35 protein-coding genes, 1 pseudogene and 1 riboswitch are annotated in these 48,434 nt (G+C 44.1%); of the genes and pseudogenes, 8 read left to right on the forward strand and 28 right to left on the reverse strand.

Annotation, left to right across the window (positions count from 1 at the left end; genetic code table 11):
- Nucleotides 1–21: 21 nt before the first annotated feature.
- Nucleotides 22–561 (forward strand): annotated as a pseudogene (locus AB4384_RS20020) (PhoH family protein); the annotation flags it as partial.
- A 110-nt stretch (nucleotides 562–671) separates the two neighbouring features.
- Here the strand turns inward: AB4384_RS20020 and tldD are convergent.
- The 26 genes from tldD to AB4384_RS20150 all read right to left on the reverse strand — a co-directional run bounded on the left by tldD (nucleotide 672) and on the right by AB4384_RS20150 (nucleotide 31,260).
- Nucleotides 672–2,117 carry a metalloprotease TldD gene (gene tldD / locus AB4384_RS20025; RefSeq protein ID WP_017061366.1) on the reverse strand — a complete coding sequence of 482 codons (1,446 nt, stop codon included), beginning with the start codon at nucleotides 2,115–2,117 and terminating at the stop codon, nucleotides 672–674.
- A gap of 19 nt (nucleotides 2,118–2,136) precedes the next feature.
- On the reverse strand, nucleotides 2,137–2,949 hold the full coding sequence (locus tag AB4384_RS20030) for a carbon-nitrogen hydrolase family protein (RefSeq protein WP_017061365.1): 813 nt from the start codon (nucleotides 2,947–2,949) through the stop codon (nucleotides 2,137–2,139).
- A 94-nt stretch (nucleotides 2,950–3,043) separates the two neighbouring features.
- Nucleotides 3,044–6,919, reverse strand: a complete 3,876-nt coding sequence (locus AB4384_RS20035; RefSeq protein ID WP_372130025.1) for a YhdP family protein — start codon at nucleotides 6,917–6,919, stop codon at nucleotides 3,044–3,046.
- Nucleotides 6,920–6,929: 10 nt separating this feature from the next.
- Entirely contained in the window at nucleotides 6,930–8,399 is a 1,470-nt protein-coding gene (gene rng, locus AB4384_RS20040) for a ribonuclease G (protein ID WP_017061363.1), read from the reverse strand.
- Between the two features lie 20 nt (nucleotides 8,400–8,419).
- Nucleotides 8,420–9,043, reverse strand: a complete 624-nt coding sequence (locus AB4384_RS20045) for a nucleoside triphosphate pyrophosphatase (protein WP_372054815.1) — start codon at nucleotides 9,041–9,043, stop codon at nucleotides 8,420–8,422.
- A gap of 7 nt (nucleotides 9,044–9,050) precedes the next feature.
- On the reverse strand, nucleotides 9,051–9,539 hold the full coding sequence (mreD, locus tag AB4384_RS20050) for a rod shape-determining protein MreD (protein WP_004735926.1): 489 nt from the start codon (nucleotides 9,537–9,539) through the stop codon (nucleotides 9,051–9,053).
- Nucleotides 9,529–10,416 (reverse strand): rod shape-determining protein MreC, encoded by an 888-nt coding sequence (mreC, locus tag AB4384_RS20055; protein WP_004735927.1) that lies wholly within the window; start codon nucleotides 10,414–10,416, stop codon nucleotides 9,529–9,531. The genes mreD and mreC overlap by 11 nt, the downstream gene beginning before the upstream one ends.
- A gap of 94 nt (nucleotides 10,417–10,510) precedes the next feature.
- Nucleotides 10,511–11,554 carry a rod shape-determining protein gene (locus AB4384_RS20060; RefSeq protein ID WP_017068734.1) on the reverse strand — a complete coding sequence of 348 codons (1,044 nt, stop codon included), beginning with the start codon at nucleotides 11,552–11,554 and terminating at the stop codon, nucleotides 10,511–10,513.
- Between the two features lie 150 nt (nucleotides 11,555–11,704).
- Nucleotides 11,705–15,610: a DUF6701 domain-containing protein gene (locus tag AB4384_RS20065; RefSeq protein WP_372130026.1), complete on the reverse strand. Its 3,906-nt coding sequence runs from the start codon at nucleotides 15,608–15,610 to the stop codon at nucleotides 11,705–11,707.
- 3 nt (nucleotides 15,611–15,613) lie between these two features.
- Nucleotides 15,614–16,057 (reverse strand): hypothetical protein, encoded by a 444-nt coding sequence (locus AB4384_RS20070; protein ID WP_029235849.1) that lies wholly within the window; start codon nucleotides 16,055–16,057, stop codon nucleotides 15,614–15,616.
- Nucleotides 16,047–16,790, reverse strand: coding sequence for a PilW family protein (locus tag AB4384_RS20075; RefSeq protein ID WP_017066956.1), 744 nt, complete (start codon nucleotides 16,788–16,790; stop codon nucleotides 16,047–16,049). Before AB4384_RS20075 ends, AB4384_RS20070 begins: the two co-directional genes overlap by 11 nt.
- On the reverse strand, nucleotides 16,790–17,179 hold the full coding sequence (locus AB4384_RS20080) for a prepilin-type N-terminal cleavage/methylation domain-containing protein (RefSeq protein ID WP_016790948.1): 390 nt from the start codon (nucleotides 17,177–17,179) through the stop codon (nucleotides 16,790–16,792). Before AB4384_RS20080 ends, AB4384_RS20075 begins: the two co-directional genes overlap by 1 nt.
- On the reverse strand, nucleotides 17,179–17,685 hold the full coding sequence (locus AB4384_RS20085) for a prepilin-type N-terminal cleavage/methylation domain-containing protein (protein ID WP_161749892.1): 507 nt from the start codon (nucleotides 17,683–17,685) through the stop codon (nucleotides 17,179–17,181). The genes AB4384_RS20080 and AB4384_RS20085 overlap by 1 nt, the downstream gene beginning before the upstream one ends.
- Before the next feature lie 150 nt (nucleotides 17,686–17,835).
- A complete protein-coding gene (locus tag AB4384_RS20090; protein WP_161749894.1) occupies nucleotides 17,836–18,300 on the reverse strand; it encodes a prepilin-type N-terminal cleavage/methylation domain-containing protein in 465 nt (154 codons plus the stop codon).
- A gap of 35 nt (nucleotides 18,301–18,335) precedes the next feature.
- Nucleotides 18,336–18,911, reverse strand: coding sequence for a prepilin-type N-terminal cleavage/methylation domain-containing protein (locus tag AB4384_RS20095; RefSeq protein ID WP_017061353.1), 576 nt, complete (start codon nucleotides 18,909–18,911; stop codon nucleotides 18,336–18,338).
- A 79-nt stretch (nucleotides 18,912–18,990) separates the two neighbouring features.
- The gene (locus tag AB4384_RS20100) at nucleotides 18,991–19,446 is read right to left on the reverse strand and encodes a hypothetical protein (RefSeq protein WP_017068728.1); all 456 of its coding nucleotides are present in this window, start codon (nucleotides 19,444–19,446) and stop codon (nucleotides 18,991–18,993) included.
- A 3-nt stretch (nucleotides 19,447–19,449) separates the two neighbouring features.
- Complete coding sequence (locus AB4384_RS20105) at nucleotides 19,450–20,673, reverse strand: type II secretion system F family protein (RefSeq protein ID WP_017061351.1); 1,224 nt, start codon at nucleotides 20,671–20,673, stop codon at nucleotides 19,450–19,452.
- 12 nt (nucleotides 20,674–20,685) lie between these two features.
- A complete protein-coding gene (locus tag AB4384_RS20110) occupies nucleotides 20,686–22,410 on the reverse strand; it encodes a GspE/PulE family protein (RefSeq protein ID WP_017061350.1) in 1,725 nt (574 codons plus the stop codon).
- The gene (locus AB4384_RS20115; protein ID WP_017068727.1) at nucleotides 22,400–23,575 is read right to left on the reverse strand and encodes a lipopolysaccharide assembly protein LapB; all 1,176 of its coding nucleotides are present in this window, start codon (nucleotides 23,573–23,575) and stop codon (nucleotides 22,400–22,402) included. Before AB4384_RS20115 ends, AB4384_RS20110 begins: the two co-directional genes overlap by 11 nt.
- 2 nt (nucleotides 23,576–23,577) lie before the next feature.
- Nucleotides 23,578–24,417: an ExeA family protein gene (locus tag AB4384_RS20120; protein WP_017061348.1), complete on the reverse strand. Its 840-nt coding sequence runs from the start codon at nucleotides 24,415–24,417 to the stop codon at nucleotides 23,578–23,580.
- 53 nt (nucleotides 24,418–24,470) lie between these two features.
- The gene (gene mshL / locus AB4384_RS20125; protein WP_050651986.1) at nucleotides 24,471–26,108 is read right to left on the reverse strand and encodes a pilus (MSHA type) biogenesis protein MshL; all 1,638 of its coding nucleotides are present in this window, start codon (nucleotides 26,106–26,108) and stop codon (nucleotides 24,471–24,473) included.
- Nucleotides 26,109–26,123: 15 nt separating this feature from the next.
- The gene (locus AB4384_RS20130; RefSeq protein WP_017061346.1) at nucleotides 26,124–26,456 is read right to left on the reverse strand and encodes a hypothetical protein; all 333 of its coding nucleotides are present in this window, start codon (nucleotides 26,454–26,456) and stop codon (nucleotides 26,124–26,126) included.
- The gene (pilO, locus tag AB4384_RS20135; protein ID WP_017061345.1) at nucleotides 26,449–27,096 is read right to left on the reverse strand and encodes a type 4a pilus biogenesis protein PilO; all 648 of its coding nucleotides are present in this window, start codon (nucleotides 27,094–27,096) and stop codon (nucleotides 26,449–26,451) included. The genes AB4384_RS20130 and pilO overlap by 8 nt, the downstream gene beginning before the upstream one ends.
- Nucleotides 27,096–28,538, reverse strand: coding sequence for an MSHA biogenesis protein MshI (locus AB4384_RS20140; RefSeq protein WP_017065934.1), 1,443 nt, complete (start codon nucleotides 28,536–28,538; stop codon nucleotides 27,096–27,098). Before AB4384_RS20140 ends, pilO begins: the two co-directional genes overlap by 1 nt.
- Before the next feature lie 2 nt (nucleotides 28,539–28,540).
- Nucleotides 28,541–30,556 carry an RNase E specificity factor CsrD gene (gene csrD, locus AB4384_RS20145; RefSeq protein ID WP_372130027.1) on the reverse strand — a complete coding sequence of 672 codons (2,016 nt, stop codon included), beginning with the start codon at nucleotides 30,554–30,556 and terminating at the stop codon, nucleotides 28,541–28,543.
- A 161-nt stretch (nucleotides 30,557–30,717) separates the two neighbouring features.
- The gene (locus AB4384_RS20150) at nucleotides 30,718–31,260 is read right to left on the reverse strand and encodes a single-stranded DNA-binding protein (protein WP_372130028.1); all 543 of its coding nucleotides are present in this window, start codon (nucleotides 31,258–31,260) and stop codon (nucleotides 30,718–30,720) included.
- Between the two features lie 278 nt (nucleotides 31,261–31,538).
- Here AB4384_RS20150 and AB4384_RS20155 point away from each other — a divergent pair, with 278 nt between their 5' ends.
- From AB4384_RS20155 to AB4384_RS20170, 4 genes are all read left to right on the forward strand, one after another.
- Nucleotides 31,539–32,186 (forward strand): LuxR C-terminal-related transcriptional regulator, encoded by a 648-nt coding sequence (locus AB4384_RS20155; RefSeq protein ID WP_029235590.1) that lies wholly within the window; start codon nucleotides 31,539–31,541, stop codon nucleotides 32,184–32,186.
- A 157-nt stretch (nucleotides 32,187–32,343) separates the two neighbouring features.
- Nucleotides 32,344–33,216, forward strand: a complete 873-nt coding sequence (gene galU, locus AB4384_RS20160) for a UTP--glucose-1-phosphate uridylyltransferase GalU (RefSeq protein ID WP_017061340.1) — start codon at nucleotides 32,344–32,346, stop codon at nucleotides 33,214–33,216.
- Nucleotides 33,217–33,365: 149 nt separating this feature from the next.
- Nucleotides 33,366–36,197: an excinuclease ABC subunit UvrA gene (gene uvrA / locus AB4384_RS20165; protein ID WP_017061339.1), complete on the forward strand. Its 2,832-nt coding sequence runs from the start codon at nucleotides 33,366–33,368 to the stop codon at nucleotides 36,195–36,197.
- A gap of 96 nt (nucleotides 36,198–36,293) precedes the next feature.
- Nucleotides 36,294–38,057 (forward strand): PglL family O-oligosaccharyltransferase, encoded by a 1,764-nt coding sequence (locus tag AB4384_RS20170; RefSeq protein WP_017061338.1) that lies wholly within the window; start codon nucleotides 36,294–36,296, stop codon nucleotides 38,055–38,057.
- Between the two features lie 112 nt (nucleotides 38,058–38,169).
- Here AB4384_RS20170 and AB4384_RS20175 read toward each other — a convergent pair whose 3' ends face one another.
- Nucleotides 38,170–39,309 carry an alanine--glyoxylate aminotransferase family protein gene (locus AB4384_RS20175; RefSeq protein WP_017061337.1) on the reverse strand — a complete coding sequence of 380 codons (1,140 nt, stop codon included), beginning with the start codon at nucleotides 39,307–39,309 and terminating at the stop codon, nucleotides 38,170–38,172.
- 176 nt (nucleotides 39,310–39,485) lie between these two features.
- Nucleotides 39,486–39,663, forward strand: a riboswitch (Lysine riboswitch).
- Between the two features lie 108 nt (nucleotides 39,664–39,771).
- On the opposite strand from AB4384_RS20175, the gene lysC reads away from it, so the two are divergent.
- Nucleotides 39,772–41,139 carry a lysine-sensitive aspartokinase 3 gene (gene lysC, locus AB4384_RS20180; RefSeq protein WP_372054803.1) on the forward strand — a complete coding sequence of 456 codons (1,368 nt, stop codon included), beginning with the start codon at nucleotides 39,772–39,774 and terminating at the stop codon, nucleotides 41,137–41,139.
- A gap of 106 nt (nucleotides 41,140–41,245) precedes the next feature.
- On the opposite strand, the gene metH is transcribed toward lysC, so the two are convergent.
- A complete protein-coding gene (metH, locus tag AB4384_RS20185; protein ID WP_017061335.1) occupies nucleotides 41,246–44,923 on the reverse strand; it encodes a methionine synthase in 3,678 nt (1,225 codons plus the stop codon).
- Nucleotides 44,924–45,092: 169 nt separating this feature from the next.
- Here metH and AB4384_RS20190 point away from each other — a divergent pair, with 169 nt between their 5' ends.
- Nucleotides 45,093–46,373, forward strand: coding sequence for a sodium:proton antiporter (locus AB4384_RS20190; RefSeq protein ID WP_017061334.1), 1,281 nt, complete (start codon nucleotides 45,093–45,095; stop codon nucleotides 46,371–46,373).
- 698 nt (nucleotides 46,374–47,071) lie between these two features.
- A protein-coding gene (locus tag AB4384_RS20195) for an IS3 family transposase (protein WP_210448093.1) occupies nucleotides 47,072–48,249 on the forward strand; the annotation gives its coding sequence in 2 pieces (ribosomal slippage) (nucleotides 47,072–47,330 and nucleotides 47,330–48,249; 1,179 coding nt in all).
- Nucleotides 48,250–48,434 lie beyond the last annotated feature (185 nt).

Consider the following 48,434-nt stretch of genomic DNA (forward strand, 5'->3'; position numbering starts at 1 on the left):
TAATGTAATTTAGCATACCTAAAAACACTGCTTGCTATGGCTGCTGCACTTGAACAAACCATTGAACGTAAGCAATTCGATAAGATCATCGTAACCCGCAACACGCCCGATATTGGCGAGTCGATTGGCTTTCTTCCCGGAACCGAGGAAGAAAAGATGTTGCCATGGTTAGCAGCAGTAACGGATACCTTAGAGGCGCTACACAAAAATGATCATTGCACAGAAGGCTCAATGAAATACATCTGTGATAAAGCCAATATCCAATTCAAATCGATCAACTTTATGCGTGGCCGCTCGATCCAAAATGCGTTCGTTCTTCTCGACGAGTGCCAAAACCTAACCGCTTCACAAATCAAAACCATCATCACCCGCTGTGGTGAAGGCACCAAGATTGTCTGTTCAGGAAACCTAGCTCAGATAGATTCTTCCTACTTAACCCCTGTGACTTCAGGTTTAACCTACATGGTTGAGCGTTTTAAAAACTTCGAAGGCAGTGCCAATATCCACCTCAATGGCGTGGTACGTAGCCGACTTGCAGAGTTTGCCGAAGAGAACATGTAGCAACTCGATACACTCACACTGAATCCGTAATCTAAAAACAAAAAGCGCCTCACATTGGAGGCGCTTTTCAATTTAATCTTTTGAAGTAAGTTGGCAGAGATTCTTCTGAATTACTCAGTACCACCAACGGTTAGCGAGTCTAGTTTCAATGTTGGTTGACCAACACCCACTGGCACACTTTGACCAGCCTTACCACACACACCCACACCACGGTCGATGCTTAGGTCGTTACCCACCATAGACACCTGCTGCATCGCTTCGATACCAGAACCGATTAGCGTCGCGCCTTTCACTGGGTGAGTGATCTTACCGTTTTCAATCATGTACGCTTCAGACGCTGAGAATACGAACTTACCTGATGTGATATCGACCTGACCGCCACCGAAGTTCGGTGCGTAGATACCTTTCTCAACCGTCGCGATGATCTCTTCCGGTGTGTGTTCGCCCGGTAGCATGTATGTATTCGTCATACGTGGCATTGGAAGATGCGCGTATGACTCACGACGACCATTACCTGTCGGTGCTACACCCATTAGACGAGCGTTCAGCTTATCTTGCATGTAACCTTTTAGGATGCCGTTTTCGATTAACGTATTGTACTGACCGTTAACACCTTCATCATCGACGTTCAATGAACCGCGTAGATCCGTTAATGTACCGTCATCGACAATCGTACATAGGCTTGAAGTTACTTGCTCACCAACTTTGCCGGAGAATACTGACGACTCTTTACGGTTGAAGTCGCCTTCTAAACCGTGGCCTACCGCTTCATGCAGCAGAACGCCCGGCCAACCAGAACCAAGAACCACAGGCATGGCACCAGCAGGCGCTGCAACCGCTTCAAGGTTAACTAATGCTTGGCGAATCGCTTCATCCGCAAATTGGTAAGCAACTTGAGTGCCTTTGTCATCACTTAAGAAGAAGTCGTAACCAAAACGGCCACCACCACCAGCGCTACCACGCTCACGACGATCACCCTTCTGTGCAAGTACGCTAATAGACAAGCGAACCAGCGGACGAATATCACCAGCGTAAGTGCCATCAGTCGCAGCAACCAGCATCTGCTCATGCACACCACTTAAACTCACCGATACTTCAGTCACCATCGGCTCTTTAGTGCGAATGTAAGCATCTAATGATTTTAGTAATTCTGTTTTCTGCTGTTTTTCCCAACTCGCAAGCGGGTTAACTGCATCATAGTAAGCTTGATTAGAGTTGCGTTTGAACGCTTGAACCTTGCCGTTTTGACCTTGTTTAGCAATACCACGAGCCGCAATTGCGCTCTGCTTAAGACCATCCAATTGGATTTGGTCAGAGTAAGCAAAACCAGTCTTTTCACCAGATACTGCACGAACGCCAACACCGCAATCGATATTGAAAGAGCCGTCTTTAATAATGCTGTCTTCTAGCACTAAAGATTCGTGCCAGCTTGACTGAAAGTAGATATCAGCATAATCAATTTGGCGGGTAGCAATACTCGCCAATGTATCTGCGATATTTTGCTCCGTAAGCCCTGTCGGGTTCAGTAGCGCTTCTTCAATTTGATTAATGCTCATAGATGGCTCTTGTTTGTAATTAAAATTGATTGGTAAATCGAGAGTGTTGCGCGATGGGCATATTTTGCCTAATGGACTCGCAACTGGATGTGTCTATCTCAACCACCATACTTTTAGGATCTTGGTCTAACTGTGCGACCACTCGTCCCCATGGATCAACCACCATTGAGTGTCCCCATGTTTCTCTTTGGCAAGGGTGTTTTCCGCCTTGACCTACCGCGACAATCCACGACTGTGTTTCAACCGCGCGGCATCTTAATAGTACTTCCCAGTGCGCTTGACCCGTTACCGCTGTAAAAGCCGCAGGCACCACAATGATTTGTGCCCCTTGCTTACGTAACTCTGAATACAAGTGTGGAAAGCGCACATCATAACAAATACTCAAACCTAAGCGACCAAAAGGCGTTTCCGCTGTCACAACTTGGTTGCCCGGAGTGAAAATATCCGACTCTCGATAGCACTTATGGGCGTCAGCGACATCCACATCAAACATGTGTAGCTTGTCGTAATGAGCAACGAGGCAACCAAAATCATCAATCACCAAGGTGGTGGTCGTCACTCCGTTAGTTGTGCTTATCGGCATACTGCCAATGACGATCCAAATTCTGTGAAGCTTTGCTAGCTCAGAGATTTTCTTTTGCAGTGGGCCATCATTAAAAGGCTCAGCACACTGGTGATAGTCGGCTTTACTGCCAAAAACTAACGCGTTTTCAGGGCAAACAACCCACTTAGCCCCCAACTCTTTGCACTTTGCAACTTCTTGAGCAAGGTACTCAAAGTTCAATTCAGGGCTGGGGCCAGATGTCATTTGAATCAACCCAACACAATCCATGTGTATCGCTCCTCCATTCATTATGATTCAGAAATCAGCATTTCACCGTATATTCGCTGACTCGGGCATAAGGTCTTTTCGGCTAATTTAAGGCCTATTCAGCTAATTTTCTCAGCTTCTCTGGCAGCTGAAACTCGCCAGAGCTACGAGAAAGTTCGCTCACCGTTGGTGAATCCAATGGTCCTTTCACCGAATAATTTACTTGGGTAAAGACTTCCACAACTGGCGAGATAACCGTGGTCACCGCCAATACGTACAGCGCCGTTTGAGGGGTTACCGCAAAGGCCGTTAATACGGGAATACCCGAGGTAATATCTGGGGTAAAGTTCACCTCAGCATCAACCTGACGCGTGTTGAGGTTAGCGATACCTTTGATTTTCATCTCACCTGCGACCGCATCCATGTTCAGATCATTGGTCAGGAAGATACCATTTTGAATCTCGCCCGTTCCGGTGATGCTGTTGAAGGCCATACCTTTATCAAACACATCTGAGAAATCGAGCTGCATCTTACGGATGATCGAATCTAGGCTAAACAGGCCAAGTAATCGAGCTGCGCCGCTCACATCCGAGATAATGCCTTTACCAAACTTGGTTTTAACGTTGCCATCAAGGGTATCCATTTTGATTCCCCAAGGCGAACCATCCCAATTTAGTTGACCTTCCAACGCGAATGGCGCTTTTTGAATCCCGGAAGTAATACCAAAGCGCTCCATGAGCTCGCTGTTGTTTTCACCTTCAACATCAACGGTTAACGATGAATGACTCTTGTCACCTTGCAGTTCCCACCAGCCACTCACATCCGCTTTGTTACCGCCGCTTCGCACCTGGATTTTGTTCCACTCGATACGATCTTCGTTCCTCGTCATTTCAACATCGACCTTACCCACCTTGTAGCCTTGCAGCCAAAAGTCGTTCAGCGTCAGGGTCAGGTTTGGCATCGCATCGTGGATCTCTCTATCCAATTTGGATATCAATGGCGCAGCTTGTTCTTTACGTTGCAGCAGTTGCTGATCTTGGTTGTTCTTATCACTCCACTCAGGAACAAACAGATGCAGACGATCCAGTGAAACTGTCAAATCATAAGGAGGCAGGTAGTTAATATCCCCTTCTAGCTCTTGGCTAGACACTTCCATTTGCCACGCCTGTTTGTTCTTACTAGCACTAAAATCGACGTCATTCCAAGAGATACCACCCAAGATCAGCTCTTTACTCTCAAAGGTAATACGGCTTGGCGCAGGTATGGTTGGCGTGTTCATTTGACTAAGTACAGCCGTTGAAGGCTTTACCGGTTCCATTACAACCGATAACCAATCATCGGCATTGAATTTGTCTGTACGAATCAGGGCGTGATGGCCCACCACCGGGCTAATTTTGTAGCCACCGCGACCAAGCACTAAGTTGGTCGCCGTTAACTCAGGCACGTCGCCTGTGATATCAATCTCAGCTTGGTACTTGGTGTTTGGCAATTGCAGGCGCGCGGTAATCGTCTCTTGGTTACCCGATGCCTGTAGCCTTGCAGAGCCACTTTCTAGTGATTTTTTCGCCAATGGATATGGGTAATCACTCGCCAAGTATTTTAGGTCTGACTGTAAGTCTAGTTGGTAGGTAAAGCCGATATCATTCAGCTGGATATCAATCTGGCTTTGCCATTGCGCATGACCTGATAAGCGGCTTAACCATTGCTCACCGATGTAAGGTTCTAGAGGCTTGACGTCCCAATCACCTAACACATCAATATCAACTGCATAGCCAGGACCATCATTAAGGCCCTTAAAATCAAGCGAGATACCTTGGTTAAGCAGATCCGCAGCGAGGCCATTTGCCGTCACTACGTCATTATCAAATTCAATTCGACCCGTGGTGTTCTCGAGCACCATTGGCGGCGCTTCAATCTCAACATGGTTGCCACTTAAGTCGGCGTAACCCCATGCTCTTGCTTCTTTTTCAGAATCAAACGGAATATTCAGCTGGAACTCAGAAGAGACATCACCACTCACTTGAAGTGCGGTTAAGGCTGCGCCTACCGAGCCCACCAGTGGCGAAGACGTCATGTAATCGCGTACTGCGTTGCCAGACGCCGTCGCTTTAGCTTCAATTTCAATATGGCCGCCTTCCCCTAAATAAGGAATGCGTCCTGTGATTCGATCTGCCGTCACATCCATCAGTTGAGCTGAGCGAGAATCCAGATGCATCGCATCATTTTCAAACAACAGATCAAGCTGAAGATCAGTAATCAGTGGCCACGCGGTATCAAAGCTGAATTTCGCATCTTCTAAGCCAACCCAAACCTGGAAAATACCATCATGATTGGTGTATGGATATTGCGCCAACTCACCATGCCACAACAGTTTTACGGTATCCGCTTTACCTGCTTGAATCGCTGTAGAAAGATAATCGGTAAGGTCTTGTCCAAGTGCTAATGTTGGCAGATAGCGCCATGTCTCGCCGACATTGTAAGCGTCCGCTTCACCGTAGAACGATAAAAATGGGCTCGCATCATTTGGGAAGTCTAAGCGGAATGCACCTAGTACTTGTAGATCTGGCGTGGCTGCCGTGACTTTGTCAGACCAAAGCCTCCAGCCGTTTTCATCTTGCTGCCAAACAATATCAACCTGACCTTGTTTGATATTCAAAGGAGCTTGGAATACGTCACCGTAAGGGAATACATCGTCAATAACATGCAGGCTTGCTTTCGCTTCTGATGCAGAGCCAAACACGCTACCGGACACTTGGCTAAAGCCTGGGACTAGTTCCCATTGCTCGATAGCAAGATCAGAGAAGCTCGCTGAATAACGCAGACTCTCGATACCTGAATCCATGGAAACACGGATATCAGAAACAGAGCCGCCCGGCGCCAATACGTTAATCATTTTGGTTGATTGTTCAGAGTCAGGCAGCAGCTTAATCAACGGAGTAATAGTCGCAATATCCAGCTCAGAAATGTTGAGTTGCCATGGACCTTGATTCCACTTGAACGCTACGTCGAGTTCCGGCCAAGGTGTGTCATCCGTTCTAAGGTTTAGTGAGTGACCATTTACTTGCCAACCATCATCAGTCGGCGACAACTTAAAGACACCGGACTCAAGCATGAGGTCATGCTCGCCATCTTCGTTCCACGCCAGTTCTGAGGGTAAAACCTCAACATAAGCGCTCACTGGCTTGCTATTTCGCAGCGTAAGCCAGCTATTCAAGCTCACAGTACCCGTTTCAATGCCGGATTCCGCCTGCATATAATGCGTAAGCCATGGCTTAACAGAAATGCTGTCGGCACTGACATAAAACTCACCAGTCACATCAGTCAGTGACCCACCATCAATAAAGTTAGCACTAACTGACAGAGAGTTTAGATTGGCATCTTTGATACTCACCACACCTTCAGCAAGGTGATGTTTGTCTGAATTTTGCCATTTTAAGGTTTCTATATCGAGCTGACGTTCTTCACCCGAAACAGAGTGATAAAGAATAGAAGAATCTTTTGCAGTTACATCGACGAGTGTTTTTAGCAGTAAATTATCGAGCTCTTGTATCACTCGCTTGGAAGACTCGGGATCTGTAGGTTCGTCTTTGCCATTTTGTCCGGCAAACAGATCAATTGAGCGGATATCAAGATACATTTGATTCATGACTAGATCGGCCACAACCGGGCGCATCTGCACGAGCGATTGAATCAAGTCAAACTCGACTTCAACACGCTCAACAGAGAAGGTCACATCTTCTGCATTGGGGAGGCTAGCTTTAACGCCTTGCAGAGCAATAGAGGGGTGAGTGTTACGCCAAAAACCGCCCACATCTTGAATCGAAAAATCAAAACCGGAGTGTTGGTTTACCCAAAGCTCAATTTCAGATTGATACTTGTTTAAATTGGGCAAGGCTACACGCAGTGTAGTAACGGCAATGGCTAGCGTTACTAAGAGAGTAACCACTAACCATAAACATGCACGTAGAATCAGAGTAACGCTTGAGCTCACAAAATTTCCATTACATCATAACAACATCAAACTGCTCTTGTATGTACAGAGGCTCAGCCTGGATTTTAACTTGCTTACCAATAAAGACTTCAAGCTCCGCAAGCGCATGAGATTCATCGCCCTCTAACGCCTCAGCTACGGCAGCTGCCGCATAGACCACAAATTTATCGGCGTCGTACGCACGATTCACTCGCGTGATCTCTCGAAGAATTTCATAACAAACGGTTTCAACTGTCTTCACACTGCCGCGGCCTTCACAAGCAGGACAGCTCGAACATAGGATATGCTCAATACTTTCACGAGTACGTTTACGAGTCATCTCAACCAAACCAAGCTGCGTGAAGCCATTAATATTGGTTTTCACACGGTCTTTGTCGAGCGCAGCCTCTAAAGAAGTTAGTACTCGCTTACGATGTTCCTCAGACAACATATCAATAAAGTCGATAATGATGATGCCACCTAGGTTACGCAGACGTAGCTGGCGAGCAATCGCTTGAGTCGCTTCTACGTTGGTGTTGAAAATCGTCTCTTCTAGATTACGACGACCAACAAACGCGCCAGTGTTGATATCAACCGTGGTCATCGCTTCAGTTTGGTCGATAATCAGATATCCACCAGACTTTAATTCGACTTTACGATCCAATGAACGCTGAATTTCGTTCTCGGTATCGTACATATCAAAGATAGGCTTATCACCTTCATACAGCTCAAGCTTGTCTGTCAGCTCAGGCACGTATTCAGAGGTAAACTCTTTTAGGTTTTCATATTCTAGACGAGAATCGACCTGAATCTTGCTCAGCTCAGTACCGACGAAGTCACGTAAGATACGTTGGCTTAAGCAAAGCTCACCATACAAACGAGTACGCGCCTTGTGCTTACCACGACGCTCTAATACTTTTAGCCATAATCGCTTCAAGAATGCGGCATCTTGTGCCAACTCATTTGAATCTGCACCTTCTGCTGCTGTGCGGATGATGAAGCCACCGTGTTCGTCACAGTAACGAGACACGACTTTTTTAAGACGGTTACGTTCAGACTCGCTGTCGATACGTTGAGATACACCAACATGACTTGCGCCCGGCATAAATACCAGATAACGAGACGGTAGAGTGATATCAGTGGTTAAGCGAGCACCTTTAGTACCAAGAGGGTCTTTGACCACTTGCACCACAATGTCTTGCCCTTGACGGACAAGCTCTGAAATATCACGAACCTGAAATTGTTTCTTTTCGTTTTCAGCGACACATTCAGTGTGTGGGACAATATCAGAGGCGTGTAAAAAAGCTGCTTTCTCAAGGCCTATATCCACAAAAGCCGCCTGCATTCCCGGAAGAACACGGCTTACACGTCCTTTATAGATATTTCCTACGATACCGCGTCGAGCATCTCGTTCGACATGGATCTCTTGAAGAGCCCCCCCTTCAATCATGGCCACACGAGTTTCACTCGGGGTCACGTTCAGCAACAATTCAGCACTCATGGTGCACCTCAGATTAGTAATTATAAGAATTCTTGCAGTAGCTGGTCCGTTTCAAATAAAGGTAAGCCGACAACGGCGTAATAACTACCTTCGATTCGGGTGACAAAGCGTCCGCCCAAACCTTGGATCCCATAGCTACCGGCTTTATCGCATGGCTCCCCTGTTTGCCAGTATTGTTCTATTTCTTTTTCACTGAGGGGTTTAAACCATACGTCGGTAATAATGACTTCTGTTCTTTGTTTTTCTTCTGAAACCACAGAAACCGCCGTCATCACTTGGTGACGTTCATTCGCTAACTGAGTAAGCATGCGCTTAGAGTCAGCAAAATCGGTGGGTTTCTCAAGCACTTGCCCTTGGCTTACGACGACTGTGTCAGAACCAAGAACGACTATATCAGAGCCATGATCTACAGTATCAGAACTAGAAACGACATGCTGCCTTTCAGAAGGGTTATCTTTCAATAAAAACAACGCAGCTAAAGCTTTATCTAAAGATAGTCGCTTAACATATTCTTCGGCGGTTTCTTGAGCGTGTTTACACTCTTCAACATCGGTTACGAGGACAGAAAACTCATAACCGAGTTGAGATAGCAATTCTTTGCGGCGTGGAGAGCCGGATGCCAAAACTAAATGTTTCTTTTCCATCGTCACGCTACCTCACATGCCAATGGCGACGCACGCGTCTCATTAATAAAAACATCCAAGGCCAAAGTATACAGTTTATCAATGCGCTCCATAACGATAACGGATTGAAAACAACATCTTGGATCAAATATTCACCAAAGAAGATCAACACCTCAAACAAGACCGTTAACGCGGCAATGATCATCGCTTGCTGCCATAACGCCATGTTACGAATGACGAGGAAGTTCATCGCAATAATGTACATCACTATTGCCATCATCATGCCTCGAATACCCAGAGTAGAGCCGATCAAAAGGTCCCACAATAAGCCTAAAATCAAAGCACTACCCACGTTAACACGATGCGGTAGAGCCAAAACCCAGTAACACGTAACCAGCAGCAACCAAGATGGTCTAAATAGATCTAAGCTACCAGGCCAAGGGATCGTTTGCAGAATAAGGGCTACTAAAAATGAGCAGCCAATTACGACCTTGCTTCTTAAAACGCTATTGGCCATCTTCGCCCTCTAACAATGCTTGTTCTATGCTCGATTGATCCGCTTGCATCTGTTTGTTTTCATCAGGCCATACAAGCAGCAGGTATCTGAGCTTATCGAACTCAACCACAGGCTCTGCTTTAATCACAGCGAACTCACGTTTCGGGTCGTAATCAACGGCCGTAACATAGGCGACTGGATAACCTTCTGGATATACCCCACCAAGACCTGATGTCACCAACAGATCTTCTTCTTGTATATCGGTACTGGTTGGAATGTGCTCTAGCTGGATCTCATCAATCATGCCATTGCCCGAAGCAATCACACGGATGTCATTACGAATAACCTGAACAGGAATCGCATTGTTTGCATCAGTGAGTAGTAATACACGACTATTATGAGCAGCAACGAAAGTGACTTGGCCGACAATGCCTTTTTCGTTGATCACCGGCTGACCTTCATACACCCCATCAATCTGACCTTTGTCGATCACGACTTGATGGCGATATGGTGAAGTGTCTACCGCCATAACTTCTGTGACGACTTTCTTCTCATCACGGATAAACGGCGAGCCTAACAGCTTACGAAGGCGCTTGTTTTCTTCTTGATATTGCTCAAGCAGAATCAGCTCGCTCTTCAGACGCAAGACTTCTCGTTTAATATTATGGTTAGATTCAATTAACCCTTTGCGAGTGCTAAAACGGTCGTAAACACCATCGAACATAGTGCGAGGCAAGTTGGCTGCATATTGAATAGGCGCAACCATGCTGTTTAATAGATAGCGAACATTTGAGAAAGCATCTAAACGACTATCAGCCAGCATAAGGCTGGCTGATAAAATTACAGCAAAAAACAGGCGCAATTGTAGAGAGGGACCTCTACCAAAAATTGGCTTCATTCTATATTTGGTCCTAGAGCTACATTTGATCCTATAGACAAGGTCCTAGGCTCTTTACATAAAACTAGATAAGAAAAGAGCCTAACACTAGATATTATTCTTCGCTGAACAGATCGCCGCCGTGCATGTCGATCATCTCTAGAGCTTTACCGCCACCTAGAGCAACACACGTTAATGGCTCTTCTGCAACAACAACAGGGATACCTGTTTCTTCTGTTAACAGGCGATCAAGGTCTTTAAGCAGTGCACCACCACCTGTTAGTACCATACCGTTTTCTGAGATATCAGAAGCCAGCTCTGGTGGACACTGTTCAAGTGCAACCATCACTGCAGATACGATGCCAGATAGAGGTTCTTGAAGTGCTTCAAGGATTTCGTTTGAGTTTAGGCTAAAGCTACGAGGCACACCTTCAGCAAGGTTACGACCGCGAACTTCGATCTCATTGACTTCATCGCCAGGGTAAGCTGAACCGATTTCGTGTTTGATCTTCTCTGCTGTCGCTTCACCGATCAAGCTGCCGTAGTTACGACGAACGTAGTTGATGATCGCTTCATCAAAACGGTCACCACCAATGCGAACAGAAGACGAGTAAACCACACCGTTCAGTGAGATAACCGCAACTTCAGTAGTACCACCACCGATATCAACAACCATTGAACCTGTTGGCTCAGAGACACGTAGGCCAGCACCAATCGCAGCAGCCATAGGCTCATCGATTAGGTAAACCTCACGAGCACCAGCACCTAACGCTGATTCACGGATAGCACGACGCTCAACCTGTGTTGAACCACAAGGTACACAAACCAAAACACGAGGACTTGGTTTAAGCACACTGTTGTCATGCACTTGTTTGATGAAGTGCTGAAGCATTTTTTCCGTTACGTAAAAGTCGGCAATTACACCGTCTTTCATTGGACGGATCGCTGAGATGTTACCAGGCGTACGACCAAGCATTTGCTTAGCAGCGTGGCCAACAGCAGCGACACTCTTTGCAGAACCCGCACGATCTTGGCGAATAGCTACAACTGAAGGCTCATCAAGAACAATGCCTTGGCCTTTTACATAAATAAGGGTATTGGCTGTACCTAAATCAATCGATAGGTCGTTTGAAAACATGCCACGAAGTTTTTTAAACATATTCTTCGCTCATCCTGCAAGAATTAGAAGACAAAAATTGCACTAAATGTACCAATGCCTTGCTGTTACGGCAAGGCATTGAAGTACAAACATGGACTGAAACCCGCAATTTCTTACAGATTCCTAACTTAAGGGGCAAAAATTATATTATTACTGACCTGTTAAGCCACTTTCACCTCGGTAGATCACACGATCGTTACCACGGTAGATACCAAATGTGACGACGGTGGAGGGATCTTCATCGCCTAAGCCTCTCCAGTTATACTGTAGCCAAGGTTGAGTTCCCTTACTTCCAAAACAAGTAGCTCCACTTGGTGAACTACCCTGCCTTAAAAACAACCTGACTTGCTCACGACGACTAGTATCTTGCTTAGCAATAAGGTTACTTGATACCCCCTTCAATACTGAGACAATATCATCACTTCCATTATCATCTGTATCGCTAGTTAATTTGGCATCTGTAACCTCTGAATCATGCCAAATTTTAGTTACACAGTAATCACTACCATTAAACTGGCTTCCACTGTCATCTGAATTAATCTCAAATTTACTTCCAGACCAATACTGAACTTCTAATGGAACTTGGATACTACTACCTTGATTACCTCCTACATCTTTGAGAGACATCCTTCCATATCTAAAATCCGGTTGAGCATTAAACTTTGTACCATTGGTATAATCTGTATTAGTATTGTCTAAGTCTAGAAATTGTAAATCTACACCATCAACTTTATCACTGACCCACACCCCAAATTCACTAGTAGTGTCATCGTACGGGCCATCTTCACTAGCTAGCCTTAAGAATTCATAATCAAAATTTTCAATTGTTAAACGAGCCGAAGACCAATCATCTTCTCCCCAACTAATGTGGTCCGCATCCTTTTCTCCTGATAACCAAACCCTTGTATTTAAAACTGCACCATCTTCTTCGTTTATCGCTACATGCTTAATCGATGCCTTTAATGAATCCGCAAATAGACCATAGTTAGTCACTGGTTCGTTATCTCGATTGCGGGCTTCAACGATAAAATTGAAAGAAATACCCTGTGCCATATAAGCAAAACTATCCTGACCGCTAGAATAGTTCCAACTGTTACTAATAAGTGTTAAGTAATCAGGATAAAAACGACCTATATTCTTGTTTCCAGAAAATCCGCCAAGAATCTTGCCATAAAAGCTGCTCGAGTCTTCGGTCACTTCAAAATTTATACTACCAACTTCTGAATAATTTAAACTTTTGAATTTATAACCATTATCATCAAGACTAATATCGGAACTAGACTGAGTCAATTGGCTACCAGGCTCTAAGCTACCAAGCACTGCACCATTATTGCTAGGAGTATCCAGAGTATGAGTTGCAACGACAGCACCAGAGGACAGCAAATAGTTTTGTGTTACTAAGCTATTGTTACACGAAGGGTTAGCGTTACTCGAGAATCTAATTGGTTTAGCAAACACGTCAAACTCTTCCCCCGCTGCAACAAACGCATTCCCACCACTGCTGTTACCATCAGAATTGCTGCCCGTACAAATAGCAAATTGCCAAGGACGAGAGTAGACGGAGAAACTTCCCTCTAAATCGTAACTCCCATCATCAGGACAACCCGCGAAACCAGTACAATCAAAACTGCTGTCTTTTAAAGTGACATTGAAAAGGCCTGATTCAGAAATAGTTAAGTCTGTTGAGGCGATGCCTTTTTTGAACTCAGGTAAGTAAGTCAGCGAACCATCGGAGCCACTCCAAGAGCTATCAAGCTCATGAGTAATAGTAACTTCATCACCAGCTTCACCTGCATAATTTTCAGCAACAACAATTGAGCCCCCTAGGTCGCAGGCTAAAACTTTAGTTACCGTAGGAGTAGCTTGCCCCGCAATAACGTCAAGACGATTGGTTGGAGTATTGCCATCCACTAAAGAGAATTTAAATGGTACGAACTTAAACTGGCTTTCAACCTCTTTACCAGAATCATCGACTAATGTCGCCGTTAGCTTATAACCTGTATCAAAATCAATATTGGCAGTATCTTTAGCGACAACTTTTAAAGTTAATTCACCATCGTCATTTGAAACATAATTAGGGTAAGTACCTGAACCTTGTCCTTGCAGTACAGAAACGTCGAATTCATCAGCGTCTGGCGTAATACTCACCGTAACACCTAGGCTTCCCGCCACACCATTATTAGAGGTATTAATGGTAAATTGAAGGGAGTCGTCGCCACACATCAAAGCTAAATCGGTTGCTGGGGAAATATCAATTTCATAGTCATCCGAAGGTTGAAAACAATGATTGTCAGTCGCAATAATCTTAGAAGTATTCCTCAGGCTAATAGCCTTAGCAGTAACTGCACCATAGACCGTTGACTGGTTTCTCATAATGACATCGACTTCGCTATATAAAAGACCTCTAAACTCACTCCGGTTGGCAAAGTTAACAGTAGAGTTTTGCAATGCGTGGATAAAAACTACTAGTTGCCCATCACCTTCTTCACCGAAAAATGAATCATTATTACTTAAATTCACTTTTCCTATGTGAATAATAACTTTTTCTCCGTCAGGGATAATGACTCTCCCTGCGTTATTAATATCCAAACTACCGACCCAGTATGTGCCGCTATAAAATGTTACAGAGCCTTTTCCAACACTCAAACTTCCTATTGATTCATTATTAGAAAATTCTGCATCATCCTGCCATACATTTACAGTCTCCAGTCCATTATCAGGAGATTGGAAGCTTTCTAGTTCTTGCTTATTAACCAACAATCCTTCTTCACCATAACACTCCGTACTATCACAAGCGCTCTCCTTCTTATTTCCTGTTATCGTATTTTGAGGAAACCCTATATACCTCTTTCCATTTGATACTAACGCTCCTTCTATCCCCTCCGATGTATCCAACAAAATATAAGTATTCTCGTTATTTTTCCATGTTTGAGCTGGTGAAGGGAATAACTGACAAATTTCACTCGTTGGCGGCTTATCAAATAAAAAGTACGAATAGGGCTCTACAACATGCGCACGTTCATAATCTTGAGTCATGTCTTCTTCGTTGATTAAAGCAACACCAGTTTTCGATACTGAACAGCGCCTCAACCAGCCGCCATTGTTACCATTACGTGTACGCTTTGACGCGAGTAATGTAGGGATACCCGAAAAACCAGAAGCTGAAAAATCTTGTACAAGCTGACAACCTTCTGTGATTGGTTTGATAACCCTATCATCGATATTCAGCGTATTTGATGTTGACCCTTGGCCAAGCCAAAATTTCTGCCCATTTATAAACCCTTCTCCTAGCCCTGCGACAAAAGCAACTTGTTCATTACTAGTAAGCTGAGCATTAGATGAAACTTCTGAACGATCAAGGACTAGATTAAATGCATTTGTTGTCGGGTTTAGAGCTATTGGGGTTAACCAAACAGGAGCGCTACCTTGCATATTGCTCAAGCTTTGAATCTGTACTAAAACGCCCGGAGAAGAGCTAAAGTTGGATGACAAGCCAAAATCACTGAATTGCACCAACTTACTATTATTAGACCCACCACCAACATTTGAATAAGTACGGTTATAATCAACTGTTCCTGCGACTAACTTCGCCCCACTATCAAACTCCAGTACGCCAGGTTCAATGACCAAATAATCGATATTTTCCATTGGAGCATCAACGTACTCCACTAAAGGATCGCTGGCATTGGTGCTACATCGCCACTGCCCTTTATCATTCTGCTTCAAGCGAACACACGCCGCATCATGGGGCGGAAGTAGCTGCTTTATCGTTGCCTGACTCGATGAAATAGACCAAACACGGAGATCAGAAGGGTATTCTGTCGTTTTACTATTAAAGTTTGAGCGGGTCGCATTAACCGTTGACATAACAAACACCAAAGGCGCTGAATCATAGGTTTTTTCAAACTCAATTACACACTCTACTTTTGATCCGGAAATAGTACATTTATCGGCGGGAATCGTACCGAACTCAAACTGAGGGTTAGTATTAACATTAGCTTGAACTAATGGAGATAAAAAAAGCGCAACTAATAATACAGAGAAATGCTTTATCATCGTTTATTCCCTCACCCAAACTTCTTGAATACGCTGTACTTGATTGATACCTGAACCACAAACAACCGAAGACTCTAAAACATAAAAAACAAAACCACCTAATTCACCACGACTTGAGCACTCTAAACTATTAAGAGAGCAGTTCATTGGTACTCTGGATATCAAAGATTTAGCTTCAGAAACTACACCAAGTGGCTCTAGGTTAGTACACGCGGCGGAAACAGCAGAAGAGGCAAGTGGGTCAAGGCTCGGATAAAACTGAGTCATTACATACTCATTAACAGAATGGCTTAATAGCCATGCCTGAGTGCCCAATACTGAGCGGGTATTGGTATCGTGAGTTGACCAACTGGTACGCGTTAAACTTGTCGCGAGAAACCCAACAATAACGATGACAAAAATAACTATTATAAGTGCGCTACCACGCTGTTGATAACTACGGGACATTGAGCACCTGCACTTCTTGTTCAAAGGTCGTGGTTTCACCATTAACAGTAAATGTAAAGGTTAGATCTACAATTCCATTTTGCTGAACCGTAGCCGGAGAATATAAAAGGGAGCTTTTAGCAACATTTAATTTATCACTAATGGTAACTGGCGCTCCACCATTGGCTCTTGTTAAAAAATCATCGCCAGAAAGACAGTATTCAACAGGGTTATCATCGTCAAAAATATAATGCCGATTACTCACAGACCCTCCGACCAAATCACTAGCCTGATCGACCAAAGTAAATGCAGCTCCTGAGACATTTGTTCCTGTAACTTGGCTGATATTAGTTAATGAGAATACATTATCGATATTATTAATTTCTTCGTAAGGGCGCGTTGGGTTAATAACCATTGATAAGTTTTTCAGTGATTGAATATCACTATCTGAATCGCCTACTAAAAAATTAATATCTGCCCCTGATACCACATAGAAACCAGAGTCTACGATTGGGTAAAAAGAGACACAACCGCTAGATACTGCTGAGGGGAATAGGTTTGGTACTGCATGCCTCATCTCACGTGATATTTTTTCAATAACAAAATTGGCTTCAGTTTGTAAGCGATAACGTTCTACCGTACTAAAATAACCTTTTACACCCACTTCCGTGAAATTAGCTAAACCGAGCAACAGAATGCTAGATACAACGATGGCTAGAATCAACTCGATCAATGTAAAGCCTTTCATTCGCATCAATAGTTCCCCTTAAAAGCATTAAAGGACACTGTTGGCTGCGAGCTTGAAGTAACTTCGACAATGACAGATTTAAGATTACTACTCGCGCCTGATACTGGGTCTATAGAAACCTCAACTTGAAAGTTTATGTAGGTAGATGCATCTTTAATCAAGTTGCTTAGATCCGTTTCACCATCAAACGTATCAATATCCGTATAGCTTTGAGCAAGTAACCTAGACATAACACTACTACCTAATGCTGAAGCTCGATTGTAGTAGTTTGCATCGCTAGATTGGGCAGATTGTGGAGCTAAAAAAGAGGATAATGTAAGCGCCGCAAAACCCAGTAAGACGATTACAATCACTGATTCTATTAAAGTGAATCCTTTTACATTGTTTTTCACCATCAACACCTTCCCACTTCAGCAGAAACAAAGCCTTGCTCATTAATACAAACCCAAACTCGGTTTTCTGAGTTTGCTTGTTCACTGATCTCTATACCTACTCCAGCCGAAGCTGCTAGGGTAGGATTTCCTAAAAGGTCAAATTCCAGGGTGTTATCTGTAAGATCAGGTTGGTAGCGAAATAAGTACCCATGTTCCAACACACGATCACTTCGCGAAACTGACTCTTCGTCGGATGAGCACGCATTAGATGAACCAAGACAATTTCCATCAGCCACGAGTTGAAAATTATCTTGGTCTAAAGGAGATGACGAATCAAGGTTGGATTGCATGCGGTTGACTTGAACCTGCCTAACAACTGAAATGACTTGATCTTGTAAGGCATAAAGTTCAAAGCTACTTCGACCGGACATACGTGATACAGCGGTAATAGATACGATAGCAAGAATAATGATAACGATGATCAGCTCTACCAGAGTAAAGCCGTTGGATTTTGGGCTGCTATCCATAATGAGCCTCTAACTGTCTAGCGAATACTGATTATACAAGATAACGAAGCTTTCGATATTATGTATATGAATAGTTTTGATATTTATATGCACTGGATAGAAAAAAGGCCAGCAAGAGCTGGCCTCATCATACATTAACAATCAGCGAACTTATTGACAGTTTGTACCGCTTGCACTTGACACTACACGAGCTGTAGCTTGAGCTGATGATGTTGCAGCTGTGTATTGAACACAGAAGTCTGTGTAACCAGTAAAACCATATTCGATAGTTGCACCTTGAGCAGTACCACCGCCAGCAAGAATGTTGAAGCCATCCATATCAGTTGCATTACCGATACCAGCTGAAGTAGCTTCTGGGTAGCCAAGAACCGTGTTAATTGTCACGTTATTTTCAGTAATTGATGCAGCAGCACTAGCTTCTAGACCAGCAATCGCTGACTTACCAAATACAATACCTGAAGCACCGTTCATTGCTCCGGCTAAACCTTGTAGTGCTGATTCTTTCGCATCATCTTGCAAGTTTAGGAAACGTGGTGCCGCAGTTACAGCAAGAATACCTAGAATAACAATTACAACCACTAGTTCGATTAGGGTGAAACCGCCTTGTCTTTTCATAGTTAAGCTCTCTCTATGTTTAATTTTACGCAGACTTACTGCAAAGTTACGGTCACACGACCAGTTTTAATTTCGTAAACAAATTCATGTTCTGTACTACCTTCTAATTGAACGTAAGTACAGGTTGCATCACCTGAATTCGCTTGCGCTGAATATTTGTAATTTGAGTCATTAGCGATATCTGAAACCGCACCAACTTTAGGTGGGTTTTGCAGCAAGTTTTCCATCAACTCAGAACATGTTTCATCTGAAATATCTTGTGGAGCAGTGCTCGAATTATTGTTCAGAGTCCACGGATAGCCATCACGAAAGTCGGTCTCGACGTTGTTACTGTTTTTTGATCTTGTTAACCAAAAATCAACACCATCATAGTTTACAGTATTGTATGTTTCAACACCTATCTTCTCTGATGGCCTAGCCTCTGCTTCCCACTGTGCTCTTGCTGATAATACTGCGGTTGCAAAACCACCAGCCACGCCTTCAATACTGGATTTTTTAGCCTCATCTGTCACATCTAAGAAGCGGGGTAAAGCCGCCACTGCCAATAAACCAACGACAACAATTACGATGACTAATTCGACAAGGGAGAAACCCTTTTGATTTTTAAGCATTTTCTACCTACTCATCTAATTACTAACGCGCATTATACATTTGCACACGTATAAAACCATAAAAAAACTGTCAATATTTTCACAAAGCCAAAATATTGGCTTTTACACTAAACCTTTCTCTTTCAAGTAATATATCTACCTGATATTTATCAGTATAATGATAACTACAGTGAAAGTGTCTGTTGTCACTTTTATCTTCAACTCTTGGAGAGCTTAGCCCTAAAATGCTCCCTTGAGGATATAATTGATCCAGCCAATAATTACAGTCTCGCTCCGTACCTTGGATAGGCATTACCCACCCAGTTCTGCTGTAGATCTTTGGGGGTTCCGAGCCTTCTTCTTGCCCAGCACCCGATAACAAATACTGCTGTTTGAACAAATTGGCTTGCTCTAAAATCCGCTTGCTCGCGACGATAAATGCCGTGTTAGTCGCTTCTTCTTCTACCGTTTTGAATGCCGAAAGCACACCGACAATAAGAAAAAGAATAACCACTGTCCAAATAACAAAACGTGAGCGTTGTAGGTTATTTAGCATTCCCTAGCCTTTGATCGCATCCAACATTCCCCACATCGGCAAGAAGATACCTAGCGCCAAAATCAGCACCATGCCCGCAACGATGGTTAACAAAATGGGTTCAATTCTGGCGGTCAAAGTTTTCAGATCGTAATCGACTTCGCGGTCATAAAAATCAGCTACTTCAAGTAAGAGCTCATCAATACGGCCCGTCTCTTCACCGACGGAGATCATTTGTATCACTAGCGGTGTGAAAATTTCGCTGTTAATTGCGGTCGACGAAACCGTGCTACCGGCTTCAATGGCCGACTTCATGGCTTGAACTCGCAACTCTAGAAAACGGTTATCTAAGGCTTCCGCTGAAAGCGCTAGTGACTGGTTCAGTGGAACACCAGCTTTAAGCATCAAAGCAAAAGTACGTGAGAAGCGTGACAACAGTGCTCGATTCACCACTCCGCCAATGACCGGCATTTTTAAGCGTAATCGATCCCACTTCTCGAGCCCTTTGTCTGTCTTAACCCAGGCTTTAAAAGCAAAGATAAGACCAAAGATCACGCCTAGCATTAAGCCCCAGTAATTCACAAAGAACTCAGACATACCAATCAAGATACGAGTAGGCAGCGGCAAGTCGACACCAAAGCGCGCAAACATGCTTGAGAACTGTGGAATAACCTTGATGTTAAGAATGAACATTGCGATCAAGATAAAACTGATCACGAATGTTGGGTAACGCATCGCAGTCTTAATTCGTTTGCGAGTCTCAACTTCTTGTTCGTAATATCCAGCTAATTGCAGTAAAGCCTGATCTAGACGGCCTGTGTTTTCACCAACGCCAATCATCGAGACAAACAACGGACTGAATACCTTTGGGTGCATCTGCATTGACGCCGCTAAGCCGCGACCATTAGTTAGCTCAGCAACCACCTCTTCCAAGGCGGCTTTCAGCTGCTTATTTTCGCAGTTTTGAGTGAGGCCTTTCATCGATCTTAATAGTGGTACACCCGCTTTGGTTAGGCTGTATAACTGTCGACAAAACAGAACCAACACCTCTAACGGTACACTCGGAAAGAACAGACTCGATACATCCATATCTAAGACTGAACCACCACTTTTGCCCAGTTTGATAGAGGTTGGAATGATCCCTTTACTCATCAAGCTTTCAGCAGCAAGATCTTCGTTATTCGCGTCTAATTGCCCACTTACTTGACTACCATCAGAGCTGCGACCTACATAACGATACGTTGGCATATCATTCTACCCCTACAGATAAATTGGGTCAGTGGCACCGGACGCATCACCTTCGCCAAGATGCATTATCTCATCAAGACTCACGACACCTTGCAGAGCCAATTCCATCGCAGAAGCCAATAACGGTTTATAGTTTTCAGACTGTCTCGCCTTTTGAGCAAAACCTACCGCATCATTAGCTCTCAGTGCATCCATCATGTTTTGCTCTAGCTCCAACATTTCAAATACACCAATTCGCCCGCGGTAACCCGTTAAGTTACAGTTCTGGCAACCACGGCCTTTCATAAACGGCACACCTACTTGGTTAGGGAAACGGACGCTCAGCCATTGCTTGCGAGGTTCATCTAACTCATCCTCAACCTTACAATCTGTACACACTTTACGAACTAATCGCTGTGCGACTACTGCTCGAACAGCGCTCGCGACCAAGTAACCCGGAGCACCCATATCCATCATACGCAACGCGCTGTCTACCGCATCATTGGTATGTAACGTACTTAATACTAAGTGGCCGGTCAGTGCAGCTCTCAAGCCTATCTCAACGGTTTCGTGGTCACGCATCTCACCGATAAGAATAATATCGGGATCCTGACGTAGAAAGGTTCTCAAGATAGTAGAGAAATCGAGATTGATCTTAGGGTTTACCTGAACTTGATTCACACGAGGTAGGCGGTATTCCACCGGGTCTTCCGCAGTAATGATCTTTTTACCCGGTTCGTTTAATTCACTTAACGCGCCGTATAAGGTTGTTGTTTTACCTGAGCCGGTTGGTCCGGTAACCAAAATCATGCCATGTGGACGGCGCAATTGTTGACGCAGACGAACCAACAGATCACTCGGTATGCCCGACTCTTCTAGTTTACGTAGGCCTGCTGACTGGTTAAGAAGACGCATAACCACTGATTCACCGTGCTGTACTGGCATGGTCGACATACGAATATCAACCGACTGACCTTTAGCTCGGATATTAAAGCGACCATCTTGAGGAAGACGTTTCTCTGAGATATCGAGGTTTGCCATCAGCTTCAAGCGCAGTACAAGTGCCGAAGCAATATTCACCTCATTCAGCAATGTTTCATGCAGCACACCATCAATACGCTGACGAAGACGCAATACGTTTGAATCTGGCTCGATATGAATATCCGAAGCGCCAACCTGAATAGCATCTTCAAATAGCGAGTTGATCAGCTTAACGACGGTAACTTCATCACTGTCTTCTTCAGCGATATCGAAATCAAAGGCATCATTAACTTGGTGTTCAGCGTGAAGTTGCTCAGCAAACGAGGCAATCTCTTTGGTTCTTCGATAATAGCGATCGAAGCCATCAACCAATTGCCTTTCTTGAGCAACAACGAATTCCAGCGCGTAATCGCCAAGCTGACCAAGCAAAGACTCTTGGGCAAACAGATCGGCTGGGTCACTCATTGCAACACGCAAAGTGTCACCTTGGCGTCCAATAACCAATGCACGAAGGCGACGAGCATGTACTTCGGGTAAAAGCTGTACTGCTTCAACATCGACAACGGCTCGGCTTAAATCAATAAGAGGAATCGCTAACTGCTGCGACAAAAAGCTCAGCATTTGCTGTTCTGACAAGAAGCCAAGCTCAATTAGCGCATCACCCAGCTTACGCCCAGTACTTTTCTGAGCGGCCAGTGCTTGTTCAACTTGAGCCTCAGTGATAATGCCTTCTTCGACAAGCAAATCACCAAGTCTTTTTCTTAATCTAATTTGCATCGCCGCTCTCCTCTAAAGCATTGAGTATTTTTAACCGGTCACGCACAAAGCTTTGTGATTGAGATGAGATACCGACTCTGGTTAACGCACCTTGGTATGACGCTTTAGCAGCTGTGAAATCGAGTTGACGTTCTTGCTGAATCGCTAAGCCTAACCACCAGCGAGCGTTATCTGAATCGACTTCAACCAACTTTTGATAACTCTCGAGTGCGATTTCTTCTTGCTGTGATTTTTGGCTCAACGCCGCACGCATTGCTAGATACTCTTGAGTTGGATGCGGAGGCATGTGTACTAAAGGGCTCAGCGCCGCTTCTGATTGATTCGCTTTAACCAGCAGTTTAGATAACCCTAATCGCAATTTTTCACTGTTGATGTTGAGCTTAATTCCAGACTGATAAAGCTCATAGGCTTTGCGAGTATCGCCTTTACCAAAATAGAGAATCGCAAGTTTCTGACGGACATCTTCATTTCGTGGCGTGTAGCGTAGAGCTTCAGTGTAGCCCTTCAACGCACCAGTAAGATCGTTCGCATCAAGCGCTTTCTGAGCTCGACCTTGTGCATTCACAGATAGCTGTTCCGGAGTTAACTCAACCTGTTCGATCAACATTCCGCTATTTTCTGAATCACCAGAGGCTACAGGCTCATTAGAGATAGACGCAGGATCTTTTTTGGCCACACTAGCAACGTAAACTGGTTGGGGGATGTCAGTCCTAATCGTTTTAGGCGTGCTTAGAGGTTTAGCCGGTGTTTGTTGTTTTGTCGCTTTTGGGGCAGACATAACAACTGATTCGGAAACACTAGGCTTAGATTGAGCGCTTTTTGCCATCGCAGTGTTTTCTGTTGAAAGGATCGCAGAGTCTAGTGTCACCAATTTCTTAGTTGGCGATGAGATAGGTTGAGCAACTTCCTGAATGCCATTTGAATCATCAACGACAGAGACTTGAACCTGTAAATCTCGAGTTGAGATTGACTGCTCAACAATAGACTGATCAATCACAGGGCCTTGCGATATCGCCCAACCGCCCATCGCTAAGCTCAAAGTAAAACCTGCAACAACCCAAACTAGGGGGGAACGCGTTTTTACTTTAGGTACGACTGCGGCTTCAATCGAAGTCGCTGACTTTTTCTTTGCCAATTCAGACAAGGCGTTGTTAATGACGCTCATAATTAATTCCAACCCCACAGTATTGGCGTTTTAAATTTAGGCTTACACACATCGTACGTTTCATGCATAGCTGAAAAAAGATGTTGGTTGTCGATACTTTTCTTATCTTCACTGAACGAAAGCAATAGAGCCTTATGGCAAAGTTGGTTTATCAATCTAGGGATACCTAACGACGAACGACAGATCGCCTTTTTTTGATTCAAGCTGAATAACTCAGGACTGCCACCAGATTTAGCGATTCGATTATCAATATAAGCCACCGTTTCATCGAGATTCAGCGGTCTCAGTGTCGAACTAAATGTGATTCTTTGGCGAAACTGCCTTAGGTGATAAGCCTCTAATCGAGCATCCAATTCTGGCTGACCTAATAGAACAATCTGCAGCAGTTTTTTATCTTCCGTTTCAAGGTTACCAAACAACCTTAATGTTTCGAGCGCTTCATCCGATAGAGCCTGAGCTTCATCAAGAATAGCCACCACTCTTAAACCAGAATTGTGCAATTCAATGAGCTTATGCTGAATGTTATCAACCAAGGTTGCTTCATTATCGACAGCTAAACCAAGCTCTGTTGCAACCGCCTGGCGCAAGTCTGCCCCTGATAACACAGGGTTTGGTAAGTAGATCAGAGCTGTACAGTCATGTAGGTGATTGACCAACATCCGGCAAACCATGGTTTTTCCAGTGCCTACCTCTCCGGTCACCTTAATCACGCCCTCACCCATTTCCAACGCCGAGATTACCGTCTGAATCGCTTCGAAATGAGGCGCTAAGCCATAGAAGAAATCGGTATTCGGCGTTAAGGTAAATGGCAGTTGTTCAAAACCAAAGTGAGCTTGATACATACGACGACCTAGCTTAGTGAGACACTGCCACTCTATATTGAAAAAGTAAGCAATTACTCTTCATCAGGGAACCACTGCTGAAGAAGATCACGTGAACGCTCCAACTCATTTTGCCAAGTATTCACACCCACGATCGTTGGCTTAAGCAAGATCACGAGCTCAGTTTTTTGCGTTAACTGATTGGTATTACGGAACAAATGACCTAAGGCTGGAATATCACCGAGGAATGGAACTTTAGAGGTCACATCACTGGTGTTGGATTTCATCAAACCACCAATAACAACCACATCGCCATCTCGAGCTCGAATCACTGAGTCAGATTCACGAATAGAGCTTTTCGCCAAAGGAAGTTGCACCAAGCCCGTTGTAGAACCTAGGTTGAGCTCTTTCACTTCTTCCTCTACCTCAATAACGGCTGGGTGAACATGTAAGAACACGCTACCTTTGTCATCTATCTGAGGGGTCACGTCTAAAGAAATACCAGAGAAGAACGGAGTTAGTTCAACCTCAGGCGCCACATTCGCGTTGTCACCACTGCCTACTGAACTTGATAAATCTGTTACGTAGTACTCATCGGTACCCACTTTGATAACCGCTTTCTGGTTGTTTGCCGCTGTGACTCGTGGGCTTGATAGAACGTTCAGATCACCTTGAGTATCCATAAAGCTCAATACTGCTTCGAAACTACCATCTGAGATCGTTACATTGGTTTGTCCGCCTAACAAAGAGCTAATCGCATCTAATGGAGGTAATGTACTTGCAGGACGGTCGATAACCACACCACCACTACCAATCGACTTAGATAAATTGGACCAGCTAATACCTTGTTGGTAACCATCACTCAAGGTTACTTCCATGATTTTTGCTTCTAGGATCACTTGACGCTGCAGGCGTTGTTGAGAAATACCTAAGAACTCTCGAACCTCACGAATTTCGTCAGGGTAAGCACGCACTGTAATCACACTCGCTTGCGGGGTCACGACAACGCTTTGCCCATCACCCGAACCAATTAAGTGAGCAACCGCCGCTTCAAGCTGTGGCCAAAAATCACTTTCAGAGGTCGTTTCAATCTCTGTCCCACCATTCGATGTCGAGTTTGATGAATTAGAAGAGTTAGATGAATTTGACGAGTTTGAGTTCGAGTTTGAAGAGCTCGATGAATTCGAATCTGAGTTAGAGATCGTGCCGGTGGTGATCGTCGTTAGTGAGCGACCAGAACGCTTAACTTGTAAGTAATCGACAGGGATCGTTACGGTGCGAAGACCGGCAGGATAAACTTGAATCACTTTGCCACGCTTTTCAATATCGTAGCCATACATATCTTGAGCAACAGCCAGTACCTCATCTAACGTCACGTCCGTTAGATTAAGCGTAAGGTTTCCAGACACACTTGGGTGAATAGCCGCACTATATTCCGTACCTTTCACTAAGCTGGCAAAAAAAGTTCTCGCTTCAACGCCTTTTGCCTGAATACGAAAACGCTTAACCGTTTCCATCCCCGGAGACATCGAGTCAGAATTAAGCTGAGGCATAAGGTCATCTTGAACCGACGAAGGCAGCTCATGAAGCGCTCTGCTATTGGCTTCATTAATTGATTCGTTTAAAGACTCTTTAATCTCAACAGGATCTCTATGCCCCATCGAACAGCCGACTAAAGATGACACTAGGATTGCTACTACAAGTTTACGCATGTCTTCACTCTAACCTTAATTATTCTTAACATCTAAAGAGAACATCTCTAATTTCCACTGCTTAGAGCTTCTCTGCAGAGTGACGTATTCTGGATCTATGTTCTTAACTCGGTACCCTCTGATCGTTTCCCCTTGTCCGAGAATCTGACCATTCATAATCGCATAGCAAGGCGTATCTCCCTTACACACGATGCTTTCTAAAGAAGGCAAGCGATAACGAGTTGGTGCTTTCTTAGCAGGCGCCGTTTTCTGTTGAGGTGAAAGCCAGCCTAATGGCGCCGTGGGATCTTGCTCAGCCCACACAAAAGAGCTACTAAATAGCAAGGACAACAAAAGAGTTCTAACCACCGATAAACTCCTGTCTAGTACCTAATGTGTAAACCTCGAACACCAGTCGAGCTTTAGGATATTCTTCTACTGAGTATTCAAATGTGCGCCAGTAGTAACTCACAGGTAGAGACTCAAGTGCTTGAAGGTAAGCTGAGATATCAAAGTAACTGCCGGTTAGCTCCATTCTTACAGGGTGAAGAAAGTAGCCTGAATATTCGCTGGTCTCTTTATTGTTCGAAATCGCTTCTGGTTTTAATGACTCTAGCGATTCAAGCTTTAGTCCATTACCGGCGTTAAGAACGCTCTCCAGTAACTGCGACATTTGAGAAGGTGTGATTAATCCATCAACAATCTGAGAAAGCTGAAGAGAGAGATCTTGGCTCTCCACCAGCAGCTTTTTGTACTCTCGATTAATTTCTTTGTCTGGGTCTTTGTTTAACTGAGCTTGCAGAACAAGTAACTCACCTTGCTGCCTTTGATTCGATTGAGTCAGGCTGCTCGCCTTGGCATTTTTAGCTTGTAGATCGAGATACGCAGGCTCAACCAATAAGGTGAACAACAACATCGATAGGCCAACAAAACCACACACAAAAAGTAGCCATTTTTCTCTTTGACTTAATGCAAGAAACTTATCGCTCAGCTGGTTCCACTGCTGCATTATTTACTCTCCCGACGAGTACTTAGCTCAAACGTCACCACATCCTGATCATTACGGCCAATTTTTAGTTTTTCAAAAGTGCGTCCGACTAAATTAAGCTCACTTTTAAACTGACCAATCCAGTTCGGAACGACATTTGCGTTACGAGCCAAGCCACTAAGATCTAAAGTATCGTGGGTCATGTAGATGTGCGAAAGAGAAATGTCATTTCGGCCTAATTTAGCTAAGGAATTCATGACGCCAGAATACCCGACTTGTTGGGATTCGTCGTATTGTCCAACAGCCTTCAAAGCCTCTTTTTTAGCCTCAGTCTCACGTTTGAGACGCGCAACCGCCGCGACTTTCTCTGGAGACGGTTTATGCTGAGTTAACTTACTATTCAATTGGTTAACTTGCTTGTTAAGTTGATTCGAGTCTTGTTGCAGGGCTGTTAGCTCTTTATCTAGATTAGAAACTTGATACTGCATTGCGAAGTAACCACCAAGCATCAAAACACAAACTACTCCCCAGCTCGCAACAACATTGGTCAGCGTAAAATATTCTTTTTTAGGCTTAAGGTGTTCAGGGTAAAGATTGACCTTAAACGTCTCTTTTTCAGCTGCAAGTTTAAGCAACAAACTCTCTGAATTATCACGCTCACCTTCAACCAACAGTGAAACTGTCGAGCTCAATGTACTGTTTAAGGCACTTTGTAACTCTGCTTCATCTTCTTCGTCACAACAGATTTTAAGCTGGTGAAGCTGGGTGCCTTTAATTTGAGAAGAAAGGTAATCAATCGAGCGTTGAAGCTCTAAAGCGAGGCCATCTAACTGCAGAGCACTTGACGCAACACCCGTTAAAGGTGGCACAACACTGCGGATGGTTCTTTGAAAACAAACGGTATTTTCGACAAACGCACCCAATTTAAAGTGTGAATTGACGCTACGTTGTAAAAGAATGAAATTAGACAGTTCGCCTGCACTGTAACCCCAGATTTCATCTTCAGGAGCAACACCTATTAATTCAACCTGAGCCGAATTAGTGATATTCAAAAGCTTGTCCAACAGCTTTTTAGGCAGGACATATACTTGCAGCTTGTTCGACGTTGGTAACGCGACCGCACTCGCAGTAATTTCCGTGACTCTTTCTGAAACAAGATCTTTGAGTAAAAAAGGCAGTGCTACCGACCATTCACTCTCTGGAATGTCCGGTTTATCAATTTGGTAGGTTTGGTAGTAGTTAGCACAGACAATCAGTTGGACGCTATTACTGGTAAACGCCTCACTGCTAAGCGATTTTTTTAGCGCACTCTCCCAGTCCCCATTAACCACGGGAATGCTGGCGACTTGAGGATCTTGTTCTGTCGATGAAATATAAATGGCGTCATTGCCCAGCAAGACAACTTGCGAGCTACCTTTATTATTCGTTGGCTTTATTTTGTCTAAAATCGCTTTAAAATTCATTCTTAACTACTACTCTTACGCCATCGATTTCTTCGTCCAACTTTGACAACAGATTCCGCTTTCGCGGCTTTTTCTGCTTGATTAGGCAAAGGGATAATTTGTTGTTCTTCGTCGAAATATCTCCCTTGATAGCCGTTAATGCCTAACTCTATCAAGGTATTCTTTTCTTGTTTTGTCTCGACTCCAACGGCAATAACTTGAGTTGGAGAATCACCACACGCCCCAATTAAGCTTCGAACAAACAGTTGGTTCTCATGCCTTTGGTCGATTTTCTTTATTAGGCTTCGATGAAGCTTAATATAATTAACCTTCAAATCCTTTATATAGTGAGTGCTAACAATGGTTCGCCCAGCTTGGCCAACCACAACTTTACACCCTAAACCTCGCAACATCTTTGCCACCGGTCTCATATAATCAAGATGAGCAATCAAGTGCCCTTCTGGAAACTCAAACGCAAGCTGAGAGCGGTGTTGAGCAGAGAGCTGTAACAACTCACTCCTAAACCACTTAAAGTGCTGTTTATTAGCAAACGGGGTAACATTCAGATTCACTGAATAGTTGATAGGTTGAGTTGATTCTTTCAACGATTTCAACACAACCTTTAGAACCGATTGGTCCATTTGAGCTTGATAACCCACTTGCTCTACCGCAGGCATAAATCGAGACGATTTCAATAAACCTTTGTCAGGATCCTGAATTCTAGTAAATATTTCTCTATGCAATTCATTAACTTGACCAGATTCCGGCATAAGATAACACCGCTGAGCAAAGATTACTAAATTTTCAGGAAGCAGCGCTTTATCAAGTAATGTTCTCCAACGAACACTGCCTCTATCAAGCTCATTCTTATTCTCTTTCGGGTAACGGCTCCAGTTATTAATACGCTCTAACTGAGCACTCTTTAGTGCCGTTTCCGTTTCATCCATGATCTGGCTATGACGCTCACCTTCGGTATACATGGTCACACCAATATGACACCAGTTATCCGACTCTAAAGGCTCTGGCGGAGTTAGCTTATCTAACTGCCTTAAACACTGAGCAGCCAAGGTCGCAATATTTTTTGCGCCCTGATGAGGGATAAATATAGCAAAGTCAGCTTCGTAATAGCGAGAAAAAATGACATCGGGATAGCGTTGAACGATATTCGACAGTACTTCACCGACTTCAATAATAAAGCCGTCTGTGGTTTGCTTATCGTTAGCATCACTAACTTGCTCCCATTCGTCGATACGTATCAGTAACACACCGCCTCGAGCACCACTTTCATGCAGTGCCGATTCCAGCTTATTATCGAATAAAACTCGGTTTGCCGTTCCCGTGAGTTTATCTAGGAAAGTATGGGTACGAATAAAGGTATCAAAGCGACTTCGTTCTTGACGAGCATCTTGTAGCTCTTCAATCAATACATCTAAGGCTTCGCTTGCGGTATAAGGCCACTCTCGCTCATCTCCCTTTGCATGAGCTTCAACCTGACCGGCCAAGATCATTCTTCCTCGCTCTTCCAAGATTTCAGAACCCATGAGTTGTTCTTTCAACCAACGAACACCGCGAGCAAGACAGAACAGAACCAATGCGACAGCCAAAGTAATTGACCACATCGCTTCCATTGAGTAGTTGTAGCCAATATAAGGAGGAAGTGCTTTAAATTCGATTCGGTAGCCTTCATTACGCTCTAAAATGAAGCTTTTCTCATAAAGACGATTGGGATCAATTTGTGGGGAGGTATCTTTGAAACGATAAACGATGCCGGTCTTGTTCGAGAGTTTCATCTCAACAATATTGCTCGCCTGCAACATCTTAGGCATCCAACGCTGCATTGAATACGCGGCGTCAGGGTCTTCCATCTCTTTATCTACAACGTCGACAATGCCAACCAAATAATGGTCTAAATATTCCTGTCCAATACGCTTAAAGGAAAGTGTGCCACCAATAAAAAGAATGAACATCGCGCTGATCACTATCACGGTGACAAATGCGACCAATCGAGTGCTCAATTTTAGTGTCGGGGTATATCTCATGAATAACGAAATCCTTTTCAACTCACATTATACCGTATTGCTACTTATACTATAAATTGACGTTGTAAATAAAGCGTTAAGAATTGTAGGTAACAAAAAGCCGCGATGAACGCGGCTTTTTCCAATTTAATACTGTCTTTATAATATATTAAAAACAGGGATTAAAATGGGATGTCATCATCAAAATCCATTGGCGGCTCATTATATTGAGGTTGAGCCTGCTGAGGAGCTTGTTGAGGTGCTTTTGGCTGCTGTTGAGCGGGAGCACTGTATTGTTGTTGCTGTGGCTGACCCCAACCACCTTGCTGTTGGTTGTTACCCATGCCACCTTGAGCAGGAGCACCACCTTGAGCACGGCCGCCAAGCATTTGCATTACACCATTGAAGCCTTGAACAACCACTTCAGTTGTGTAGCGATCTTGACCGCTTTGATCTTGCCATTTACGAGTTTGAAGTTGACCTTCAATGTAAACTTGAGAACCTTTACGTAGGTACTCACCAGCAACTTCCGCAAGCTTGCCAAACAGAGCAACACGGTGCCATTCTGTTTTTTCACGCTGCTCGCCAGTTGCTTTATCACGCCATGACTCTGACGTTGCAATGGTAATGTTCGCTACTGCGCCGCCATTTGGCATGTAACGAATTTCAGGGTCATTACCTAGGTTACCCACTAATATAACTTTGTTAACTCCACGGCTAGCCATGATTTGCTCCGTCTAAATTCATAGTCTCAGAAAATTTTAGCGCACAAGAATAGCATGCTTTTCTACAGTGATAAATCGCATTCCTATTCTCTCCTCACTACAAAGAATAAAAACGTAACAAATCATGATATTCAGAGCGATGTTGCTTTTTTCTCCACTTACAAACCACTCATTTACTTTGATAATTGATATTCAACGCAAGTCACTATCAAGGCGCTAGAGAAGCTAAAGCCTGCATGACAACGTGGAATCTAATCCCACTCAAACAGGACGTTTCAATGAGAAAATCAAGATACGCTCGCACTTTACACTTTCTGTGCATCGACCCAAACGATACCTATCTACATGTAAAAGAGATAGAAAAGCATTTATCTATTGTTCTCTACAAAATGACACCCGACGAATTAATGCTAGTTGATAGAAAGCAGAGTAACCGGATCTTGCTCGTCGATTACAGAGAGGTACCACAACTACTGATTATTTGTCCTAACCTGACTGTTATGTGGAAAAATCACGAAATCATTTTATTCAATGTCCCCCAGCAACTTCCAACCTCAGAGCTTCTTACCTATGGGGTACTAAAAGGACTCTTTTACAACACTGAACAAAAGGACAAGATTGCTCGTGGTCTTCAAGAAGTCATTGATGGCGATAACTGGCTGCCAAGGAAGGTAACCAATCAACTGTTGTTTTATTATCGCAATATGGTCAATACCAACACCACACCAACCAATGTTGATTTAACCATTCGTGAGATCCAGGTGATTCGCTGTCTTCAATCCGGGTCTTCAAACACACAAATCGCCGATGACTTGTTTATTAGTGAGTTCACGGTTAAATCTCACCTCTATCAAATATTCCGTAAGCTTGCGGTAAAAAATAGAGTTCAAGCGATAGCATGGGCAAACCAGAACCTGCTTGCATAATCGACCCACCTCTTAGTCTGACGATAATTTTGAGGGAAGCTCTAGTAAACCATGGCTATTGTTGCTGAATTTTCGACATAACTTATGCTAGAGTTGCCCTCAGAAATATCAACCACTCAGGTTGAATCAATAATTATTATAGATAAAGGGTCTTATCATGATCAAAAAGTGCCTTTTCCCGGCAGCTGGCTACGGTACACGTTTTTTACCTGCAACCAAGTCAATGCCTAAAGAAATGATGCCTGTAGTAAACAAGCCTCTGATTGAATACGGTGTAGAGGAAGCTATCGAAGCTGGTATGGATGGAATGTGCATCGTTACTGGACGTGGTAAGCACTCGATCATGGATCACTTTGATAAAAACTACGAGCTTGAGCACCAGATTAGCGGCACCAATAAAGAAGACCTATTGGTTAATATCCGTGAAACGATTGAAGCGGCAAACTTCACCTACATTCGTCAACGTGAGATGAAAGGCCTTGGCCATGCTATTTTAACGGGTCGCGAACTTGTAGGCGATGAACCGTTCGCAGTAGTACTTGCTGATGACCTTTGTGTGAACGAGCAACAAGGCGTGCTAGCTCAGATGGTTGCGCTATACAAACAGTTCCGCTGTTCTATTGTTGCTGTACAAGAAGTTCCAGAAGAAGAGACTCACAAGTACGGTGTTATCTCTGGCGAAATGATCAAAGATGACCTTTTCCGAGTTGATGACATGGTAGAGAAGCCAGAGCAAGGTACAGCACCAAGCAACCTAGCGATCATTGGTCGTTATATTCTGACTCCAGATATCTTTGAATTAATCGAGCAGACAGAACCAGGTAAAGGCGGCGAAATCCAGATCACTGATGCATTGCTAAAACAGGCAAAAGCAGGCTGTGTATTGGCTTACAAATTTAAAGGCCAACGTTTTGACTGTGGTAGTGTTGAAGGCTATATCGAAGCAACAAACTACTGCTTCGAAAACCTATACAAGAAAGACCAGCAGCAAATCGAGCTAGGTAAACACTCGACCAAGAAAGAAGCATAACGACTGGTTAATCACTAACGTTACTGATTTTAGAAAGGGCGACTCTTTGAGTCGCCCTTTTTGTTTACTGTTTTTTTATCCAGTAAAACTTTGCACAAATCTCACTCTATGTAATACTTTAGCCACTTAAAATTACATGGTCTATTGAGATGGATAAAATAGAAATTAGAGGCGCTCGTACGCATAACCTCAAAGACGTCAACCTAACCATTCCACGTGACAAACTGACTGTCATCACCGGATTATCGGGTTCAGGAAAGTCGTCACTTGCGTTTGACACACTCTACGCAGAAGGTCAGCGTCGTTATGTTGAATCTCTGTCTGCTTACGCTCGTCAATTTCTATCTCTTATGGAAAAGCCTGATGTCGACCATATTGAAGGTCTGTCTCCAGCTATCTCAATAGAACAAAAATCGACTTCACATAACCCTCGCTCAACCGTCGGTACCATTACCGAAGTCTATGATTACCTCAGATTATTGTATGCGCGAGTAGGCGAACCTCGCTGTCCAGACCACAACATCCCTCTAGCAGCACAAACCATCAGTCAAATGGTCGATAAGGTCTTAGAACTGCCTGAAGGCTCAAAGATGATGTTGATGGCACCGATTGTCAAAGAGCGCAAAGGTGAGCATGTTAAAACACTGGAAAACTTAGCTGCGCAAGGCTTTATCCGAGCCCGAATTGATGGTGAAACCTGTGATCTATCCGATCCACCAGCACTTGAACTTCATAAGAAGCACACCATTGAAGTTGTGGTAGACAGATTCAAGGTTCGTCCTGATCTTCAACAGCGTTTAGCCGAGTCATTCGAGACCACATTAGAGCTCTCTGGCGGTATCGCTGTCGTCGGCTGGATGGACGAAACGGATCAAGAAGAGATCGTATTCTCTGCTAACTTCGCTTGTCCTAAATGTGGTTACAGCATGCAAGAGCTTGAGCCTCGCCTGTTCTCATTTAATAACCCGGCAGGAGCATGTGGTACGTGTGATGGTCTTGGTGTTCAACAGTATTTTGATCCAAGCCGAGTGATTTTAGATGAGAACCTAAGCATTGCTGAAGGTGCGATAAAAGGTTGGGATCAAAAGAACTACTACTATTTCCAGATGCTAACGTCGCTTTCAGAACATTATGGTTTTGATCTGTATGCGCCATTTAATTCTCTACCGAAAAAGACTCAAGAGATCATTCTAAAAGGATCAGGTCGAACTGAAGTGGAATTCAAGTACATCAATGACCGAGGTGATATTCGAGTTAAGCGTCATCCATTCGAGGGCATTTTAAATACCTTAGAGCGCCGTTACCGTGATACTGAATCTAGCGCGGTGCGTGAAGACCTTGCCAAATACATCTCAACCAAGTCGTGTTCTAGCTGTGATGGCACTCGCCTGAGATTAGAAGCTCGTAATGTTTTCATTGGTGATACAACACTTCCGGAAATCGTTGAACTTAGCATTGCTGACGCACTACAATTTTTCCAAGAATTGAAGCTAGACGGTCAACGTGGGCAGATCGCAGATAAAGTGATGAAAGAGATCAATGATCGTCTGCATTTCTTAGTCAACGTTGGTTTGAACTACCTTAACCTATCACGCAGTGCTGAAACGCTGTCTGGTGGTGAGGCGCAACGTATTCGTTTGGCGAGCCAAATCGGTGCCGGTTTAGTTGGCGTTATGTATGTACTTGATGAGCCATCAATTGGTCTCCACCAGCGCGATAATGAACGTCTATTGCAAACCTTAATTCACCTGAGAGACTTAGGTAATACGGTACTTGTTGTGGAACATGACGAAGATGCAATTCGTTGTGCTGACCATGTTATCGATATCGGTCCAGGAGCAGGGGTGCACGGTGGTCACGTGGTGGCAGAAGGTACCATGCAAGACATCATCGAAAACCCGAACTCTTTGACAGGCCAATACCTGAGCGGTGCTAAAGAAATTGCAGTGCCTGAAAAGAGAACGCCTATCGACAAGAAAAAGGTCGTCGAGATCGTTGGCGCAACGGGGAACAACCTAAAGAATGTGACCGCGACAATTCCTGTTGGCTTGTTCAGTTGTATTACGGGCGTATCAGGTTCGGGTAAATCAACGCTTATCAACGATACCTTCTTTAAAGTCGCCCACACTCAATTAAACGGTGCCACGACTGCAGTTCCAGCAAAGCACAAAAAGATTAAAGGGTTAGAACATTTTGATAAGGTAATCGACATAGATCAAAGCCCTATCGGTCGTACACCAAGATCAAACCCTGCGACCTACACAGGGATTTTCACCCCTATTCGTGAACTATTCGCGGGCACTCAGGAATCACGTTCTCGTGGTTACAAGCCAGGTCGATTCAGCTTTAACGTTCGTGGTGGTCGTTGTGAGGCTTGTCAGGGAGACGGCGTAATCAAGGTAGAGATGCACTTCTTACCCGATGTGTATGTGCCTTGTGATGTGTGTAAAGGTAAGCGCTATAACCGTGAGACTCTAGAGGTCCGCTACAAAGGTAAAACCATTGACGAAGTTCTAGAGATGACTGTGGAAGATGCTCGTGAATACTTCAACCCGGTACCTGTTATCGCTCGTAAACTGCAAACTTTAATGGACGTTGGCCTCTCTTACATTCGCTTAGGGCAAGCAGCTACAACCTTATCTGGTGGTGAAGCTCAGCGTGTTAAATTAGCGCGTGAACTGTCTAAACGAGACACGGGAAAAACCTTATACATTCTCGATGAGCCAACAACAGGCCTTCATTTCCACGATATCCAGCAGCTACTGACGGTATTACATAGACTGCGTGATCACGGTAATACAGTTGTCGTGATTGAGCACAACCTAGATGTCGTTAAAACAGCAGACTGGATCCTAGACCTTGGCCCAGAAGGTGGGCAAGGTGGTGGTGAGATTGTTGCAGAGGGTACACCTGAAGATGTGGCGTTAGTCGAAGGTTCACACACTGCTCGCTTCCTTAAGCCTATGTTAAATTTGAAGTAGGTGTAAAATAGCGCCCTGCGGGCAGACAGAAAAATGTTAAAGTAACAGAGCTTGTTTCAGAAGGAACAAGCTCTGTTTTTATAAGGTTAGGGATTTATGGCAACAATACACACTAGCGGTACTCAGCTAGAAAATCAGGTCACTCAGCTACCACTCAACAAAGCATTTCTGGCTTCTTTAGCTGTTGTATTCTTGTTAGCTATGCATTTTTTTATGCCGAATCCTGGTGGTTCGGGCCTTGCTCTATCCTTTAACCCTACCACTTGGCTAGCGCTAAGCTTCACGCTAGCGATTGGCTTTTACCAACTCGCGACCAATCGAGTACTCAAGTATTCCAAATTAACAATTGGCTTGTTGATTAGCTGCATCATACTCACGCTACCCATTTTATACAGCAATGCTGCACCTCAAGGAGCGTCAGGACGCTTGCTTGGATTGTGGGCGGGCTTTGCCTTATTTGTGGTGCTGCAGCAATTTAAGTTCAGCAATAAACACAAGCAACGTATGTTGTGGTTCATTGTACTTGCTGTTGTTATACAAGCACTATTTGGCTATGTGCAATATTTCTTATTAGAACCTGGCAACCTATTTGGCTACAACACTGCTGCAAACCGACCATATGGGATATTTCAACAACCGAATGTAATGGCAAGCTTTCTTGCTACTGGTTTTGTGCTGTCCGCTTACCTTTTAGCAAGGCAGCCGGCTAAATATAACCATAAGATCAGCGAATCATTCCTACTGTATTTAACTCCAACCTTAACCGTGCCCTTGCTGATCATCATTGCATCACGTACCGGATGGTTGGCCGCTGTCATTGGGTTTATCTGCATTCTGCCCTATCTATACAAGTTCTCGACCAAGAAACGCTTCTACGGATGGTGCGCATCAGTGCTCGTCGGTGTCGTCGTCGCTTTTTCGGTGATCAGCCTAAGTGCGACTGATAGCCTCGCTAGCAAGAAAGCGAACCTAGAAAGCCCGCGCGCTTATACGTTCCCGCAAGCTTTAGATATGATGATCGAAAAGCCATTTACAGGTTATGGTTACGGGAAATTTGAGTCTGAATACACGCTATATACAGCTCGCCAACATCAACTCAACTCGAACTATCATCCAGGTCTTCCTTCAATGGATCACCCGCACAATGAGTTCCTGTTTTGGGGAGTTGAAGGGGGGATTGTACCAATCATCGGAATCTTGATTGCTGCAATATTGGTGATGTCACGCATAACAAGTTCAGCAAAGGGAACACGTCTAGCCCTGCTCGCGTTATTTATCCCGATCCTGTTGCACTCCCAACTTGAGTATCCTTTTTACCACTCGGCGATTCACTGGATAACATTCATTATATTGATTTACTGGGTAGATCAGCGCTCTTCCCGACATTATCAACAGTCGTTCAGTATCATCAGCAAGACCCTATTTAGAGTGTTGAGCTTAGTGCTCCCTATTTTGGTCAGTTTTTATATGTTGAGCGCCCTGCACACCAACTATGTACTGACTAAGTTTGAACTGTCTAAGCCGAAAAATCCGGACATTCTTAAGCAGGTAACGAACCCAGTGGTGTGGAAAGATCGCTACGATTGGGATATATACAGCACTTACCTTAATATCGGCCTCTACAAAGCCGACCCGAGCCTTATACAGCCTTACATCGATTGGTCACTGGAGATCATTAAGAGCAAACCAAGACCGGCTTTCTACAGCAATCTGATTCTGGCGTATCAAGGCCTAGGAGAAGAAAGTAAAGCAGAGCAAATTCGTAGCGAAGCGAACTTTTTATTCCCTAACAGAGACTTTTCAAAGGTTCAGTATAAGAAAGTGTCACAAGCAGAAGATAACGTTTCGTCTGCAGAATAATGTTAAGAATTCGCAACGCAAGCTTCACTTAGTAGGCAGTAGGAGCTTGGGGTAGATACAAAAAAGCGCACGATCTCTCGTGCGCTTTTCTTTTTAATTTCAGTTCATGCAGCTACTTCAAAACATCTTTTAGCGCTTTTAGGCACAACGCGACATTCTCTTTACGAGCACCGTAACCCATTAGGCCGATACGCCATGCCTTACCAGCCAAAGAGCCAAGCCCAGCACCGATTTCAAGATTATATTCTTCTAAAAGCTGCGTTCTGATCTTAGCCTCATCAATTCCTTCTGGGAAATAAAGTGCATTAAGCTGCGGCAGGCGGCTCTCTTCATCAACCACAAACTTTAACCCTAGAGCTTCTACGCCTTCTTTAAGCTCTTGGTGCATCGCATGATGACGAGACCACGCATTATCTAAGCCTTCATTTTTCAACAAAACCAGCGACTCATGCAGAGCATAAAGGCTGTTCACGGGTGCGGTATGGTGGTAGCTACGCTTACCTTCTCCACTCCAGTAACCTAATACTAAACTTTGATCCAAAAACCAGCTTTGCACTGGTGCTTTACGGGCTTTCATTTTATCAACCGCACGCTGAGAGAAAGTCACTGGAGATAGCCCTGGCACACAAGACAGACACTTTTGGCTGCCAGAATAAACCGCATCAAGCTGCCACTCATCAACCAGCAATGGCACACCACCTAATGATGTCACTGCATCAACAATCGTTAACGCATCAAACTGACGAGCGACAGCAGAGATAGCTTGAGCATCAGATAACGCTCCGGTTGATGTCTCTGCATGCACAAATGCAACAGCAACGGCATCGGGGTTTTCTGCCAATGCTTGTTCTACCTTTTCAACTGAAACGGGCTTGCCCCATTCGTCATCAACAAGGATGGCTTCGCCACCACAACGCACCACGTTTTCTCGCATACGCTCACCGAAGACACCGTTACGACAAACAATCACCTTTTCACCAGGCTCAATCAAGTTAACAAAACAGGTCTCCATACCTGCACTGCCCGGTGCAGAAACGGCAATCGTAAATTCGTTTTCAGTCTGAAAAGCGTATTTAAGAAGTTGTTTAAGCTCATCCATCATCGCAATAAACAGCGGATCTAAGTGACCTATGGTTGGACGGCTCAAAGCCTGTAACACTTGAGGTGAGATATCTGAAGGACCCGGTCCCATTAACGTTCGGTGTGGTGGATAAAAGCTATCGATAGCAGTAGTGAGTGGTAAATTAGACATGTACATCCCTTACGTTAATGTTGTGAACAATCCACCCTAAAGCAAATTGATTACCTCAGCAATTAGCCATAAGTATTGAGGTCAAACCACTGTCACATAATTGTTAAAATTATTTTTCAATTATCTCAAGTTACGGATTGACATTGTTACCACAAAAACGTTCAATGAAACGGCTATCTAGCAGAAGAGGAGCACTGCCCAGGCAGATGTTTTGTGGAACCGCATTTCCAATACAAAACATTTATGGGGAGCAGTGCCGAGATAATAAAAGTATGCAGGACCTTTATTATCGGTTGAGCGGGCTGAATCCCGTCAACTGTCGCCATTTCTATATGGTGAAGAGCTTCTGAGGTTACTATTCTAATAATTCCTCTCTTTTTGCTCTAAAACTCTCTTCGAAAAACATCGGACGTTGGATTACCCAACCGTAATTTTATTTTAGGAAGTCGTGGGAGATATATCGTGAGTGCATCTAATGTAGCTGGTTCTTTTAATGTCGCTAAGTTTGGTGGAACAAGTGTTGCCAACTTTGAAGCAATGAGCCGTTGTGCTGCCATTATTGAAAACAACTCAAACACGAAACTGGTCGTGAGTAGTGCATGCTCTGGTGTCACTAACTTGCTGGTTGAACTAGCACATGGTGTTCAAGACAAAGCTCGTCGTCAGGAACTAATGGCGCAATTAGCGGACATTCACAACGCAATTCTTGACCAACTCGCAGATCCAATCAGCATCGAAAAAGAAGTCCACAGCATTCTTGATGACATTGCGAGCGCTGCAGAGGCCGCATCATTCCAAACAAGTACTAAACTGACGGATCACCTTGTCGCATGTGGCGAGTTGATGTCGACACACATCTTGGCTCAGATCATCTCTGAACGAGGCACTCCTGCTGTTCGCTTTGATATCAGAGATGTGATGCGTACTAATGATGATTTTGGTAAAGCCGAACCTCAACTAGAAGATATTGCCGCTCTAGCGCAAGAGAAACTGATTCCACTTTGCCAACAACAAGTTGTCGTTACCCAAGGTTTTATCGGCGCTGATAGCGAAGGTAACACCACGACTTTAGGCCGCGGTGGCAGTGATTACTCAGCAGCATTGATTGCCGAATCTGTACAGGCGATTGGTTTAGAAATCTGGACGGATGTTCCGGGTATCTACACCACAGACCCTCGTATTGCACCTAAAGCTTCTCCTATCCCAGAGATCAGCTTCAGTGAAGCATCGGAAATGGCAAACTTTGGTGCGAAGATCTTGCACCCATCAACTCTAGTACCTGCACTACGCCACCAAATACCGGTATTTGTCGGCTCTTCTAAAGCGCCAGAGCTCGGTGGAACTTGGATTCGTCAAGAAGTTGAGAGCTCTCCTCTATTTAGAGCGCTTGCCCTACGCTGCAACCAAACCATGGTTACGCTACGTAGCGCTAATATGTTCCATGCCTATGGCTTTTTGGCAAAGGTATTCGAGATCCTTGCTAAACATAAGATCTCGGTCGATCTTATCACCACTTCAGAGATCAGTGTTTCACTAACACTCGATCAAACCGATACCTCTGGTGGTGCTCCTGAGTTACCTGAAGCCGCTCGCCTTGAGCTTGAAGAGTTGTGTTCCGTGGATATTGAGCACGACCTATGCCTTGTTGCTCTTATTGGTAACAACATGAGTGAAAGCAAAGGCTATGCGAAGCAGGTCTTCGGCACTCTTGAAGACTTCAACCTACGCATGATTTGTTACGGTGCAAGCCCACACAACCTGTGCTTCTTACTAAATGAATCTGTTTCTAAGTTGGCGATTCAAAAACTGCACCAAGAATTATTTGAATAGAAAGTCCGTTTATCATCGACAGATAAATCACAAATACAAAAAGGGTTGCTATTTAGCAACCCTTTCTCTTTTTACTTTACGAATCAAAGCTCATCATAGATTCAAACTAGTTAATGTTAGGACCTAACCACTTCTCGGCTTCTAACATATCCCAACCTTTGCGGTCAGCATAGCTATCCACTTGATCCTGTTGAATCTGTGCAATAGCAAAGTATCTAGCATCAGGGTGTGAGAAATACATACCAGACACTGAGGCACCAGGCCACATCGCGTAGCTTGTCGTTAATGACATATCGATTGCCTTTTCAACGTCCATCAGCTCCCACAACGTACCTTTCTCTGTATGCTCTGGGCAAGCAGGGTAACCTGGAGCTGGACGAATACCTTGGTATTTCTCTCGAATCAAATCGTCGTTAGACAAATTCTCATCTGGCGAGTAACCCCAAATATCCTTTCTCACTTCTTTATGCAGATATTCCGCGAACGCCTCAGCCAATCGGTCAGCAACCGCCTGAATCATAATCGCGTTGTAGTCATCGCCTTTCGCTTTGTATTCATCAGCCAGCTCTCGCTCACCAATACCACCCGTCACCGCAAAGCCACCAATCCAATCCGCTTTACCGCTTTCTTTTGGCGCAATGTAATCAGACAAACAGTAGTTAAAGCCTTTTGGTTTCTCTGTTTGTTGACGAAGATTGTGTAGAACTTTTAGAACTTCGGTACGAGATTCATCGGTATACACCTCAATATCATCACCAACACTGTTCGCTGGGAACATGGCACACATACCACGCGCTTCAAGCAGCTTCTCTTTCTCTACGCGATCCAGTAAATCATTAGCATCTTTGAATAAACGTTTTGCCTCTTCACCCACTTCTTCATGATCAAGGATTGCAGGGTATTTACCAACCAATGACCATGTCATAAAGAATGGAGTCCAATCGATGTACTGACGCAAAGTTGCCACATCAAAATCATTGAAGATGTGAACTCCCGGCTTAGCGGGTGCCGGTGGCGTATACGCATCCCAATCGATAGCAACTTTATTGGCACGAGCTCTTTCAAGCGTGACAGGCTTGGTACGAGGCTTCTTACGATTGTGCTGATCTCGAACGCGATCGTAATCGATATCCAGCTTCTCAACGAAAGCGGGTTTCAATTCATCAGAAAGTAGTGAAGTACAAACACCCACTGCACGCGAGGCATTATTTACGTATACAACAGGTTCTGAATAATTCTGCTCAATCTTAACTGCTGTGTGAGCTTTAGATGTGGTTGCACCGCCAATCAGAAGAGGCAGCTTGAAACCCTGTCTCTCCATTTCTTTAGCAACATGTACCATTTCATCAAGAGACGGTGTAATCAGCCCAGACAGGCCAATAATGTCGACATTCTCTTCTTTCGCTACCTTGAGAATCTTCTCGCAAGAAACCATCACACCTAAGTCGATAATTTCGTAGTTATTACACTGTAAAACCACACCAACGATATTTTTACCGATATCGTGAACGTCACCTTTAACGGTCGCTAACAAAATCTTACCGTTAGTTGCGCCCACTTCTTTGGATGCATTAATGAATGGTTCTAAATGGGCAACCGCCTGTTTCATCACACGCGCAGACTTTACAACCTGTGGTAAGAACATCTTACCTTCACCAAACAGGTCACCAACAACGTTCATTCCGTCCATTAGAGGACCTTCAATCACTTCAATAGGACGAGAGGCATTAACACGAGCTTCTTCGGTATCTTCAACAATAAAGTCGGTGATACCTTTTACCAAAGAGTGCTCCAAACGCTTCTCTACAGGCCAAGTTCGCCACTCTAATGCAGATTTATCTTCAACCTTACCAACAGCACGCTCTAGGTATTCGGTCGCCATATCCAGCAATCTTTCAGTCGAATCATCACGACGGTTTAGTACCACATCTTCAACAGCATCACGCAGATCTTCTGGAACATTATCGTAAATTTCCAACTGACCAGCGTTTACAATGCCCATATCCATACCGTTTTTAAAACAGTGATATAGGAATACCGCGTGAATAGCCTCACGGACGTAGTTATTACCACGGAATGAGAATGAAACATTCGACACACCGCCAGAGATCATCGCATGCGGGAGATCGCGTTTGATGTCTCCTACTGCTTCAATGAAATCAACCGCATAGTTATTATGCTCATCGATACCAGTAGCCACTGCGAAAATATTCGGGTCAAAAATAATATCTTCTGGTGGGAAACCGACTTCATCAACAAGAATGTTGTAGGCATTGGTACAGATTTCGACTTTACGCTCTCGAGTATCAGCCTGCCCGACTTCATCAAACGCCATCACGATGACAGCAGCACCATAACGACGAACTAATTTGGCTTGCTCAACAAACTTCTCTTTGCCTTCTTTTAGAGAGATTGAGTTAACGATGCCTTTGCCTTGAATACACTTTAGGCCAGCTTCGATAACTTCCCACTTAGAAGAATCGACCATAACAGGTACTTTCGAGATTTCAGGTTCTGAAGCACATAGATTCAGGAATTTAACCATACACGCCTCGGCGTCTAGCATCCCTTCATCCATGTTGATATCGATAATTTGAGCACCATTCTCGACTTGCTCTCGAGCTACACTCAAGGCTTCGTCGTAGAGCTCTTCTTTGATAAGGCGCTTAAAGCGTGCAGAGCCGGTAACATTGGTCCGCTCACCTACATTCACGAACAAAGATTCTTTAGCTATCGTCAGTGGCTCTAGTCCCGAAAGACGACAAGAAACTGGTAAGTCTGGCAATTGACGCGGCGTTACACCTTCAACGGCCTCAGCCATTTCACGGATATGCTCTGGAGTAGTACCACAACACCCACCAATTAGGTTCAAGAAGCCACTTTCAGCCCACTCTTTAACATGTTCAGCCATATCCTCAGGAGAAAGGTCATACTCGCCAAATGCATTAGGCAAACCCGCATTAGGGTGAGCAGAAACATTGCACTCTGAGATACGAGACATCTCACCGACATACTCACGCAGTTCATCAGGGCCCAATGCACAGTTCAATCCAAATGAGATTGGTTTTACATGACGAAGGGCGTTGTAGAATGCTTCTGTCGTCTGTCCTGAAAGGGTACGACCTGATGCATCAGTGATGGTACCGGAAATCATCACTGGCAGACTGATACCTACTTCTTCGAAAACAGATTCAACCGCAAAAGCACACGCTTTCGCGTTTAACGTATCAAAGATAGTTTCAATAAGAATTAAATCTGAACCGCCCTTAATGAGCGCGCGAGTCGATTCAGAATAAGCTTCAACCAGTTCGTCAAAGCTAACATTACGGTAACCTGGATCGTTTACATCAGGGGATATAGAACAAGTTCGGTTGGTAGGGCCTAATACACCCGCTACGAAGCGAGGTTTATCTGGGGTCTTTGCGGTCCATTCATCAGCTGCTTCACGAGCAAGCTTGGCAGCAGCAAAGTTAATCTCTTCACTAAGGCTTTCCATATCATAGTCGGCCATAGCGATGGTTGTAGCGTTAAAGGTATTGGTTTCGAGGATGTCAGCCCCAGCTTCCAAATACTCCATATGGATATCTTTGATAAGCTTAGGCTGTGTAAGAACTAAAAGGTCATTGTTGCCCTTCAAGTCACTGTGCCAATCAGCAAAGCGTTCACCACGATAGTCTTGCTCTTCCAATTTATAATCCTGAATCATGGTGCCCATGCCACCATCAATCAGTAAAATTCGTTGCTTCAACAGAGCGTCAATCTTTTGCCTTACATTACTTCCCACGGTACAACCTCATTCCTTTAATTATCCCTCCATCCTATCACACATTAAAAAGGAGTCTAGACGTCTAAAAAAGGAAATTGATTACTGAGTCATGACAAAAAAATGTTTGCTATTTGAGCATGAGACAACGAAAATTCATATTCATACTTTGTTACATGTTGGAATCCCAATGTCGGTCTATTACACCTTATGCTTCTTGTCCGCTGCAGCCATGCTTATTGCTTTCGTGAATACAAAAATTGGTAAAATGCAGACAACCATCGCCATCACAGCTGGCTCAATGATGTTATCTCTATTGATTATCATTGCGGGACAAAATAATTGGTTCCAATTGGCAGACATTGCCTCAGAGACCGTTGCCAGTATCAATTTTGAAGATTTCCTTCTAAAAGGGATATTAGGATTCTTACTATTTGCAGGCGGTTTGGGAATCAAATTACCAAACCTAAAAGACCAGAAATGGGAAATAACAGTACTCGCGTTAGGTGCTACGCTGTTTTCAACATTCTTTATCGGTTTTGTGCTGTACGGGTTTTGCCAGTTCATCGGTATTCAATTTGATCTGATTTACTGCCTACTCTTTGGCTCGCTAATCTCTCCAACCGATCCCATCGCCGTGCTAGCAATAGTAAAGAAACTCGACGCTCCCAGAAGAATCTCTACTCAAATCGAGGGAGAGTCTCTATTCAACGATGGTTTTGGCTTAGTTATCTTCGTAACCCTATTTACTATCGCATTCGGCACAGAAGCGCCAACCGTCGGTAGTGTGACCATGCTATTCGTTCAAGAGGCAATTGGCGGCATCGTCTACGGTTTTGTTTTAGGTCTTGTATTCCACTACCTAATCAGCAATACCGATGACCACTCGATGGAGTTGCTATTAACCATCGGCATCCCAACTGCTGGTTATGCGTTTGCTGAAGTTCTACATGTATCAGGCCCATTAGCGATGGTGGTATCAGGTATCATGATTGGTAACTGGACTCGCTTTATCGGATTCTCGAAAGAGAGTGAAGATCACCTAGATCATTTCTGGGAGTTGATAGATGAATTCTTAAACGGCGTATTATTCCTACTAATTGGTATGTCGATGCTGTTATTCAAATTCCACCAAGAAGACTGGATCTTAATGGCGTTCGCAGTCCCTCTAGTATTGAGTGCACGTTACTTGAGTGTTTTCTTGTCTTACATCGGATTTAAACGCTTTAGAACTTACAACCCGTGGTCGATTAAGATTCTAACTTGGGGTGGCTTACGCGGTGGCTTAGCATTAGCCATGGCACTTTCGATCCCTTCAGGTATCTGGGTAATTGAAGACAAAGCAATAGATGTAAAAGAGATAATCCTTGTCATGACATACGCCGTTGTTGTGTTCTCTATTCTAGTTCAAGGCTCAACAATCACTCCTATGATAGAGAAAGCAAAACAAGCAGAGAAAGAGCTAGATTAATATCTAAATAGATCAACCAAGGCCGCCTACTTTAGGTGGCCTTTTTATACCTAATGAAAGTCAAACTCGCCAATTCCCTCACTGAAGTTATCGTTGAAAGGGATGCGTGGAACATAGAGCTCATATCGATATTTGATACCGCTAATATTTGAGTAATCGAAAGCCTTAATGTGGGTGGACAGAACTCTTTAAGGAGCTTAAGTCATACAGAGAATTAGTTCTTCTGCCCACTCGCTAGTCTACCCAATAACCCACTCTCAAGTTATATAAGCTTCAATCGAAAGGCTTCACCTTTCACCTGGAAACAAAAATAACGGGACTCAACGTCTCGCTAGAATAGCGTTAGTTATTAACAGGACTACGGAGCTAGATGAGTGGTGAACAGAAAGCTTTAGCTTTGAACTAAGTCATTAAATACAGCAAGGCTGCACTAAATCAGTGTTCGATAGAGATAGCTAAAGGAACACATGGTACTTCAAGTGATACTTGTAAAAATGACAGGAATAAAAAGCGCTAGCATTTCTGCCGAGACGTGCAGACTAGAGTCTTAAATATGGCAAGGCTGGAATGAGTAGGCACTCCGGAGATTCGAGCACGCAGGTGAGCTAGGAGCGCCTAGTTATCCCTGTAGTGGTACGCTGAATTTGGTCACTTAGTTAGAGGTGATATCATCACCTCATAAGTTAACAGGTGACACTATGACAAAACGTACAAGAAGACTATTTAGCGCTGAATTCAAATTAGAAGCGGCACAACTGGTTCTAGATCAGAACCACTCTGTGACAGAGGCTGCTCAAGCTATGAATGTTGGGAAGTCCACGATGGATAAGTGGGTTCGCCAACTAAAAGAGGAACGTCAGGGGAAAGCACCTAAAGCATCGCCGATGACGCCTGAGCAAATTGAAATACGTGAATTAAAAAAGAAGTTAGCTCGCCTTGAAGAGCATAATGAAATATTAAAAAAAGCCACGGCTCTGTTGATGTCGGACTCACTGAACAATTCTTGATAATCAAGAAACTCAAGCAGAGCCACAGCGTGAAAATATTATGTGAAGTGTTCAATGTTCATCGAAGCAGTTATAACTACTGGCGAAAACGTCCAGTAGAAATTGATGCCGAAACAGCAAAGCTCCGTAGTTTAGTTAGCGAGGCACATGCCGCAAGCAACGGTTCTGCGGGAGCGAGAACCATTGCTGACATAATAACGAGTCAGGGAACTAACCTGAGTCGCTACAGAGCAACGAAGTTCATGAAAGCCCTTGGTCTAGTGAGCTGCCAAGTGCCAAAACACAGGTATCGTAAAGCATCACAAGAACATATTGAGATCCCAAACCTCTTAGGCCGCCAGTTTGTAGTTACGGAGCCAAACAGAGTTTGGGTTGGTGACGTTACTTATGTTTGGACTGGCTATCGTTGGATGTACTTAGCCGTAGTTTTAGACCTGTTCGCTAGAAAAACGATTGGTTGGGCAATGTCATTATCGCCCGATAGTCGATTAACTCGTAAGGCTCTTGCCATGGCTTATGAGTCTCGTGGTAAACCACAGGGCGTCATGTTTCACAGTGATCAAGGCAGTCATTATACAAGCCGAAGTTATCGGCAATTACTGTGGCGCTTTCAGATCAAGCAAAGCTTATCTCGACGAGGAAATTGCTGGGATAATGCACCAATGGAACGCTTCTTTAGAAGCTTGAAGACGGAATGGATACCTACAGTAGGTTATCGGAGCTTTGCAGAGGCACAACAAGAAATTACTCGATACATTATTGGGTATTATTGCCAACTCCGCCCGCACCAATACAACGGTGGTTTGACTCCCAATGAATCAGAACGATTGTTCTGGTTAAACTCTAGGAACGTGGCCAATATCAGTTGACCACTACACCCAACATTACTTCGTAGAAGCAGCAGATACAAAAAAGCCCCAGTATTTCTGCTGAGGCTTAGTATATGGAAAGGTTGGAGGTTTAGACTCCCAACACGCGCTGTTTTGGTAAGTAGGAGAATCCGCGGCTTTGCTAATGGCGTATATTATACCAACCCGGAAAATTAACTGATCAG

The organism is Vibrio sp. 10N.261.51.A4, assembly GCF_041471945.1.
In the GTDB taxonomy this organism is placed as follows: Bacteria; Pseudomonadota; Gammaproteobacteria; order Enterobacterales; family Vibrionaceae; genus Vibrio; species Vibrio crassostreae_C.

What these genes read in the sequence shown, in the direction of transcription:
- AB4384_RS20075 (WP_017066956.1), bottom strand. Translation starts at nt 16,790, where the DNA reads ATGCGAATGAAAGGCTTTACATTGATCGAGTTGATTCTAGCCATCGTT.
- pilO (WP_017061345.1), bottom strand. Translation starts at nt 27,096, where the DNA reads ATGCAGCAGTGGAACCAGCTGAGCGATAAGTTTCTTGCATTAAGTCAA.
- AB4384_RS20120 (WP_017061348.1), bottom strand. Translation starts at nt 24,417, where the DNA reads ATGTATCAAGCTCACTTTGGTTTTGAACAACTGCCATTTACCTTAACG.
- AB4384_RS20105 (WP_017061351.1), bottom strand. Translation starts at nt 20,673, where the DNA reads ATGCCAACGTATCGTTATGTAGGTCGCAGCTCTGATGGTAGTCAAGTA.
- AB4384_RS20070 (WP_029235849.1), bottom strand. Translation starts at nt 16,057, where the DNA reads ATGTCCCGTAGTTATCAACAGCGTGGTAGCGCACTTATAATAGTTATT.
- AB4384_RS20045 (WP_372054815.1), bottom strand. Translation starts at nt 9,043, where the DNA reads ATGGAAAAGAAACATTTAGTTTTGGCATCCGGCTCTCCACGCCGCAAA.
- AB4384_RS20175 (WP_017061337.1), bottom strand. Translation starts at nt 39,309, where the DNA reads ATGTCTAATTTACCACTCACTACTGCTATCGATAGCTTTTATCCACCA.
- AB4384_RS20155 (WP_029235590.1), top strand. Translation starts at nt 31,539, where the DNA reads ATGAGAAAATCAAGATACGCTCGCACTTTACACTTTCTGTGCATCGAC.
- AB4384_RS20030 (WP_017061365.1), bottom strand. Translation starts at nt 2,949, where the DNA reads ATGGATTGTGTTGGGTTGATTCAAATGACATCTGGCCCCAGCCCTGAA.
- AB4384_RS20110 (WP_017061350.1), bottom strand. Translation starts at nt 22,410, where the DNA reads ATGCAAATTAGATTAAGAAAAAGACTTGGTGATTTGCTTGTCGAAGAA.
- mshL (WP_050651986.1), bottom strand. Translation starts at nt 26,108, where the DNA reads ATGCGTAAACTTGTAGTAGCAATCCTAGTGTCATCTTTAGTCGGCTGT.
- mreC (WP_004735927.1), bottom strand. Translation starts at nt 10,416, where the DNA reads ATGAAGCCAATTTTTGGTAGAGGTCCCTCTCTACAATTGCGCCTGTTT.
- rng (WP_017061363.1), bottom strand. Translation starts at nt 8,399, where the DNA reads ATGAGTGCTGAATTGTTGCTGAACGTGACCCCGAGTGAAACTCGTGTG.
- tldD (WP_017061366.1), bottom strand. Translation starts at nt 2,117, where the DNA reads ATGAGCATTAATCAAATTGAAGAAGCGCTACTGAACCCGACAGGGCTT.
- galU (WP_017061340.1), top strand. Translation starts at nt 32,344, where the DNA reads ATGATCAAAAAGTGCCTTTTCCCGGCAGCTGGCTACGGTACACGTTTT.
- AB4384_RS20065 (WP_372130026.1), bottom strand. Translation starts at nt 15,610, where the DNA reads ATGATAAAGCATTTCTCTGTATTATTAGTTGCGCTTTTTTTATCTCCA.
- AB4384_RS20085 (WP_161749892.1), bottom strand. Translation starts at nt 17,685, where the DNA reads ATGGATAGCAGCCCAAAATCCAACGGCTTTACTCTGGTAGAGCTGATC.
- mreD (WP_004735926.1), bottom strand. Translation starts at nt 9,539, where the DNA reads ATGGCCAATAGCGTTTTAAGAAGCAAGGTCGTAATTGGCTGCTCATTT.
- AB4384_RS20115 (WP_017068727.1), bottom strand. Translation starts at nt 23,575, where the DNA reads ATGAGCGTCATTAACAACGCCTTGTCTGAATTGGCAAAGAAAAAGTCA.
- AB4384_RS20080 (WP_016790948.1), bottom strand. Translation starts at nt 17,179, where the DNA reads ATGGTGAAAAACAATGTAAAAGGATTCACTTTAATAGAATCAGTGATT.
- AB4384_RS20150 (WP_372130028.1), bottom strand. Translation starts at nt 31,260, where the DNA reads ATGGCTAGCCGTGGAGTTAACAAAGTTATATTAGTGGGTAACCTAGGT.
- csrD (WP_372130027.1), bottom strand. Translation starts at nt 30,556, where the DNA reads ATGAGATATACCCCGACACTAAAATTGAGCACTCGATTGGTCGCATTT.
- AB4384_RS20170 (WP_017061338.1), top strand. Translation starts at nt 36,294, where the DNA reads ATGGCAACAATACACACTAGCGGTACTCAGCTAGAAAATCAGGTCACT.
- AB4384_RS20060 (WP_017068734.1), bottom strand. Translation starts at nt 11,554, where the DNA reads ATGTTTAAAAAACTTCGTGGCATGTTTTCAAACGACCTATCGATTGAT.
- AB4384_RS20090 (WP_161749894.1), bottom strand. Translation starts at nt 18,300, where the DNA reads ATGAAAAGACAAGGCGGTTTCACCCTAATCGAACTAGTGGTTGTAATT.
- uvrA (WP_017061339.1), top strand. Translation starts at nt 33,366, where the DNA reads ATGGATAAAATAGAAATTAGAGGCGCTCGTACGCATAACCTCAAAGAC.
- AB4384_RS20095 (WP_017061353.1), bottom strand. Translation starts at nt 18,911, where the DNA reads ATGCTTAAAAATCAAAAGGGTTTCTCCCTTGTCGAATTAGTCATCGTA.
- AB4384_RS20140 (WP_017065934.1), bottom strand. Translation starts at nt 28,538, where the DNA reads ATGAATTTTAAAGCGATTTTAGACAAAATAAAGCCAACGAATAATAAA.
- AB4384_RS20100 (WP_017068728.1), bottom strand. Translation starts at nt 19,446, where the DNA reads ATGCTAAATAACCTACAACGCTCACGTTTTGTTATTTGGACAGTGGTT.
- AB4384_RS20190 (WP_017061334.1), top strand. Translation starts at nt 45,093, where the DNA reads ATGTCGGTCTATTACACCTTATGCTTCTTGTCCGCTGCAGCCATGCTT.